Source organism: uncultured Methylobacterium sp. (genome assembly GCF_964242245.1).
Lineage (GTDB): Bacteria > Pseudomonadota > Alphaproteobacteria > Rhizobiales > Beijerinckiaceae > Methylobacterium.
In genome coordinates this window covers 1-41,312 of record NZ_CAXTBY010000026.1, presented here as the reverse complement: position 1 = coordinate 41,312, position 41,312 = coordinate 1, and the positions used below count along the sequence as shown (strand labels likewise).

Genomic DNA, 41,312 nt, shown 5'->3' with positions numbered 1-41,312 from the left:
TTGCACACGAGACAGATGGGGGCGGCCGGCGGAGGACCTCAAACAGGCTCTTAGGACGCTGCGCGGCCTGACGCCTTACGAGGTCATCCTCAACGCCTGGACGAAAGAGCCCGATAGGTTCAGAAGAAATCCGTCGCATCTCATACCGGGACCATACACCTAGCGCGCGCTCTGCCGAAGCGGACGCCGGTTCGTCGTCAGAGCGCGCGACCAAACAAGGACTCGGAGCCGTGACCCGATCCAATGTGATCGGGCACGGCTCTTGCACGAACATGTCTCATATTCTAAACATCCTGTGAACCGACCGCTTGATGCCAAAAATTTCGATCATTAATTGCAATCTTAATCTTCAAACGACATTACTTAATAATAAATATATTAGAATTCAACATTCTTGATAGGCGAAAGCTAGTGCCTGTGTAAATTTATATTTTATTTATGCTCTAAAAAAGGCAATAATATTTCATTATTGTTCGAAAGCTTGTTTCGATACAAGGTTTGGTAAAAACCTTATAGGCGACGAAATTAATTTGCGGCTATCTACTTAATGGTTGTATGTTGGTATTAACGTGAAACTGCGAACTTTCGTTTCTCTACGGAGTTGGAATAAACATGGTAAGCTCTCTAGACAACAAGCGTGTATGGGTTTCCGGCCATAGGGGTATGGTTGGGTCGTCACTGATACGACGGTTAGAGCATGAAAATTGCAAGATAATAACAGCTACAAAATCAGAGTTAGATTTGAGAAACTCTAATGAAGTCGATAAATGGTTTCAGGATAATCTACCTGAAATCGTTATAATAGCATCCGCCAAAGTCGGAGGCATATTAGCCAATGACACGATGCCAGCAGACTTTATCTATGATAACATAAGCATTGCTACCAATGTTATACATTGTAGTTATAAGTACAATGTTGAAAAATTATTAAACCTTGGCTCGTCTTGTATATATCCAAGACTATCACCACAGCCCATCCCTGAAACCGCGCTCTTAACAGGGCCTTTGGAGCCAACAAATGAATGGTACGCGATAGCAAAGATTTCTGCAATTAAATTATGTCAGGCATATAGAAAGCAACACGGTTGTAATTTTATTTCAGCCATGCCGACCAATTTATATGGGCCTGGAGACAACTACGATCTCAATACGAGCCACGTAGTGCCTGCTTTGATAAGAAAAATATACAGCTCTCATACTGAAAATTTATCTACTGTAGATGTATGGGGTACAGGAAATCCTCTTCGCGAATTTATGTATGTAGACGATCTCGCAGATGCTTGTATTTTTCTCATCGATAACTATGCAGAGTTTGAGCATATAAATGTCGGATCAGGAGAGGAAGTAACAATTCGGCAACTAGCGCTTACTATATCAGAGATAATCGGGTATAAGGGGAAGATCATTTTCGACTCAACCAAGCCAGATGGTACGCCTAGGAAATTGATGGACTCCTCACGGATTCATCAATTGGGATGGTCGGCTAACCATTCGCTAAAGGAAGGCCTTGAGAAAGCTATTGCTGAATATACCAGCAAGTTGCAGTAAATTTCAAAGACCATATGTGCATCGCAGGTCAGATTTACATGTAAGCGTGAGAGACGATAACTGGTATAGCGCTTCATTGTTTTCCATGAGAATCTGTTTGACCTCGGTTTGCTTTGATGCATTGACCTCGTGAGCAGAGATGCGCCGATGTGGACCGAGGCAGATCGCGAGACTGACAGGGACGCACGGTCGGAGCGATCCGACGACTGCGGCGTGGTCGACCATGGAACCGCTCCTGTCGGGCTACGATCCGCGGACGGCCGATCTGCGTGAGAGGGTCGACAGCCTGCCTGTCCCTGGACAGGACCGGCCGTCCCTGGCGCTCCCTGCCCAAGGACTTCGGCTCCTGGGAGACGCTGCCCACGTGGCACGACCGCTTCCAGGCCGGCGGGATCGGGCCGGCGATCGGCAGCCTGCTGACCCATGCGATGCGGCGTGAGCGGAGCCGCCAGCCCGAGCCGTCGACGGCGATCCTGGACACCTGATGTTCCAGATCCTGATCCTGCAGAACCGCCGAGTTTCGCTCCCCGCTCTTCGGGTCAGATCCGAGATCGGTTGTCGTTCATGCGTTTCCTCGGCCTCGGGTCCGAAGACGTCGTGCCTGATGCCAAGACCGTGTGCCTGTTCCGGGAACAACTGACCTGCGCCGGTGCGATCGAGGAGTTGTTGGCCGCCTTCGACGCGTGGCTGAAGGGCAAGGGTTACTTGGCGATGTCGGGCCAGATCATCGACGCCGTGATCATCGCAGCCCCGCGTCAACCCAACACCGACACGGCAGGCGGACTGACGCCGGCCTTCCGGGCCACATCCTGCACGCTCACGCGCTCGACCGGGAGCAGGACGAGGGGAGCCCGCAGGCCATCCTTGAGCGGACGCGAGCGGTCGCCAGCCATCGCAGCAAGCAGCGCCCTGGCGGCGTCATCGAGGAGAACGCAGACGGTCTGAGCCATGGCCCAGACGCCCGCGCATCACGCGCCGTGTGAAGTCGCCGCGACCATTGCCGTCCGGCACCACGGCGGTCTACCGGTGGTGCCGATCCGGTGGGTCTTGATCCGCGATCGGCCTGAGCGCTTCGAGCCGCAGGCGCTGCTCTGCATTGGCCCCGCCCGCGGCCCGGCGCAGAGCGTCGGCTGGTTCGTGCGGCGCTGGCAGCTCGCGGTCACCGTCCAGGAGGCGCGCGCCCATCTCGGCGTCGAGACCCGGCGCCGATGGTCCGACACGACCATCGCCCGCACCACGCCCTACCTGCCCGCCTCGTTCTCCATCGTCACCCTGCTCCCCGCGAGGCTCCCTGTCCACGAACGAAAGCCGGCGCCCGAAGACACCGGTTCATCACCGGACTGAAGCCATGCGACGTCTAGGACCCGAATTGCGAGCCGAGTTGTTCGAGGTACTCGGCGAGATCCAGTCCACCGACGCGCTTGCCGTAGTCGAAGCGCATGCCTTTGCGAATGTCGACGTTGGCGTTCTTCGTCGTCAGCGTGAACGGACGGACGCACACCCAGGCGCCCCCGCGCTGATGCTCGAAATACCCGAGAATTTCATGCTTAGCCATGACCGCAAGCTCGCTGTCGATCGCTCGGAACGAGGTCTCAACGAGCACGGCTCTGAAAGGTTCAGCGCGACGACCGGAAATATCCTACTTATTGCCAAGCTTGCCCACATGGGCATCATCCAACGCAGGTACCGGCCACGTAGGCGACGCAGTCGGAAGGTCGATCGCGACGGTTCTCCGCCAAGCTCGGACGGACGCCGCGATGGCGAACTTGGTAGAAGGTACGGGGCGCGGGCCGCACTGCGAACCGTATGTCCACCCGCGAAGTTCCGTGCCGACCGCGATGGAAGGGTTGGGCTCGTTGACCGCGCCCTGGGTGTGGTCGCTGCGCCACCCGTCACCATTTCACCCGGCCAAACCGGCTTGGCCGACCGCTTAACGCCGATCCCGCCACCGACATTGTCCCGGCCCTCGCTTGCGCTTGGCCCGTCGTTTGCGGAAGGTGTCCGCATCGGAGGACCGCTCGCCGCTGGATCGGTCCGCTCAAAAGTCCCGAGTCCATCCGTTCATGCCGCAGTCGGAATCCGAAGAGGTGCTGTTCCACATGATCGCCGGCGGACCGCGCCCGGTGGCGCCGTTCAGCCACGCGGTGGAGAGCGGCGGCTTCGTGTTCATCACGGGACAGATGCCGGACACGCCAGCGGCGCCCGGCGTGCTGCCCGACGGCATCGCGGCGCAGACGGGCAACGTCATGGAGAACCTCGGCACGGTGTTGCGGGGCCTCGGCCTCGGCCTGGAGCACGTGCTCGTCGCCCGCGCCTACCTCGCGCACTTCCGGGAGGATTACGACGCCTTCAACGCGGCCTATCGCGCGTACTTCCCGGTCGATCGCCTGCCGGCGCGCACCTGCATCGGGGTCACCGGCCTCGCCTACGACGCCCGCGTCGAGATCGACCTGATCGCGCGCCGGCCCCGCGTTGCGTGACGCAACCCCGATCCCTGACCGGGCCCGCCAAGAACCAGAACCGGGAGATCACCATGCCCTTCACCGCCCGCCCGTCCCCGTCCGCGCCGGCACCTGAGCGCGCGCGCGATCCCGCCCGGCGCGCCGGACTGGGATCGATGCTGCTGGCACTCGCGCTGATCGCGGCTCCGGGGCTGCGGGCGTCCGCCGCGAGCCTCGACGAGATCAAGGCGCGCGGCACGATGATCGTGGCCACCGAGGACAGCTACAAGCCGTTCGAGTACGTCGAGAACGGCACGCCGATGGGCCTCGACCACGCCCTGCTGGCCGTCCTGCGCAAGGATGTCCCGTTCAAGATCGAGCAGCAGATCATCCCGTGGTCCGGACTGCTCGCCGGGGTGGCCGCCGGCAAGTACGACGTGGCGCTCACCGCCGCGGTCATCACCCCGGATCGGATCAAGAACCTCGACTTCACCATGCCGATCGCCGAGGCGACGCAGTACTACGCCGTGCGCGCCAACGAGACCCGGATCAAGGGCGTCGCGGACCTCGCGGGCAGGACGGTGGGCGTGCAGGCGGGCGGGGCCTCCTACGCGGCGCTGACCGACCTGACGCAGACGCTGGCCAAGACCGGGGCCAAGCTCGGGACGGTCGTGCAGTACCCGTCCTTCCCGGAGGCCTATCAGGACCTCGTCAACGGGCGGCTCGACTACGTGATCAACGGCGTCGTCAACCTCGCGAGCCTCGTGCGCGAGCAGCCGAGCCGGTTCCGGATGGGCGAGGCGGTCGGCGCATCCACCTACGCGGCCTGGGCGGTGGCCAAGGGCAACGCCGCGCTGCTCGACGACCTCGACGGCTTCATGCGCAAGGTGCGCGCCGACGGCACGCTCTACGCGCTCCAGGAGAAGTGGCTCGGCACCACCTTCAAGGCGATGCCGGACATGCCGACCAAGTGAGGCGCCCGGGCGGTCCGTGCCGCCGCGATGCGCGCCCGCAGCCATGACCTTGGCCGACATCCTGGCGCTGCTTTCCGGTGCCGCGACCACGGTGGGCCTGTCGCTGGCGGGCATCGGCTTCGGCCTGCCGCTGGGTCTCGGGCTGGCGCTCCTGCGGGCGGCGCGCGTGCCGGTGGTCGCGCAAGGCGTCGCCACCTACGTCAGCGCCGTGCGCGCGGCGCCCATCCTCACCCTGGCGCTGTTCGTGTTCTTCGTCCTGCCCGGCGCCGGCGTGGAGCTCGCGCCGGTGCCGGCCGCGATCCTCACCCTCGCGCTCAACACCGCCGCCTTCGACTGCGAGATCTTCCGGGCCGCGCTCGATGCCTTCCCGCGCGATCAGCTGGAGGCGGCCGACGCCTGCGGCATGCGCCCCATCTTGCGCTTCCGCCGCATCGTGCTGCCGCAGCTCTGGCGCGCCAGCCTCGGGCCGCTCGTCAGCGAGATGACGATCGTGCTCAAGGGCACCCCGGCGGTGGCGGTGATCGGCGTCGTCGAGATCACCCGCGTGGCCGCGCGCGTCGGCGCGCAGACCTACGAGCCGCTTCCGCCCTTCCTCGTCGCGACGCTGCTCTACACCGCCCTGATCGCGGTGCTGGTGCGCGGCCAGCGCTTCGCCGAGCGGGCCATGGCCCGGCGCTACGGGTACGCGACGCCGTGAGCGGGATCGCCGTCGTCTGGGAGTACCGCGGCGCCTTCCTCGCAGGCTTCGGCAATACGCTCGCCCTCGCGCTGCTCGGCGCCGCCCTGAGCCTGCCGCTCGGGGGCCTCTTGGCCTTCCTCCTCGCGGAGGGCCACGCGCCGGTGCGCCGGATCGGGCGGGAGGCCGTCGACCTGATGCGCTGCGTGCCGTTCCTGCTCCTGGCCTACGTGATGTACTACGGCCTGCCCGAGATCGGCCTGCGGCTCGACGCATGGTGGGCCGGCCTCGTCACGCTGGTCCTCTACAACGGCGCCTACTTCACCGAAATCTTCCGCGCGGCGGCGCTCGCGATCCCGCGGGACACGGTCGAGGCCGGCCGCGCCTTCGGCTTCACCCGCGCCCGGCTCTACCGGCGCATCGTCCTGCCCCAGGTCGCCCTCGATGCCGGGCCGGTGATCGGCAACCAGCTCATCGTGATGATCAAGGACACGGCGCTGCTGATGATCATCACCGTGCAGGAGCTGTCCTTCGCCGCCAACTTCGTCAACGCCAGCACCTTCTCGCCGCTGGCCCCCTTCGCCGCGGCGCTGGTCCTGTACTGGCTCCTGTGCCTCGGTGTGGAGGCTGGAACCCGGCGGATCGCGGCCGTGCGGCGGCGCCGGTATGGCTGAGACCTCGACCGCGCTCGGCCCGTCGCCGGGCGGCCCGAGCGCCGCGGCGCCCGCGGTCTCGGCGCGCGGTGTCTGCAAGCAGTTCGCCGGCATCGAGGTGCTGCGCGACGTCAGCCTCGATGTGGCGGCGGGCGAGACCGTGTGCGTCGTCGGCCCGAGCGGCGGGGGCAAGTCCACCTTCCTGCGCTGCCTCAACTGGCTGGACGAGCCGAGTTCCGGCACGGTGCTGCTCGACGGTGCGCCGATCGGGCGCGTGCCGCTGCCGGACGGACGCACCCGCCCGATGACGATGCGGGAACTCGCCGCCGCGCGCACCCGCGTCGGCATGGTGTTCCAGCACTTCGCCCTGTGGCCCCACCTGACGGCGCTCGGCAACGTCGTGGAGGCGCCGATCCAGGTGCTCGGCCGCCCCCGCGCGGAGGCGTTGGCCGAGGGCCGACGCCTGCTGGAGCGGGTCGGCCTCGCCGATCGTGCGGACGCCTACCCGCACGCCCTGTCCGGCGGCCAGAAGCAGCGCGTGGCGATCAGCCGGGCGCTCGCCATGCGCCCGAGCCTGCTCCTGTTCGACGAGCCGACGAGCGCCCTCGATCCCGAGATGGTCGGCGAGGTGCTTTCCGTGATACGCGGCCTTGCCCAAGGCGGGCAGACGATGATCGTCGTGACCCACGAGATGGCTTTTGCCCGCGACGTTGCGGACCGCATCGTCCTCCTCGACGCCGGCCGCATCGTCGAGACGGGGGCGCCGGACGCGTTCTTCACCCACCCGCGCACCGAGCGCGCCCGCCGTTTCCTGGCCCGCTATGCCCGCTGACAGCGTCACAGATCTCCGTGCAGGCCCGAACGCCGCGGCGCTCGGGCGCATCCTCGCGGCCGAGCCGGTGCTCGCCGGCATCGTCCGGGCCGGGGAGGCGCTGGGTCTTGCGGAAGGCGAACTCGGCCATGCCGGACCGCCCTTCACCGAGCCCGACGCGATCCCGCGCCTCGTCCTGAACGCCCTCGCGGGCGCGGCCGTGCACGAGGGCTGGGCCGGCACCCTCGACGCGGCCCGCGGCCTGATCCGGAACGGACAGATCCGCCTGCGCTGCAACCACGACCTCGGCACCGTCTCGCCGATGGCCGGCGTCGTGCGGCCTTCACAAGCCGTGATGCGGGTCGAGAACCGGGCGGGGTCCGGCGTCACCTTCGCGACGTTGGCCGAATCGGGCCGGCGGGCGCTGCGCTTCGGCGTCTACGACGCCGCCGCCGCCGAGGGGCTGGACCACGTCGACCGCGTCATAGCGCCCGCCCTCGACCGGGCGCTGCCGCGGGGCGGCCTGCCCGTGCTGCCGCTGCTGGCCGACGCCGTCGCGCAGGGCGACGATGTGCACCAGCGCAACGTCGGCGGCATGGCCGCGTTCATCCGCGCCCTGCCGGACCTCGACGGCGCGGCGCGGGCGTGGCTCTTCGCCAACCCGCAACATGTCCTCAACTACGCGATGGCGGCAGCCAAGCTCGCCCTCGACCAAGCCGACGGCGTTCCCGGTTCGAGCCTCGTCACGGCGCTCACCCGCAATGGTACGGTCTGCGGCATCCGCGTCGCGGGCACCGGTCGGCGCTGGTTCACGGCACCCGCCACGATTCCCGAGGGCGGGTTCTTCCCGCCCTTCACCCTCGCGGACGCGCAAGGGGACCTCGGCGACAGCGCAATCGTCGAGGCCTACGGCCTCGGCGGTGCCATTGCCCACGCCGCGCCCGAGATCGCCCGGACGATGGGACGGGCCTGGGACGAGGCCGTGGGCGACGGCCGGGCGATGCGCGCCCTCTACGTCGGCCGCCATCCGCTCATCGCGCCCGCGCTGTGCGGCGCCGAGGGGGTCGGCGCCGGGCTCGACGCGGCCCGGGTCGCCGCCGCCGGCCACGCCCTGCGTATCCACACCGGCATCGGCCACCGGGACGGGACGAGCGGCTGGATCGGCGTCGGCGTGGCGCGCGCGCCCGTCGCCTGCTTCGCGGACGCGATGGCCGCCCTCGGAGACGCGGCGTGAGCGCGGACCCGCCGGCTTCCGGCGAACCGCTGCGGCTCGTCGTGGTCGGCGGCGGCTTCACCGGCGCCGTCCTCGCGATCCACGCCGCTCGCGCCTCCGCCGCACCGCTCGACATCGTCGTGCTGGAGCCCGCGGCCGAGCTCGGTCGCGGCATCGCCTACGGTGCGGCCGCGCCGGGCCACCGCATGAACGTGCCGAGCGACCGCATGGACATCGACCGCGCGCGCAGCGGCGCGGCCACGGGCTGGTTCCGGGACCATGGCATCCTGCCGGACGCGGAGAGCGACGACGGCACCGGGCGCTGCTACGTCGCGCGGCTCGCCTACGGCGCCTACGTCGGCGACCTCCTCGCCCGCACCGTGGCGGAGGCCGGCGCGCGGGTGCGCGTCCGCCACCTGCGCACCCTCGCGACCGGCGTCGCTCCGATGGGCTCGGGCTGGCGCGTGGCCTGCGACACGGGCGAGGTGCTCGACGCCGACCGCGTCGCGCTCTGCCTCACCCACGCAACTCCGGGGCTGCCCTGCCGGCTGGAGCCCGGCGTCGCCGAGGCCCGCAAGTTCGTGCCCGATCCGTGGGCGCCGCGGGCGCTCGCCGACATCGCAGCCGACGACGCGGTGCTCGTCGTCGGCACCGGCCTGACCATGGCGGACGTGGTGACGGGCCTCACGGCGGCGGGGCACGCGGGCGTCATCACCGCAGTCTCGCGCCGCGGCCTGCTGCCGCGGGCCCACGGCGTCTTCGTCACGGACCTCGACGTGCTCGGCGGCCCACCGCCGCGCACGGCGCTCGGCCTGCTCCGGCTCGTGCGCCGCCGCATCCGCACGCTGGACCCGGCGCTCGGCTGGCACCCGGTCATCGACTCGCTGCGTGCCGTGCTGACGGCGGCCTGGAACGCGCTTCCTCCGGTGGAGCAGCGCCGCACCGTGCGGCGCCTGCTGCCGTTCTGGGACGTTCACCGCTTCCGCATCGCGCCGCAGATCGAGGCGGCGCTGAACCGCGCCCGGGCGAGCGGACAGCTCCGCATCAAGCGAGCGGCCGTGACCGGCCTCGCCCGCGGGGCGGACGGGTTCGTGGCCACCCTCCGCCCGCCCGGAGGGACCCCGGCCACGCACGCCTTCGATGCGGTCATCCTCTGCACGGGGCCGGGGCGCGACCTGACGGCGAGCCCGCTGATCGCGACCCTGCTGGAGGCGGGCACCGTGCGGCTCGACGCGGCCGGCCTCGGCCTCGCCGTCGATCCCATGAGCCGCGCATTCAACGCCGCCGGCCGGCCGCAGCGCGGCCTCCACGTCTTCGGACCCCTGACTCGGGGCAGCTTCGGGGAGATGACCGGCGCCCCCGACATCGCCGTGCACATCGAGGCCGTGGTGCACGCCCTGCTCGACGACAGGAACTGAGGGAGACGCCGTGTCCAAGCCGCACAAGATCCACCACCACGTTCCGCGCGCGAGCCCGCCGCCGGCCTCCTCCCGCTACGCCCACGCGGTCCAGGCGGCGGGCTGGCTGCACGTCACCGGCCAGCTTCCCACCGATCCGGACGATCCGGCGGCGCCCCTGCGGCCCGGCATCGCGGCGCAGGCCGAGATGTGCTTCGAGAACATCGCGCGCATCCTCGACCATACCGGCTACGCCCTCGACGACGCGGTGTTCGTGCGGATCTACCTGCGCGCGTTCGAGCGGGATTTTGCCGCCTTCAACGCCGTGTACGCCCGTCACTTCCCCTCCGACCGCTCACCGCCGGGTCGCACGACGGTCGGCGTCGCCGCCCTCGGCCGCGGCGCGCTCGTGGAGATCGACCTCGTCTGCTACAAGCCGGAGGATGGGAGGACGGACGGCGCTGTCTGAGAGCGTCCCGGCCGGGACCACGTCGCCGCGCACCGCCATCCATGACCGCAGCGCCTTCGGATCGCGTCCGAGCGCCGCCGTCACCGGCCGCTTCAGGGGCGCCCGGCGATCGGGTCGTCTGCGCGCTCGGGGATCGAGCAGGCGCCGCGCAGCACCGTCACCGCAAGCGCCCGCGCGCGCGCGACGAGCCCGCCGTCGCCCGTGACCATCGCGCCGACGGTGCAGCCGTCCGCGATCATCATCAGCGTCTCCGCCACGCCGTCGCTGTCGGCCCCGCCGGCCTGGGTGACGATCGCGCGGAGAACGTCGACGTTCGCCGCCCGGTGCGCGCGCGCGATCGGCCGGACGCAGACGTCGTCGATCTCGGCCTCGCCGACCGCGTTGATGAAGGCGCAACCCTTGAAGTCCGGCTCGGCGAACCACGCCGCCAGCACGTTGAAGTAGCCCTCGAGCCGCTCGACCGCGCTTCCGGAGGCGGGCATGTCCGCGGACAGGCGCTCGAACCACGCCCGGCTCTCGCGCGTGAGGACCTCGCGGATCAGGCCGTCCTTCGAGCCGAAGTGCTTGTACAGGGTCATCCGGGCGACGCCGGCCTCGGCGAGGATGCCGTCGATGCCCGTGGCATGGATGCCCCGCGCGTTGAAGAGCTGCGTCGCGGCCGAGACCAGCCGCTCGGCCGGATCGATCTCGGCGCGGACGCGCGCTCCACCTCTGCGCTGCGTGCCCCGGGATCGCGCACCGGCTGCCTTTGTCCCGCTCATCCGCACCGCTGATCCATCGAGACGCCCTGCGGCTCGGCGTCGGGCCGAACCTGCCGCAGGCGCCGCGTGTCGAAGCCGCCGGTCGTTTAGCACGCGATCGGACTGGCACGAACCTTGTCTTCTCCCAATCCCATGCAGGCTGTTGCGCGTACAGACCGACCGGTCTATCTTCAATCGCTGGAGGTGTGACATGCCGCAACAATTCGACGTCGCAATCGTGGGCGCCCGCGTCGCGGGATCGAGCCTCGCCATCCAGCTCGCGCAGCAGGGCGCGAAGGTGATCCTCATCGATCGGGCGCTGTTCCCGTCGGACACCGTGTCGACGCACGTGATCTACCCGGCCACGATCGAGCGGCTCGCGCGCCTCGGCGTTCTCGACGGGATCATGGCGCACCGGCCGCCGCCGCTCTACACGGCTTGGCACCACCAGAACCGCATGTTCGTCGCCCCGCACACGCCCGAGCACGGCCGCGACTGGGCGATCTGCGTGCGCCGCAGCACGTTGGACGGCCACTTGGTCGAGCGCGCGGAGGCGTGCGGCGTCACGATCGATACGGCGATGACGGTGACCGGGCTCGTCGGCGCCGGCTCGCCCGACGATCCGGTCCGCGGCGTGACGGCCTATCGCGACGGCGTTGAGCACGCGATCCACGCCGACATCGTCGTCGGGGCGGACGGGGCCAACTCGACCGTCGCCAAGCTCGTCGGCGCGGAGCGCGAGCGGGTGATGCCGACCCGGACGATGCTGTACTACGCCTACTGGACCGGCGTGGACGGCCGGAACACGCAGGACTTCTTCTTCGAGCCGCCGTGGGTGTGCGCGCACTTCCCCGCCGACGACGGCCATCACGTGCTCACCATGAACGGCCCGGTCGAGCTGCGCCGGTCGATCCCGGACCTGGAGGCGTTCTACCTCGACAAGCTCGCGTCCATCCCGCAGCTCGCCGGCCGCCTCCGCCACGCCACGAAGGTCTCGAACGTGCGCGGCAGCCCGCGGCTCGACGGGTTCTACCGCCGCCACACCGGTCCCGGCTGGCTCCTGACCGGCGATGCCGCCCACTTCAAGCATCCCGCTTCGGCGCAAGGGATCGGGGATGCGCTGCACGCGGCCGAGGTGATCGCCGCCGGCATCGCCGACGGCACGTGGCGGTCCTCCTACCCGGAATGGCGGGAGGTCACGTCGCGCGATCTCTACGCGTTCTGCGAGTTCCTGGCCGACGTGCCGACCGATGCCGGCATGCGGCGGGTGCTCGACATCGCGATCCAGGACCCTTCGGCCGCGCGGGCGATCGTCGACATCTGGAGCCGCACCAGCGCGCCCTGGGACGCGATGGCCCGCGTGCCGGCGATGCTCGAGGCCGCCGGCCCTTCCCCCGAATCCGTGCTGGCCAAGTACGAGGGTGGGTCACCCCTGCGCCTCGCCAGCTAGTCCGCGCCGGCACGTTCCGCAGGATCATCGAGGAGGAGAATCCAATGCTCGTTCACAGGCCGGGGACGACCGTCTCCTGCGATGATCCCGGCGCGTCTTCGCGCGGGGCGACCCGTCGGCGCTGGCTCGGGCGCCTGTGCGCCTGCTGCATCGGCGCCGCGCTGGCGCCGGCCGGTCTCGCGCTCCTGGAGCGAGCCGACCGGGCCGAGGCCGCGACCGCGCAGGGCACGATCCGCGTGGGACACCTGCCGGCGGGCTGCGTCTCGCACCTGCTGCTGGCCAAGAAGCGCGGCCTGTTCGAGAAGGCGGGCATCAACGCCCAGCTCACGCAGTTCAACGGACCTGCCGACAACATCCTGGCGCTGCAATCCGGCAACCTCGACGTCATCCACAATCCCTGGACCACCACGGTCGCGGCGTTCGCGGACGGATCGGACAACCTGCGCATCGTCGGAGGGTCGGGGCTGGCCGGCATCGAGCTGGTCGCCCGCAGCGGCACCGTGAAGAACGTCGGCGAACTCGCCGCCGCCGCGGGGCAGGGCCTGCGCGTCGGCACCCTCAAGCTCGACACCCTCGAACTCGTCACCTACGGCACGATGGCGATGCACGGCCGTTCGTACCGCGACTACGCCATGCAGTTCTTCCCGAGCATGGTCGGGATGGGCGAGGCGATCTCCAGCGCCGCCATGGACGTGGTCTCCCTCGCCCAGCCCTACGCGCAGTCGGTGGTCGCGCAGAACGGCGCCGTCTACCTCGCCAGCTCGAACGATGTCTGGGGCCCGGAGGCACCCGATTGCGTGATGACGACGACCGTCGACGTCATGCGCGCCAAGGCCGACCTCCTGACGGCTTACATGAAGGTCCTGGTCCAGGGCGCCCACGAGTTCTACGCCGACTTCGACGGCGCGGTCGCCGACCTGCAGCCGATCTACGGCGCGCCCAAGGAGATCCTCGAAGTCGCCCTGCGCCGTCAGGCGCCGAACCCGATCATCCGCGACGCGGGCGCCTACGGTCTTCGCAACGCGGTCAAGTACCTGATCGATCTCGGCTACATGAAGACGAACGTCGCCGACGGCGTCCTCGCCCTCAACCTGCAGCCGGCGTGATGGGCATCGGCGTCGGTGGAACGTCGACCGGTGCCGTGACCGGCGCGGCCTCGGAGTGACGCCGCGCGGCAACTCCGGCCTGATGGCTCCCGCCGACCGGCGCGCCGCCGCCGTCCTGCGCCTCGAACCGGCATCGCCCGGGCCGGTGCCGGAGGTCCGCGTCACGCGCGTGGCTTCGGAACCGGCGATTGAACCCGTGCCGCGAGCCGGCCGTCTCGTCCGGGGGGCCGGGCTTGCCCGCGCGTTCGGGGCCGTGGCGTTCCTCGGCGTGTGGGCCGCGCTCGCGGCGTTCTGGGAGATCGCGGTCGCCCGCGGCTGGCTCAACGGCCGCGTGCTGCCGCCGCCCTCCGTGCTCGGCGCCTACGTGCTCGCGGGCAACATGTCGGCCGGCATCGGCTACGGCAAGGTCAGCTACGGCCAAGCGATCCTCGATACCCTGGGCCGGGTCATGGCCGGCTTCGTCATCGGACTCCTCGGCGCGCTGGTGACCGCGATGCTGATCTGGGCGTTTCGCCCCGTGCGCGCGGTGGCGATGCCCCTCATGCAGACCATCGCACCGATCGCGCCGGTGGCGTGGATCCCGCTGGCGATCTCGCTCGTCGGCCTCGGGTCCGGCGCGGCCATCCTCGTGGTGGTGCTGGCGATCCTGGGCGGCGTATGCGCGTCGGCGGTCGCGGCCTTCGACGCGATTCCGGGCGAGTACGTCAAGGCCGGACGGCTGCTGGGCGCGCGCGGCCTGCGCCTGTGGCTGCGGGTGGTTCTGCCGGCAGCGGCCCCCGCCCTGGTCACGCTCGCGCGCATGAGCTTCTTCGGGGCGTGGATGGCCGTGCTCGCGGGCGAGATGGCCGGGATCAGCTCGGGGCTGGGCGCCCTGATCATGCTCGGCCAGCAGCAGTTCAACATGCGCCTCGTCATGATCGGCATCGTCACCATCGGCGCCCTCGGCTTCCTCATCGACCGTGCCCTGCTCCGCCTCGGGCGATCTCTGGTGTGGTGGGAGCACCGGAGCGCGCGGCAGGTGGCGCGGTGAGCCTGCGCTTCGAGGCGGTCGCGAAGGACTTCGGCGCGGGAGCGGTCATCCGGGACGTCGCGTTCCGGCTCGAGACCGGCACGTTCGGCGTGATCGTCGGACCTTCGGGCTGCGGCAAGAGCACCCTCCTGTCGCTGGCGGCGGGACTGGAAACCGCCTCGGCCGGCTACGTCTTCGCCGACGGCCGCGAGGTGTCCGGCATCTCGACCGACGTCGCGATGATCTTCCAGGACCACAACCTGTTCGCCTGGGCCAACGCGCGCGACAACGTCGCCTTCGGGCTGGAGATGCGGGGGATGCGCCGCGGGGCGGCGCGGGCGCGGGCCGTCGAGCTGCTCGAGGAGGTCGGGCTCGCGCGCTACGCCGACCGCGTCCCCGCCGAACTCTCGGGCGGCATGAAGCAGCGCGTGGCGCTCGCGCGCGTCCTCGCCCTCAAGCCGCGCATCGTCCTGCTGGACGAGCCGTTCGCGGCGCTCGACTACCAGACCCGTCGGCTGATGCAGACCTACCTGCGGGCGACCGTGCGGCGGACCGGCGGTACGACCCTGCTCGTCACCCACGACCTGCCCGAGGCGCTGACGCTGGCCGACCGGTTGATCCTGTTCTCGGGCTCGCCCGGGACGGTGCGTGAGGTCATCGACATCGCAGCCGACCATCCGCGCGACCTTGCGCATCCGGTTCTGGCCGCGCTGCAGCGCGACCTCGAAGCACACCTCGAGGCCGAGGCCCTGCACGGCGAGTTCACGGCGGAAGAGCGGGTGCGCCTCCTGGAAGAATGACCGGATGCGCGCGACGATCGCGGTCCTGCCTCGCAATGGAGTTCTTGCCGCCTGGAGCCGCGCCCGATCGCGTTGCAATCGGGCGCGGCTCCAAGTCTTTGTTGCGTCGCGCTCTCCACCGAACCGGCGCCCACTTCGGCGGAGCGCGCTCTGGCGGTGAAACGCACTGCCGCGCTCCGAGACCCCGGCGGCATCAGGCGGCGGCCGGTCGGGATAGGTCGGCACGCCGGACCGTCGCGCCCGGGAGGCCGCGGCCCTTGACCAGGGCGTAGACTGCCGGAATCACGATCAGGGTGAGGAGCGTCGAGGAGACCATGCCGTCGATCACGGGGGAAACCCTTCAGGCGCGATGGAGCCGTGAGGTCGCGGCCGTGACCGCCGCGCGTCAGGGGGCGCGGCATCGACCGGCGCTCACGCCGGCATCGGGCTTCAGGATCGAGGGGGCTCGGGCGGCGGCCGCGCCGCGAGGCTGGCAGAGTCGGCGTCCGCTCGCCAGCGCGCCGCGACCGGCACGAAGGTGCTGACCGGTACGCCTGCCGCTTCTCCAGTGGCCGCCGCGCCTCGATTGACGCATCGCGGCCGATCCCCGACAAGGCGGCGCCCGCGGTCTGACTCGAACGGGGCCGGGGCCTCCCGCTCGCCGCCGCTGGCCGATGCTGTTCAACTCCTTCGTCTTCCTTCTCGCCTTCCTGCCGGCCGCGCTGGCGCTGCACGCGCTCGTCGCGCGCTACAGGCCCGGCTGGCGGCTGCCGCTGCTGGTCGCGCTGTCGCTCGTCTTCTACGGCTGGTGGGACCCGCGATTCGTGCCGCTGCTGCTCGGCTCGATCCTCGCGAACTGGCTCGTCGCCCGGGCTTTCCTGCGCCGCCGGAGCGCGTGGCTGATCCCGGCGGCGGTCGCGGGCAACCTCGCGGTGCTGGCGCTGTTCAAGTACCTCGACTTCCTCAGCGATCTCGCGAACCTGATCCCGGGCTTGAGCGCACCGCGGCCCGGCTGGGTGCTGCCGCTCGGCATCTCGTTCTTCACCTTCCACCACATCATGTACCTGACGGATCTCCGGGCCGGCCGCGCCCCGGCCTACGGCCTGACCAAGTACGCCCTCTACATCGCCTTCTTCCCGCAGGTTCTCGCCGGCCCGCTCGTGCGCTGGAGCGAGATCATGCACCAGTTCGACGAGCGCCCCTACGCGCGGCCCGACGCCGCCGAGCGGATCGCGCGCGGGCTGATGCTGCTGACCGTCGGCTTGTCCAAGAAGGTGTTCCTGGGCGATCCCCTGGCGGCCTACGTCAACCCGGTCTTCCAGGCCGCCGCCGCCGGCAAGGCCGCGACCGCGGCCGAGGCGTGGCAGGCGACGCTCGGCTTCACCTTCCAGATCTACTTCGACTTCTCGGGCTACACCGACATGGCGCTCGGCATCGCCCTGCTGTTCGGCCTCGTGCTGCCGCAGAACTTCGACGTGCCCTACCGCGCCGCGTCCCTGCGCGACTTCTGGCGGCGCTGGCACATGACCCTGTCGCGCTTCCTGCGCGACTACCTCTACATCCCGCTCGGCGGCAACCGGCGCGGCCTCGCGATCCAGGTCGCGGCGCTCTTCGCCACGATGACGCTCGGCGGCCTGTGGCACGGGGCGGGGCTGACCTTCGTCGCCTGGGGGGCCCTGCACGGCCTCGGCCTCGGTGCCGGCATCCTGTTCCGTCGGGCCGGCCTGCGCATGCCCGCGATCCTCGGGTGGGCGCTCACCGCGCTGTTCGTGGTGCTGACCTGGGTGCTGTTCCGCGCGGCGAGCTTCGAGGCGGCGCTGATCGTGTTCAAGGGGCTCTTCGGCCTCGGCCCCGCCGGCTCGGGCTTCAAGTGGCGCACCATCGCGGTCGCGGCCGCCGTCGCGACGCTGGGCCCGAGCGCCTGGGCCGCCGTGCACCGGCTGCCGCCGCACCGGCTGCTTGCGGCGGCCTTCGGGCTGCTGTTCGTGATCGTCCTGCTCAAGATCGGGGACGATGCGAACTACGAGTTCATCTACTTCCAGTTCTGACGCGATGGCGAGCCTCACGCCCGATGCGGCCTGGCACCGCTTCGTCCGCCTCGCCCTCGGCACGGCGGCCGGGCTCGCGCTCGGCTATCTCGGCCTCGCCTACGCGATCGATCCCTACGACAGCGGGCGCTCGACCCTGTTCTCGGTGGGCGGCGTCCGGCCCCAGGGGCCGCGCACGGCCTCGGCGAGCCGCGGGCGCGATCCGGCCTTCACCGGCGCGATCATCGGCAATTCGCACATCCAGCTCGTGGAGCCGGCGCGGCTCTCGGCGCTGACCGGCATTGCCTTCGTGCAGCTCGCGGTGCCCGCGACCGGACCCGGCGAGCAGTTCCTGATCCTCGACTGGTACCTGCGCCACCATCCGGGGCCGGAGGCGGTGGTGGTCGCCGCCGACGAGTACTGGTGCACCGATGATCCGGCGCTGCCGAACGCCAAGCCGTTTCCGTTCTGGCTGCTCTCCTCGGACGTACCCGCCTACCTCCGCGGCCTGATGCGCTTCTCGGTGGCGCAGGAGGTGGTGGGCCGCAGCGGCTGGCTGATGCGCCGGCGGCGTCCGCTGAGCCCGGCCGACGGCTGGTGGGACTACGAGCCCGACTACCTGCGCCTCGGCGACGCCGACGACCCGCGCCTCGCGGCCGACCGCGACCGGCCCGCTCCGGACGCGCCCGACCCCCACCGCGCCGGACCGTTCCCCGCCGCCGCGCGCTTCGCCGCCGCGCTCGGCCGCGTGCCGCGGGCGACGCCGGTCGTCCTGGTGTTCCCGCCGCTCTACGCGGCCGGACTTCCGCGCCCCGGCACGGGGCGCGCGCGGGCGGACGCCGCCTGCCGCGAGGCGCTCGCCGGGGCGCTCGCCGCCCATCCCCGTGCCGCGGTGCTCGATTGGCGCCGCGATCGCCCGGAGACCCGCGACGCCGCCCTGTTCTTCGACCAGACCCATTACCGGCACCCGCTCGCCCGGCAGGTCGCGGACGACATCGCGGATGCCCTGCGCCGCCTGCGGGTCGATCGAGACTGAGGACATCAATCGTCGATCGATGCTGCCGACCGTGGCGCCTTTGCCGCATGAATCGGCGCCGTAACCGCGCCATCCGCAGCTTGCACGAGGGTGCGTTGTCGCCGGAATCCACCTCGACTATACGGCACGGAACTCTCGCCGCAGACCGGCCGTACGCGACATGGAAGGGCGACGCATGGCGAAGGTGACGCTGGAGGACGGCTACGTTCCGTCCGACGACGAGCCCTTCATGAACGAGCGCCAGCGCGAGTACTTTCGGCGCAAGCTGCTCGGCTGGAAGAGCGATATCCTGCGGGAGGCGCAGGACACCCTGGTGGCGCTCCAGAGCGAGAACGAGAACCATCCCGACATCGCCGACCGCGCCTCGTCGGAGACCGACCGTGCGATCGAACTTCGCGCCCGCGACCGGCAGCGCAAGCTCACCGGCAAGATCGACGCGGCGCTCGCCCGCATCGAGGACCGCTCCTACGGCTACTGCGAGGAGACCGGCGAGCCAATCTCCCTGCGCCGGCTCGATGCCCGGCCGATCGCGACGCTGTCCCTCGAAGCGCAGGAACGCCACGAGCGGCGCGAACGCGTCTACCGCGACGACTGATTTCCGGTCCTGCGGCGCGGCCGGAACGAAGAAGCACGGTCTCCCGCGGCGAGGCACCGGGCACAGCCGGCTGGACCTTGCCGCGGATGATCCACGTCGGGCGCGGTCGTGGCGCACCGGCGGGCGATCAGAACGGCAGCAGGATGTCGACGAGCTGCTGGCCGTAGCGGGGCTGCTGCACGTCGGTGATCTGGCCGCGGCCGCCGTAGGCGATGCGCGCCTGCGCGATCTTGGTGGAATCGATGGTGTTGTCGGATTCGATGTCCTCCGGCCGGACGACGCCGGCCACGATCAGCTCGCGCACCTCGAAGTTGATCCGGATCTCCTGCTTGCCCTCGACCACGAGGTTGCCGTTGGGCAGCACCTGCGTGACGATGGCCGCGACGTTCGTCGACACCGTCTCGGTGCGCTGCACCGAGCCCGCGCCGTCGCTCGACGTGTTGGACGTGGCGGTGAGCAGCTTGTCCGGTGTGACCCCGGCGGCCAGCACCGCGGCGTTCTTCTCCAGGCCCCCTGCGTTCGGGACCCCGAAGCCCTCCGCGTTCGAGCGCGAGCGCTTGGTCTCGTTCGAGATGTTGGCCTGATCCGTGACGTTGACCTTCACCGTCACGAGGTCGCCGATCCGCGCGGCGCGCTGATCCTTGAAGAAGGCCCGCGAGCCCGTCCGCCACAGGGAGTTCGGCGCGTAGGAGACGGGCTGCACGTCCGGCATCGGCAGGCGCACCGGCTTGTAGCCGGCCTGCGCGGTCGGGTCCTCGATCGCCGAGAGGTTCGGCGTCGCGCCGACCTGCGCGAGGCGGTCGACGGTGTTGCAGGCGCCGAGGCCCGTGCAGGCCAGGAGCGTTGCGGCGAGCGGCAGGGCACGCGGACGATGACGCATCGTGTCGATCCTGTTCGATGCTGTGGACGCGGTCAGCGGAGGGTGTTCGGCGGCTCGGCGCTCGCCTGCCGCTGGAGCGGGGCGGGGCCGACCGAGACCCGGCCCGGCCCGACGACGACGGCCTGGAGCACCTTCTTCGATGCGACGTTGACGACGTTCACGGTGGCGCCGAGCCGCCCGGCATCGGTCGCTTGGCCGCGCATCGCGAGGCTGATGCCGGGCGAGTCGTAGACGATGGTCACCGCCTCGCCGCGCGCCACGAGGTCCGGCGGCGCGGTGTCGCCCTGCCGGAGGATCGCGCCCGCGGTGAGGGTGCGCTGCGCAACCTCGCCGGCCAGACTCGCGACGGACCCCTGCGCGTCCGGCGGCGCACCCTCGCGCGGGCGGCGCTCGATCGCGAGGTCGGCCCCTGTGACCGGCTCTCCGCGGTTGATCGTGCGGTTGATGATCGCGACCTCGCGCATCTCGACGACGACGCCGGACACGCGCAGCGACGCCTGCCGCTCGCCGAGGCTCACGAGGCCGCCGATCCGGCGGGAGCGCGGGTCGTAGGTCAGGTCGAGGGCCGACACCTGTCCGTCGAGATCGACCGGCGCCAGGAGCGTCGGCGCGTCGCCGTCGAGGCGGACGCTGACGGTCTTCGCGTCGAGGCCGTAGCCCGCTTCGAGGGCGCGGCGCAGGGCCGCCTCGATCTCCTGCGGGCCGACCCGGCGGGCCGCGCGCTGCACCGCGACCTGGAGGCGTCCGCCGGTCTCGATCGCGCCGAGGTCGAGGGCCGCGAGCGCCTCGACGATGCGCCGGGCCTGGATCGTCCCGGTGGCGCCGAGCGCCGGCGCCCGGAACATCGGGCGCTTGGCGGCCGCGGCCGGCGCGCCCTCGACGAGATCGTCCAGGGTCAGCACGTCGCCGCGGGCCGTGACGTCGCCGCGCAGGCGCATCGGCCCGTCCGCCAGCGCCGGCAGGGTGTAGGCGCCGAGCGCCGCCAGCGCGAGGAACGCCAGGGCCGCGCGCAGCAGCACGCCGGGGCCGAGCGGCGCGACGCGGGCGGGCGGCCTCGGGTCGGCGTTCTGCGGATCGTTGAGGAGAGGCATGACCGTCGGTCTCGTGAGCGCTGTCAACTGCGGAACATCTGCGAGGTGGTGGAGAGCATCTGGTCGGCGGCGGTGACGACCTTCGAGTTCATCTCGTAGGCGCGCTGCGCCGCGATCAGCGACGAGATCTCGGTGACCGCGTTGACGTTGGCCTCCTCCAGGTACGATTGCTGAAGGTTGCCGAAGCCCTCCGCCCCCGGCAGCCCGCTGATCGCCGGCCCCGAGGCCGCGCTCTCGATGAACAGGTTGTCGCCGACCGATTCGAGGCCGGTCTTGTTGACGAAGCGGGCGAGCTGGAACTGCCCCAGGGTCTGCGGCGCAGTCTGGCCCGGCAGGGTCGCCTGCACCGCGCCCGTGGCGCTGATGGTCACGGCGGTGGCGGTGTTCGGCACCGTGATGCCGGGATCGAGGAGGTAGCCGTCGCGGGTGACGAGCTGACCTTGGGCGGAGAGGTCGAACGAGCCGTCGCGGCTGTAGGCGGTGCGTCCGTCCGGCATCGTCACGCGGAAGAAGCCCTCGCCGCGGATCGCGACGTCGTAGTCCTTCTCCGTCGAGGTCAGCGTGCCCTGCGACATGATGCGGGCGGTCGAGACCGTCTTCACGCCCGAGCCGATCGCCAGCCCCGCGGGGAGCTGCGTGTTCTGGTCCGAGGTCGAGGCGCCGGCCCGGCGCAGGTTCTGGTAGAGCAGATCCTGGAAATGGGCCTGCTGGCGCTTGTAGCCCGTCGTGCGCAGGTTCGCGATGTTGTTGGAGATGACCTGGACGTTGAGTTCCTGTGCCGCCATGCCCGTGGCGGCGGCGTAGAGCGCGCGCATCGCGGCGGCTCCCGATCAGGCGACGTCGGCGAGGCGGCGGATCGCCGTGCCCCGCAGGTCGTCGAGGCGCGTGATCACGCTGGAGACCATGGCGTAGGCCCGGTTCACGTCCATCAGCCGGGTCATCTCGAGCACCGGCTTGACGTTGGAGCGCTCCAGCGCTCCGGATTCGAGCCGCCCCTTGATCCCGGCGGCCTGCGGTTGGTCGGTCGAGGTGTAGAGGTTTGCGCCCGCGTTGGTGAGCCGCTGCGGGTTGGCGAAGGTGACGAGCCGCACGCGGCCCCGCACGCCGAGGTTGGTCGAGACCGTGCCGTCCGGGCCGATCGAGAGCCCGGTCTCCTGCGCGTTGATGGTGATCGGGCCGCCCTCGCCCTGCACGGCGTAGCCGTCGCTGTTGACCAGCGTCCCCTGCGCGTCGACCTCGAAGGCGCCGTTGCGGGTGTAGCGCTCCCCCTGCGGCGTCTTCACCGCGAAGAACGCCTCGCCCTGGATCGCCACGTGCACCGGGTTGCCGTCCGGCTCGATCGCGCCCTGGCCGAGGTCGAGCGCGGTGCCCTGGTCGATCACGTAGGAGAGGCGGCGGTCCGAGCCGGAGAACGAATCCGCGCTGGCCGTCGGCATCAGGTACTCCTGGAAGCGGGTGCTGCGCCCCTTGAAGCCGGTGGTCGAGACGTTCGCCATGTTGTTGGCGATCACGTCGAGCTCGCGCTGAAGCGCGGCTTGGCTCGACACGCCGACGAGGAGGGCATTCTGCATCGTGGACTCGACCGTTCGTGCCGCGGCGGCGGCGACGACCTCAGCCGCATCCCCCGTGCCATCCGGTACGCGGATCTTTTCGGATTATTCCACAAGGGTTTGACTGAATTGCGCGGCTTGGCTGCCGGGCGCCGGACCGGTCCGGCGGCAAAGCCGACCCGGCAGGTTTTGCCGCCTTAACGGCGCGTTAACCGTGGCCGCCGATACCGGATGCGATCGGGTCGGGGCCTCACGCGCCCCGGACGATCACGGGACGATCGCGGACACACCCCTCATGGCCAAGAAGCCCAAGAAGGCGCCCGCCGCCGACGGCGAAGGCGGGCAGGCCGAAGCCCCGAAAAGCAGGAAGAAGCTCATCGTCATCGCCGCGGCGGTGCTGATCGTCGGCGGTGCCGGCGGCGGCTTCCTGATGAAGAAGCGGGCCGCCGCGCACGCGGAAGCCGAGCACGCCGAGCAGACCGCCGAGGTGAAGAAGCCGGCGGTGTTCCTCGACATCCGCGAGATGGTGCTGAACCTCAGCCCCGACGCAGGCCCGGACAAGGCCAAGTTCGCCAAGCTGCGCATCGCCCTCGAACTGAAGGACGCCAAGGTCGAGGGCGAGGTGAAGCCGCTCATGCCCCGGGTCGAGGACGCGCTGCAGGTCTACATGCGCGACCTGCGCAGCAGCGACCTCTCGGGCTCGCTCGGCCTCTACCGCCTGCGCGAGGAACTGCTCCGCCGCGTCAACGTCGCGGTCTATCCGGCCAAGGTCGAGGCGGTGCTCTTCAAGGACGTGATCGTCCAGTAGGACGCGGCGGGCGTGCCCGCTCCACCGCTTCGCATCGCCCGTAAACAGCCCGAGGCAACCGCCGCGGCGCCCCCGAATCGAGCGGACCATGGAACCCGACGACCCGAACGCGGAGGACGACTGGTCGGCGGCCCTGCTGGAGCAGGCGGCCGAGGGCGGCGACGCCTCGCTCGCCGAGGAATGGGGCGCGGCATTAGCCGAGCAGGGCACCACGCGCAACGCCAGCGACGTCGCCGCCGAGTGGGCGACGATGATCGAGGACGGGGAGACCGACAATCTCCCCGAACTCGCCGGCAACGACCGCATCCTCAACCAGGACGAGATCGACGACGTCCTCGGCTTCTCGCTGCGCGAGCTCTCGGCCTCCGGGGCCGGGGGCGTGCGCGCCATCGTCGATTCGGGCGTCGTCCAGTACGAACGCCTGCCGATGCTGGAGATCGTCTTCGACCGGATGATCCGGTTGCTGTCGACCTCTCTGCGCAACTTCTTCCAGGACAACGTCGAGGTGACGCTCGACAACATCACCTCGGTGCGCTTCGGCGACTACCTCAACGCGATCCCGCTCCCGACGCTGCTCGGGGTGTTCAAGGCCGACGCGTGGGAGAATTCCGGCCTCGTCACGGTCGAGTCGAACCTCGCCTACTCGACGCTGGACCTCCTGCTCGGGGGCAAGCGCGGCGGCTCGTCGAGTCGCCTCGACGGGCGCCCCTTCACCACGATCGAGATGCAGCTCGTGCGCCGGCTCGTCGAGATCATCCTCGGCGACCTCGAACTCTCGTTCCAGCCGCTCTCGCCGGTGCGCTTCTCGATCGACCGGATCGAGACCAACCCGCGCTTTGCCACGATCACGCGGCCGGCCAACGCCGCGATCCTGATCTCCTTGCGCCTCGACATGGACGGGCGCGGCGGCCTGCTGCAGATCCTGTTCCCCTACGCCACCATCGAGCCGATCCGTGAACTGCTCATGCAGAGCTTCATGGGCGAGAAGCTCGGCCGCGACCACGTCTGGGAGGGGCACCTCGCCACCGAGATCTGGCAGGCGGACGTGGCGATGGAGGCGGTGCTCCACGAGATGATGCTGCCGTTGAAGCGCGTCATGGCGCTGAAGGTCGGCGACACGCTGATGTTCGACGCCAAGCCCAGCGACCTCATCACCGTCCGCTGCGGTGCGTGGGCCCTGACGCAGGGGCGGATCGGGCGGGTCGACGACAGCATCGCCGTGCAGGTGACGCGCCCCCTGCGGCGCTCCCGCACGACGCTCCAGGCCTACGAGGCCTCGATGAACAACCGCAGCGACGGCTGACGACGAAGGATTCCTGGGTCATGAGCCTCCTCGTCACGCTCGCCGCCGACGGCCTCGTCGCGGTCCTCCTCGTCGCCACCATCGTGTCGTCGATGCGGCTGTCGCGCCGCATCGCCCAGCTCAAGGGCGACGAGGCGGCGCTCCGGCAGACCATCGGCGACCTGATGGTGGCGACCGCGACCGCCGAGCGCGCCATCGCCGGCCTGCGTGGGGCGCTGGACGAGTGCGACCGGACGCTCGCCGAACGGCTCGGCACCGCCGAGCGCTACGCGGCCGACCTCTCCGCGCAGGTCGAGGCCGGCGAGGGCGTCATCAGCCGCATCGGCGCGATCGTCGCGCAGGTGCGGGGCGGCAGCGCCCCTGCCGCGGAGCCCGCCCGTGCGCACGCGGTCGCCGCGAGCCCGCGCCCAGCCGTTCGCGCCGCCGCGGAGCCTCCGCATCCCGAAGGTCCGCACGGAGAGCGCCTGGGCGCGGCTGCGGCCGCTGCGCTCGCCATGACCGAACGTGCGCTCAGGCGCGTCCAGAGCCGGGCCGCATGACGCGCAGACCGCCCGCCAAGGCCGATCCGACGTCCGTCGCACCCGTCGGGGGAGCCGTTGCGCGGAAGGCGCGGACGCCGCTCGGCCGCTCGCGCCTTCGCCCTTCGCGACCGGTGCGCCTGCGCCTGATCGATGCCGTGACGCTCGCCGCCGGCGGCCTGCTGGTGCTGAAGCTCGTCGCGATGACGGTGGAGACGCCGCAGGCCGGCACCGAGCTGCCCGCCTTCGCCCGCGTGCTGGCCAAGGCCCGCACGGGCTACGAGCCGCCCGACCCGTCGACGACGGGGTCCGTCACGCCCAAGGAGCCGGAGAAGGCGGAAGGCAAGAAGTCCGAACCGCCGCCGAGGGCGCAGCCGCCGATGCCGGAGCCGGTCTCGGCCACCGAGCGCGCGCTGCTGGAGAAGCTCGGCGCCCGCCGCGACGCGCTCAAGCAGAAGGGCGACGAGCTGGAGCTGCGCGAGCGGATGCTCGGCGAGGCCGAGCGCAAGCTCGAATCCGGTCTCGGCGACCTCAAGCAGGCGGAGGAGCGGGTCGACGTCTCCGGCAAGGGCAAGGCCGAGGCGGAGAGAGCCGGCCTGAAGAACATCGTCACCATGTACGAGACGATGAAGCCGAAGGACGCCGCCAGGGTCTTCGACCGCCTCGGCCACGACGTGCTGGTGCCCCTCGTCCTGGCGATGAACCCGCGCAAGATGGCCGAGGTGCTGGCCGTGATGCAGTCCGAGGCCGCCGAGCGGCTGACGATCGCGCTCGCCAACCGCGCCCGGGGCGTCACCGGTCCGCAGGCCGCCGCCGGATCGGCGCTCCCGCCGAACGAACTGCCGGCGATCGACCCGGCACCGGCCGGGCGGTGACACGCCTCAAGGCGTTCGCGCCGCGACGCGTGCGCAGCTTGATCCACGCGACGGGGCCGGAGAACCACGCGACCCGCCGCCGAGGACGGCGCGTCATCGATCAGCAGGCGCGGCCGCCGGCGCGCCGGTCCGTGCCAGGAGAGCCAGCAGGAGATCCACGGTCGCCTCGATGCTGCCGAGCCCCTTGGCGTCCCGCGCGCGACCGCCGAGATCGAGGTCGATCGCCCCGTGCAGCGTGGCGTAGATCAGCCCGGTCAGCCGTTCCGTCTCGACGGCTTCGAGGCGATCGCCGAACCCGCACCGTTCGACGATCGCGTTAAAAGTCTGGAACGCCCCCCAGGCGGCGACCTCCATGGTCCCGCCGGCGGAGACCAGGCCCGGGTCGCTGAACAGCAGGCGGTATCGCGCCGGATGCGCCCGCGCGTAGGCGACCAGCACCATCGCGGCCGCTCGCAGCGCCGGACCGGCTTCCCGCAGGTCGTCCGCCGTCGCCTGGAACGCGTCCCGCAATCCGTCGAAGTCCCGCTCCGCGACCGCGGCGAGCAGGGCGTTGCGGTCGCGGAAGTGCCGGTAGGGTGCGTTGTGCGACACGCCCACGATCTCGGCGACGGCCCTCAGCGTCACCGCGCCCTGGCCGCCGGCGTCCAGCAGATCGGACGCCGCCGCGACGAGGCGTCCCTTGGTGTTCTCGATCATGGCGCACGCTTGATCGACACCGTTGACAACGTCAACAATGCGCTTACGTTGACATTGTCAACAAGGGATGTCCGACATGAAGAGCGTCGTCGTCACCGGTGTTTCCACCGGCATCGGCCGAGGCATCGCAGCCGTGATGGTGAAGCGCGGCTGGCAGGTGTTCGGCAGCGTGCGCAAGGAGGCGGACGCCCGGACCCTCCGGGCCGAGCTCGGCGAGGCGTTCGTCCCGCTCGTCCTCGACGTCGAGGACGACGCGGCCATCGTCGCGGCCTCCGTCGTGGTCCGGGCGCACCTGGGCGGCCGCACCCTCGACGGACTGGTGAACAATGCCGGCATGGCGTTGGCCGACCCGCTGCTGGTCCAGACGGTCGCCGACTTCCGCAGGCAGATCGAGGTGAACCTGATCGGCATGTTCGCCGTCACGCGCGCCTTCGCGCCGCTGCTCGGCGCGGAGCCGGGCCTCGAAGGACCGAAGGGGCGGATCGTCAACATCAGCTCGGTCGGCGGCAGGATCGGCCCGCCGTTCCTGGGCGCCTACGCCGCGTCCAAGCACGGCGTGGAGGGCTTCTCCGAGAGTCTGCGCCGGGAGCTGCAACTGGTCGGCATCGACGTGGTCATCGTGGGCCCGGGTGCCGTCGCGACGCCGACCTGGGACAAGGCGGAAGCCGCCCCGTCCGCCCACCTCGCGGGTACGATGTGGGAGCGGCCGTTCCGGGCGTTCCGGGACACCATGATCGAGAACGGACGCAAGGGGCTGACGTCCGATCAGATCGGTGAGGTCGTGCGGACGGCGCTCACGGCGGCCAAGCCGCGGGCGCGCTACGCGCCGGTGCCGGGCAAGCTGCTGAACTGGACCCTGCCGACGACGCTCCCGAGCCGCCTTGTGGACCGCCTGATCGGCGGGCAGCTCGGGTTGCGTCATAGGCCGAGCTGAAAACGATTCAGGAGCCTGTCGGACGCGGCAGCCGCGCGTGCCCTTGCACGAGTTCCACTCTGCTGAGCCTGAACCCTGTCGAACCCCGTTGCGGGCACGACATCGTTCGGCTGGACCCAGGCGCCCGTGGGATGGGAACGGTCATCACCGCGCTGCCTCGCTTTGCTCGGCGATGCCCGATGCGGAGACCGCGCCCTCCGAGGCGGCCGATGCCTGAGCGGGGCGATCGCGCGCCGCCCGTTCCTCACGCTGCGCTTCGTCGCTCGGCCGCCTCCTCGATGCAGCCGGCATCCGCTTGAGCGAGGATGGCCGCTGCGCGCACCAGCCCCTCCGCGCCGTCGAGGGCACCGCGGCGCAGTTCCAGCCCGAGGAAGCGCTCGCGCGCGAAGGGACCGGGCAGCGTCAAGGCAGCGGCCGCATCTTCCGCGAAGCCGAAGCGCGCGTAGTACGGCGCGTCGCCGACGAGCAGCACGGCACCGTGGCCGAGCGCCTCCGCCCGGCCCAGCCCCGCCTGCATCAGCACGCGGCCGAGGCCCTGGCCCTGAAGCGCCGGATCGACGGCGAGCGGCCCGAGCAGCAGGGCGGGTCGGCCGGCGCCGGCCTCGACGTGCCACAGGCGCAACGTCCCGACGAGGCGGCCGGCGCGGGTCGCGCAGAAGGCGAGGCCGCGCGCGGGCAGGCGGCCCTCGCGCAGCCGCTCGGAGGTTTTCGCGGATCGGTTGGTGCCGAAGCACGCGTCGAGCAGGCGCTCGCGCGCCGCGACGTCGCGGTGGTGCTCCGCACGGATCTGGATCACGGCCGTAGCCTCCCCGTCTTCTCGTGACGCATGGGGAACGCAGCACCCCGCAGGACCCGCCGTAGGAAGGCGGGCCGAACGGAGCGGGCGATGTCGGTTGGGAATTGAAGCCTTGCCGGTTCCGGGCGACCGAGCCGCCCGGAACCGATCGACGATCAGATCACGATCTGCTGGAGCGGGGGAAAGCCGTTGAAGGCCACCGCCGCGTAGGTCGTGGTGTAGGCGCCGGTGCCCTCGATCAGCACCTTGTCGCCGATCGAGAGCGAGATCGGCAGCGGGTAGTGGTCGCGCTCGTACAGCACGTCCATCGAGTCGCAGGTCGGGCCGGCGAGCACGCACGGGCTCATGCGGTCGCCGTCGTGGTCGGTGCGCACGGGGTAGCGGATCGACTCGTCCATGGTCTCGGCCAAGCCGCCGAACTTGCCGATGTCGAGGTAGACCCAGCGCACCTCGTCCTCGGCCGTCGACTTCTTCGAGATCAGCACCACCTCGGCCTCGATCAGCCCGGCATTGCCGACCATGCCGCGGCCCGGCTCGATGATCGTCTCCGGCAGCCGGTTGCCGAAGTGCTTGGTCAGCGCGCGGAAGATCGCGTCGCCGTAGGATTCCACACCCGGCACCTGCTTGAGGTACTTGGTCGGGAAGCCGCCGCCGAGGTTGACCATGGACAGGCTGATGCCGCGCGAGCCGCACTCGCGGAAGATCGCCGAGGCCGCGGCGAGCGCCCCGTCCCAGGCTTCCGTGTTGCCCTGCTGCGAGCCGACGTGGAACGACACGCCGTAGGCCGCGAGGCCGTGGCGATGGGCATGCTCCAGCACGTCGACGGCCATCTCCGGCTCGCACCCGAACTTGCGCGACAGCGGCCAGTCGGCGCCGGCTCCGTCGCACAGGATGCGGCAGAATACCTGCACGTCGGCGACCTCGATGCCGGCCGCGACGCTCGCGCGAAAGATCTTCTCGACCTCCGCCTCGCAATCGACGGCGAACAGCCGGATGCCGAGACGGAGCGCGCGACCGATGCAGCGCTCCTTCTTGATGGTGTTGCCGAACGAGATCCGGTTCGCGGTGGCGCCGGCCGACAGCGCCATCTCGATCTCGGCGACCGACGCCGTGTCGAAGCACGAGCCCATGTCGGCCAAGAGCCGCAGCACCTCGGGGGCCGGGTTCGCCTTGACGGCGTAGAACACGCGGGTGTCGGGGAGAGCCCGCGCGAAGGCGGTGTAGTTCTCGCGCACCACGTCGAGGTCGAGGACCATCACGGGGCCCTCGTCGCGGCCGAGGTCGCGGCGGACGCGCAGGAAGTCGCGGATGCGATCGGTCATGTCGGTTCCAACCCACAGGTTCGCGGCGCCCTTCACGCGGGGCGCACGATCGAAGATGTGACGGCCCATGCGGACCGCCGGCGTCTGGGGGCGATGCGTCGCCCGGACCCGCGCGCTTTGGAGACGCGACGATCCGTGCGGGCGCATCAGCACCCGGAAGCTGCCGTGGATTGGATGGGGTTGCCATCCGCACGCCGGGCAAAGAGAAACAAGCCTCTTCGGTGCCGGCCTTTGGAGGGCCGACGAGACCAAAAAAGCCCGTTCGTCGTTGCTTTAAGCTGCGTCCCCCGTGGAGAGCGGGGTTCGCCGGTTTCGCCTCCGGCTGCCGGTTGTTGTCGGGGTCCGGTGTTGCCACCTGGATGCCGGCCGGAGGGAATCCACCCTGTCGACCATCGATCCTTTAAGACCCCTGGCGGCTGTCCGGCAGTTGGCCGGATGCCCACCAACCGACACGCGGCCACAGGCACGTGCGAAATTGGGCAAGGGTCATATACGGACCGCGGACGCCCGCCACAAGGGGAATTTCGCGCCGCGGCGCAGCAAATCCCGCACGCGTCCCCAGGATGTTGCCCACGTGCACCGCCGCCGCCGCCGTGGGCTTTCCAAGCGGCCCCCGAGCGGGCATTTCAGGCCGGCCGGTACGGCGCCGCGGCCGGCCTTCGTCGGCGCGGAATCCCCGTTGCTCCGTCATCCCCGTGCGGAGCCGGACCTGCATCTCACATCCACTCAGACGACGCGGCGGGCATCCATGGTCGAGGTGAGACGCTCGGGCGGTGCCGCGACGGATGACGGCGCGAGCCGCCCCGAGGGGGGCCGGGTGACGGTGCGCGCCGCTCGCCTCGACGATCTCGACGCCCTCGTCGCCCTGGAGCACGCGACCTTCGCCACCGACCGGGCCGAGCGCCGCGCGATCCGCCACGCGATCCGGTCGGCGACGATGAGCGTTCTGGTGATGCTCCTCGACGAGGGGGAGGGAGCCTGCGTGCTGGTCGGCGCGGCAACCCTCGAGCGCCGCAGGAACAGCCGCGGCGCCCGGCTGTCCTCGATCGCGGTCTCCTCCGCCCGCGCCGGCCTCGGCCTCGGGGGTCGCCTGATGGAGGCCGTCGAGGCCGAGGCCCGCCGCCACGGCTGCACGCGGCTCACGCTGGAGGTTCGGGCCGACAACGGCGCCGGCCTGCGGCTCTACGAGCGCCGCGGGTACACGCGCTTCTCCGTGCGCGAAGGCTACTACGAGGACGGGATGGAGGCGTGGTGCTACGAGCGCGCGCTCGACGGCGCGTCCCCCTCCCGGTCGAGGGCGTAGTGTGCGCCACCCGCACCCGCGTCGTGCCGGATTCAGGGAGTGTTATCAGCCTCGCGCTAGATCGTCGCTCCTAGCCCCGCGCCTGCCCGCACCGGGTCGTCTCCCGAAGGCTTAGCCCATGGCCGTGATCGCCGCTTTCATCCTGAACGCCGGGCTGAACTTCGCCCTCGGGCTGATCATCGCCAAGCTGCTGGGACCGGCCGATTTCGGCCGCTTCGCGCTGGCGACTGCGGGTGCCATCGTCCTGAACACCGTGCTGTTCGAGTGGCTGCGGCTCTCGGCGACCCGGTTCTACTCGGCCCGCGTGCGCGCGACCGAGCCGTGGATTCGGCACGGCCTCGACCGGGCCTACACGATCCTGGCGGTCGTGCTGCTCGCCGCCGCCGCCCTGTGCGGCGGGCTCGGGCTCGGCGCGGGCGCGGACGGGCGCGGCGCGATCCTCTGCGGCGCGATGCTCGCGGCCCTCGGCATCGGGGTGTTCGACTACCACGCGGCGCTCGCGCGCGCGCGCTTCGACGGGCGGCTGTATTTCGGCCTCGTCGCGGTCAAGAACCTGCTCGCCCTCGCGATGATGGCCGGCGCCGCGTGGTTCCTGCGAGAGCCCGCCTGGGTGCTGGCGGCCGCCGGCCTCAGCCAGCTCCTCGCCGTGCTGATCCTGCGCCGCCCCTTGCGCGATCCCGAGACCGCGCGCGAGGGGTCGAAGGTCCGCGAGACGTGGCGGCTGTTCCTGCGCTACGGCCTGCCCCTGATCGCGGCGAACGCCGTCTACCAGGCGCTGCCCTTCCTCAACCGCGGGACGATCGCGGCGCAGGCGGGCTTCGCCGAGGCCGGCTACTTCGCGCTGGCCGCCGACGTCACCGCGCGCAGCCTGACCATGCTCGGCACGGCGCTCGACCTGCTGCTGTTCCAACTCGCCGTGCGCGCCGAGGAGCAGCACGGCCGGGCGGCGGCCGAGCGGCAGGTGGCCGGCAACGCCGCCACGGTCTTCGCCCTGCTGCTGCCCTGCGCCGTCGGATTCTGGGCGGTTCTGCCCGCCCTCCAGGCGCTGGTGGTGCCGGAGGCCTATCGCGGGCCGTTCGGTCTCTATGCCGGCCTGCTGATCCCCGGCCTGTTCTGCCTCGCGATGATGCACTTCGCCCTGAACCCGGTCTTCCAGATCCGCCGCCGCACCCTGCCGGTGATCGCGGCGGCGGCCGTCGGCTTGGCCGGCAACGGCCTCGGCCTCCTCGTGCTGCCGCCGCTGCTCGGGGGCGCCGGCATCGCGCTGGCGCAGACGCTGGGTCTCGGCGCCGCCTTCCTCTGGCTCGCCGCGCGGGCGCTGACCGGAGCGGACCGCCTGCGCCTGCCCTGGCGCGAAATCCTCTCCGCCGCCGTCGCCTGCGGCGCGATGGCGGCGGCGCTGGCGCCCCTGCGCCACCTCGACCCGCCGAGCGCCCTGGCGCTCTGCGTGCCGGTCGGCGCCGGGCTCTACGCGATCCTCGTCTGGACCTTCGACATCGCGGGCCTGCGCGGCCACGTGGAGGCACGGTTCCGCCCAGCCCATCCCGCGCCGGCCGCGTAGCGCGCGGGCGCGTTCCCCTTTGCAAGGCCGGCGCAATCCCGCATGATCCCGCCGTAAAGGCCGCCGGCAAGGCGGCCGCAGGGCGGGAAGCGATGCCATCCTACGAGCCCCGGGACGAGGGCGAGGCCGCGGAGATCGTCAGCGCGGCGGCCGCGCGCTCGGAACGGCTCCGCCTCGTCGGCGGCGACACCAAGGCCGGCCTCGGACGACCGGCGCAGGACGAGGCGACCCTGTCGGCGCGGGGGCTCTCCGGCATCACCCTCTACGAGCCCGCCGAGATGGTCGTCTCGGCCCGCGCCGGCACGCCGCTCGCCGAGGTTCAGGCGCTGCTGGCGGCCCGCGGGCAGATGCTGCCCTTCGAGCCGATGGATTTTCGCGGACTCATGGGCACCGCGGGCGAGCCGACCTTCGGCGCGGTGGCGGCGTCCAACAACTCGGGGCCACGCCGCATCAACGCGGGCGCGGCGCGCGACAGCCTGATCGGCGTGCGCTTCGTCAACGGGCGCGGACAGGCGATCAAGTCCGGCGGCCGGGTGATGAAGAACGTCACCGGCCTCGACCTCGTGAAGCTGATGGCCGGCGCCTGGGGCACCCTCGGGCTGCTCACCGAGGTGACGTTCAAGGTGCTGCCGGTGCAGGAGCGGGTCGCGACCCTGGTGTTCTCCGGCCTCGACGATGCCCGCGCGGTCGCGGCTCTGTCGGCCGCGCTCGGCTCGCCGTTCGAGCTGACCGGCGCGGCCCACCTCCCGGCCGGCCTCGAAGGCGCACACGCCCGCACGCTGATGCGCCTCGAAGGGTTCTCGGAGTCGCTGGACTACCGGATCGGCGAACTGCGCAAGCTGCTCAGGCCCTTCGGCGCCGCCGAGGTCGTGGAGCGCGAGCCCGGCGCCGCGCTCTGGACGGCGATCCGCGACGCGACGGCCTTCGCCGGCACCACCGAGGCGGTGTGGCGGATCTCGACCGCGCCGACGCGGGCACCGGCGCTCGCCGCCGCGATCGGGCGGGCACTGCCGGCGCGCTGGTTCTACGATTGGGGCGGCGGCCTGATCTGGCTCGCCGTCCCGGCCGAGGACGATGCCGGGGCGGAGGCGATCCGCACGGCCCTCGCCGAGCAGGGCGGCCACGCGACGCTGATCCGCGCGCTCGACGCCGTGCGCGCGGCCGTGCCGGTGTTTCAGCCGCTCTCCGAACTGCTGATGCGGGTGACGCTGGGGATCAAGGCGGCGCACGACCCGGCGGGGGTGTTCAACCCGGGGCGGATGTATGCGGGGGTCTGACCCGCCCGAAGCCTCGCTGCCGCATCGCGGTCGCTCTCAAAGGATGGCAAGGAAGGCGGACCGATCCGGACCGCCGACGCCATCGGCCCGGAAGAAGTCGCAGCAGGACGCGCCGTGCAAACCAGCTTTACCCTTGCCCAGCTCGCCGACCCGGCGATGGCGGCCTCGGAAAAGATCCTGCGCACCTGCGTGCATTGCGGGTTCTGCACCGCCACCTGCCCGACCTACCTGCTGCTCGGCGACGAGCTCGACAGTCCGCGCGGCCGCATCTACCTGATCAAGGACATGCTGGAGGGCGGCAAGACGGCGAGCGCCGAGGTGGTCCGCCACATCGACCGCTGCCTCTCGTGCCTGTCCTGCATGACCACCTGCCCGTCCGGCGTGCACTACATGCACCTCGTCGATCATGCCCGCAGCCATATCGAGCAGACGTTCTCGCGCCGCCTCGACGACCGGCTGCTGCGCGCGGTGCTGGCCTTCGTGCTGCCCTACCCGAACCGGTTCCGGCTGGCGCTGCTCGGCGCCAAGCTCGGGAGCCCGTTCAGGGGGCTGGTGGCGCGCCTGCCGCGAATCGGCAACCGGCTTGCGGCGATGCTCGACCTCGCGCCCGCCGCCCTGCCGGCCCGCGACCCGACCGACCGGCCCGCGACGTTCCCCGCGGCCGGCGGCGCGGTCGCGGAAAAGCGCGTGGCGCTGCTGCGCGGCTGCGCCCAGAGCGTGCTGCGGCCGGACTTCAACGCGGCGGCGATCCGGCTGCTGAACCGGCACGGCGTCGCGGTGGTGCATGCCGCCGGCGAGGGCTGCTGCGGGGCGCTGACCCACCACATGGGCAAGGCGGAAAGTTCGCACGCGCACGCCAAGCGCACCATCGACGCCTGGATCGCGGAGGCCGACGGCGCCGGCCTCGACGCCATCGTGGTCACGGCGTCGGGCTGTGGCACGACGATCAAGGATTACGGCTTCCTGTTCCGCGACGACCCGGCCTACGCCGAGAAGGCGGCCCGCGTCTCGGCGCTGGCCCGGGACGTGACGGAGTACGTCGCCGCGCTCGGCCTGAGGCCGCCGGTGATCGAGAGCGACCTCGTCGTCGCCTACCATTCGGCCTGCTCGATGCAGCACGGCCAGGGCCTCCGCACCGAGCCCAAGAGCCTGCTGAAGGCCGCCGGCTTCATGGTGAAGGACGTGCCCGAGGGCCACATCTGCTGCGGCTCGGCCGGCACCTACAACATCCTCCAGCCGGAGTTGGCCAGGGCGCTGCGTGCCCGCAAGGTCGCCAACATCGCGCGCATGCGCCCCGACGTGATCGCCACCGGCAACATCGGCTGCGCCACGCAGATCGGGAAGGGGACGGACATCCCGATCGTGCACACGGTGGAGTTGCTGGACTGGGCGACCGGGGGACCGCGGCCGGCGGCCTTGGAGGCGCTCGCCGATCACCGGCCGCTGGTGGCGGCCGAGTGAGGCGGCCGGCCGTTCAGCGTTCGAGCTGATAGGTCACCGGAATCCAGCGATATCCGGCGCCTGCCCGCGCGACGTAGCCGAGCGACGGGAACGACGTGTGGTAGCCCGCGACGACGATGTCGTCGGCAGCGGCCATGTCGTAGATCCGGCGCCGCGTGGCGGCACCCGCGGCCTTGTCCATGTCGAACAGGGCGTGCCACTCGGGATGGCTGAGCGAGGCGACCTCGTGGTGGGCGCAATCGCCCCAGACCAGCATCCGCCTGCCCGCGCTCTCCACGTGGAAGGCGAGGTGTCCCGGCGTGTGTCCGTGGGCCGCGAGCGCGTGGATGCCCGGGACCACGGCGTCGCCGGGAGCGACGAAGCGCGTCCGTTCGCCGAGCGGCACGAGGTTCGACCGGAACACCAGCGCCGACTTGGCCTCGTTGCCCTCGGGCGCGGCCGCGAGGCGTTCGGGCTTCGTCCAGAAATCGTACTCCACCGCGCCGACGATCAGGCGCGCGTTCGGGAAGGCGGGGCGGCCGTCCCGCATCAGGCCGCCGATGTGGTCGGTGTGGCAGTGCGTCAGAACCACGACGTCGACGGCGTCGGGCTCTGTGCCGGCGGCGCGCAGCCGCTCGACGAGCCGCCCGCCGGCCGGCGGGGGCACGAAGCCGACGGCGCCGTTGCCGGTATCGAACAGGACCTTCTCCTGCCCGGTATCGACCAGGACGGGGGTGAAGCCCGGCTGGAAGCGAGCCGCCGGGAGCCGGTTCTCGCGCATCAGCGCCTCGACCTCGTCCTTCGGCCGGTCCTCGCCGACGATCGGCCACGGGCCGTCGGTCAGGCCTGCGGCATCGAGCAGCATCGTCACCGTGAACGCGCCGAGGGCGAAGCGATAGTGCGACGGCGTCTCCGGGCCGAGCCGCGCGGGCCCGGCATCGGCCGGCCGCAGGACGAGCGCCGGGGCGGCCAGCGCGGCCGCGCCGGTTGCGGCGAGCCGCCGTCGTGTCAGTCCGATCATCGTGCCGATTCCCTTGCCTGGTCCCGCGGGGCAGACTGCGCCGCGCGACCCTGAAGCGAGACCTATCAGCGGCAGGAGGACACGCGCTTGTACGAACGTGCTGCCGGCAACGCCGCGCTCGGACCGCTCTGGCACGTGGCGGGCGCGACCACGTTCTTTGCCGGGCCGCTGCGCTACAACGCCGGCCACCAGCATGGCGCGCCGGTCTACCTCGCCGGGCTCTACGGCGCGTTCCGCCTGCGGGTCGGGACGGGCGCGTGGACCACCTGCCGGACGGCGATGATCCCGGCCGGAATCGTCCACGAACTCGACCTCGGCGGCGATCCCCTCGGCGTGCTCTACGTCGAGCCGAGCGGGGCAGGGGACGAGGCGCTGATTCCGCTCCTTCACGGCACCCGCGAGGTCGCAGGTGCCCTGGTCGGCGATGCGGGCGAGACGGTGGCGCTGCGCGACCTGTTCGAGGATCGGGCGGCGGCGCAGGAGGCCGGCCCGGCGCTCGCGGACCTGCTCCGGTTCTCGTCGCCGCGCGCGGGACGAAGCATCGACGGGCGGATCGCGCGGGCCATGGAGATCCTGCACGCGAACCCGGAGGCGACGTTGCCGGCGGCCGCGCTCGGCAGGGCGGTCGGCCTCTCCGCCTCGCGCTTCCAGCACCTGTTCACGGCATCGGTGGGCGTACCGTTCCGGCGCTACCGCGCGTGGATGCGGATGCGCCGGGCGATCCGCGCGGTCGTCGCCGGAGGCAATTTCACCGCGGCTGCCCACGAGGCGGGCTTTGCGGATCAGGCGCACTTCGCCCACGATTTCCGCCGGACGTTCGGTGCGCCCGCCTCCTTGAGCCTGCTCCACATCCGGCGTTGAGCCGGGTCAGGGCGCGGGCGCCTGCAACGTCGCCAGCACGAAAACCCGGATCGCCGAGGACAGGTTCTGCGCGCCCCGCCCGGCATCGATCGCACCGATCAGCGCCGGCACCGACTGCCCGCGCGCGGCGGCGATCGCCCGCAGTGCGTCCCAGAACGGGTCCTCCAGCGACACGCTGGTGCGGTGGCCCGCGATCATCACCGAACGCTTGGTGACGCCCGCGCTCATGCCTCCGGGTCTTGGTCCGTCGTCCCGCCCTTCAGGCGGTGGCCTTCGTGGCGGGAGGCCTCCAGGGCCGTCTTGCGTTCCTGGAGGGTCCTGGCCTTCTTCGGGCGGCCGAAGGCGACGCGGTTGTCGGCCGCCTGCGCCTCGCGCGCGCTGCGAAGGCGCGCCTTGCGGGCCTGCCGCAGGTTGATGATCTCGGCCATGCGCCCGCCTCCCGATCGTTGCGCTGGTTCGGCAATCTATTCGGCGCTCGGCGCCAGCATGGTCTCGGGCCGCACCACGCGCTCGAACTCGGCCTCCGTGACGTAGCCGAGGCGCAGCGCCTCCTCCTTCAGGGTCGTGCCGCGCTTGTGCGCGGTCTTGGCGATCTCGGCGGCCCTGTCGTAGCCGATCGAGGGCGCGAGCGCGGTCACCAGCATCAGCGAGCGGCCCATCAGGTCGGCGATGCGGTCCTCGTTGGCCTTGATGCCGACGACGCAGTTGTCGGTGAAGCTCACCGCGGCGTCGGCCAAGAGCCGCACCGATTGCAGCACCGCGTTGGCGATCACAGGCTTGAACACGTTGAGCTCGAAGTTGCCCTGGGAGCCGGCAAAGCTCACGGTGGTGGCGTTGCCGACGACTTGCGCGCACACCATCGTCATCGCCTCGCACTGGGTCGGGTTGACCTTGCCCGGCATGATCGAGGAGCCGGGCTCGTTCTCCGGCAGCGACAGCTCGCCGAGCCCCGAGCGCGGGCCCGAGGCCAGCAGGCGGATGTCCTGCGCGATCTTGAACAGGCCGGCGGCGAGCGCGGCGAGCGCCCCTTGCGTGAACACCAGCGCGTCGTGCGTCGCCAGCGCCTCGAACTTGTTGGCCGCCGAAGTGAAGGGCAGCCCGGTCAGCTCGGCGACCTTGCCGGCGAAGCGTTCTGCGAATTCCGGGTGCGCGTTCAGCCCGGTGCCCACCGCCGTGCCGCCCTGCGCCAGGGCCAGCACGCCGGGCAGCGTCGCCGCGATCCGCGATCCGCCGAGCGCCACCTGCGCCGCGTAGCCCGAAAATTCCTGGCCGAGCGACACGGGCGTGGCGTCCTGAAGGTGGGTGCGGCCGATCTTGACGATGGCCTCGAAGGCCTGCGCCTTGGCGTCGAGGGCCGTGTGCAGGTGGGTCAGCGCCGGCATCAGCCGGCCGGTGATCTCGCGCGAGACCGCGATGTGCATCGCGGTGGGGAACACGTCGTTCGAGGACTGGCCGCGGTTGCAATGGTCGTTGGGGTGCACCGGCGCCTTGCCGCCGCGCTTTCCCCCCAGCCGCTCGTTGGCCAAGCTCGCGATCACCTCGTTGGCGTTCATGTTGGACTGCGTGCCCGAGCCCGTCTGCCACACCACCAGCGGGAACTCGTCGTCGTGCGCGCCGGCCACCACCTCGGCGGCCGATGCCGCGATCGCCTCCGCGACCGTCGGGTCGAGGCCGCGGAGATCCCGGTTCACCAGGGCCGCGGCCTGCTTCACCAATCCCAGGGCGTGAACCAGGGGCGCCGGCATCCGCTCGGTGCCGATCTTGAAATTCTGGATCGAGCGCTGCGTCTGCGCGCCCCAGTACCGGTGCGCCGGAACCTCGATCGGCCCGAACGTGTCGGACTCCGTGCGGGTGGCGGTCTCGTACGGCGACATCGTGGCCCCTACGTTCGGTGCGGTGCGCGGCCTACCTACGACAGGCAAATCGAAATCGCGATGGCGCTTCTTCCGGCGTCTCGACAAACGGCGCGACCTGTTCTCCGCCGTTCAGAAGGATGGCGCCGATGGCGACGACGGTCGAGATCAACCCCGCGGGGCCCGCGCAGGCCCGCTTCCGGCCACCGGTGCCGGCGCCGCGCCGCACGGCGATGGGCCTGTTCGAATTCCTCAAGGCGGCGCGCGCCAACCCGATCACCACCTGGATGGAGGACCACTTCATCGAGCCCGTGGTGGCCGGCGACGGCGCGATGGGGCGCATCACCGTGGTGAGCGACCCGGCGCTGATCCGCCACCTCCTGGTCGAGAACGTCGCCAACTATCGCAAGGACGACCTCCAGCGCCGCGTCCTGGCGCCGGGCCTCGGCAACGGCCTGCTCAGCGCCGAGGGCGACGCGTGGCGGCTCCAGCGGCGGACGCTCGCGCCGATCTTCTCCGCGCGCACGGTCCAGGGGTTCTCGGCTGCGATGAACGCGGCCGGCGCCAAGCTCGCGCGCCGCCTCGTGCGGCGCGACGGCGCCCGGGTGGACGTCGCCCTGGAGATGACGCGCGTCACCCTCGACGTGCTGGAGCGGACGATCTTCACGCAAGGCTTGCCGGGCGATCCCGACGCCCTCGGCCGCGCGATCACGCGGTTCCTCGAAGCCGTCGGGCCGATCGATCCCCTCGACGTGTTCGGCGTGCCGAGCTTCGTGCCGCGGATCGGCCGCCTGCGGGCGCGGCCGGCCGCGCGCTACTTCGCCGAGGTGGTGGAGGAACTGATCGCCCGGCGGAAGGCCCTGGTCGCGCGGGGCGGGGCGCCGCAGGACCTCCTCACGCTGCTGCTCGGCGCGCAGGACCCCGAGACGGGGCAGGGCCTCACCGACCTGGAGGTGCAGGCCAACATCGTCACCTTCATCGCCGCCGGCCACGAGACTACGGCGAACGCCCTCACCTGGGCGCTCTACTGCCTGTCGCAGGACGACGCGGCGCGCGCGCGCCTCGAAGCGGAGGTCGCCTCGGCGGGGGAGGGCGATTTCGCCGTCGAGCGGCTGCCCTTCGCCAAGGCGGTGATGGAGGAGGCGATGCGGCTGTTCCCGCCGGTGCCGTTCCTGAGCCGTCAGGCGATCCGCGACGACCGGATCGGCCGCATCAAGATCCCGCGCGGCTCGATGGTGCTGGTCGCGCCCTACGTGCTGCACCGCCACCGCACCCTGTGGGACGATCCGGACGCCTTCGTCCCGGAGCGCTTCCTCGGCGCGAACCGCGACCGCATCGCGCGCTTTTCCTACCTGCCGTTCGGGGCGGGGCCGCGGGTCTGCATCGGCCAGAGCTTCTCCCTGCAGGAGGCGGTGATCATCCTCGCCCACGTCGTGCGGGCGGTGCGCTTCCGGTTGCCGGAGGATCATCCGCCGGTGACGCCGCTGCACCGGGTCACGCTGCGGCCCGAGAACGGGCTGCGGATGGATGCGGAGCGGCGGAACTGACGCGCGGCCCGACTCGAACTTCCGAGCTTACGACGGCTGCGATCGGTCATGCGAGCCGGTAAGGTCGGTCCGGGTTGACAGGAACTAATTCTTCTTGCGGAACGCGTCCAGGCTCACGACCTCCGCGCTCGCTTCCGTGCCCTCGCCGTCCTTCTTCGGCATAGGCTTGGCGTTGCGCGGCTCCTTCGGCTCCTCGGCCTTGGCGCCGGTCTGGGCCGCGGGCAGGGCGGGGACGACCTTCGGAACGTTGCTGCCGATCGCCGCGAGGCCGGTGCCCTTCGGTTTCGTCTCGCTCGGCTCGGAGGCGGCGCCCCGCGGGCCGGGCTTCGCCGGGGCCTGCGCCGCGTCCTCGACGGCGGCCTCATTGAGGTCGAATTTGAGGCCGAACTGCACAGACGGATCGAAGAAGCCGGAGAGCGCGTCGAACGGCACCAGCAGCCGTTCCGGAACGCCGGAGAACGACAATCCGACCTCGAAGCTGTGCTCCGTGACGCCGAGGTCCCAGAACTGGTGCTGAAGGACGATCGTCATGTCCTGCGGGTACTTCTCGCGCAGCGCCTGCGACATCCGCACGCCGGGCGCTTCCGTCCGAAACGAGACGTAGAAATGGTGCTCGCCGGCAAGCCCCTCGCGGGCCGCGTCGGTCAGGACCTTGCGGACGACGCCGCGTAGGGCATCCTGCACCAGGAGATCGTATCGGATCAGGTCGTCTGCCATCTGCGGTCGCTCTGTCCGGTCTGCCCGACGACCTG

43 protein-coding genes and 2 pseudogenes are annotated in these 41,312 nt (G+C 70.8%); 30 read left to right on the top strand and 15 right to left on the bottom strand.

All coding sequences use genetic code 11. The annotated features are described in order from the left end of the window. Nucleotides 1-612: 612 nt before the first annotated feature. The 4 genes and pseudogenes from ACFE8Y_RS08655 to ACFE8Y_RS08640 all read left to right on the top strand — a co-directional run bounded on the left by ACFE8Y_RS08655 (nucleotide 613) and on the right by ACFE8Y_RS08640 (nucleotide 2,892). Nucleotides 613-1,548, top strand: coding sequence for a GDP-L-fucose synthase family protein (locus ACFE8Y_RS08655; protein WP_375463986.1), 936 nt, complete (start codon nucleotides 613-615; stop codon nucleotides 1,546-1,548). Between the two features lie 147 nt (nucleotides 1,549-1,695). Then, nucleotides 1,696-2,030 (top strand): annotated as a pseudogene (locus ACFE8Y_RS08650) (transposase); the annotation flags it as partial. A 58-nt stretch (nucleotides 2,031-2,088) separates the two neighbouring features. Then, a pseudogene (locus ACFE8Y_RS08645) lies at nucleotides 2,089-2,316 on the top strand (transposase); the annotation flags it as partial. A 180-nt stretch (nucleotides 2,317-2,496) separates the two neighbouring features. Next, the gene (locus ACFE8Y_RS08640; RefSeq protein ID WP_375463985.1) at nucleotides 2,497-2,892 is read left to right on the top strand and encodes a hypothetical protein; all 396 of its coding nucleotides are present in this window, start codon (nucleotides 2,497-2,499) and stop codon (nucleotides 2,890-2,892) included. A gap of 13 nt (nucleotides 2,893-2,905) precedes the next feature. On the opposite strand, the gene ACFE8Y_RS08635 is transcribed toward ACFE8Y_RS08640, so the two are convergent. Further along, nucleotides 2,906-3,103, bottom strand: coding sequence for a hypothetical protein (locus ACFE8Y_RS08635; protein ID WP_375463988.1), 198 nt, complete (start codon nucleotides 3,101-3,103; stop codon nucleotides 2,906-2,908). Between the two features lie 532 nt (nucleotides 3,104-3,635). Between ACFE8Y_RS08635 and ACFE8Y_RS08630 the strand changes: the two genes are divergently transcribed. From ACFE8Y_RS08630 to ACFE8Y_RS08595, 8 genes are read left to right on the top strand one after another with little or no spacing between them, the layout of a single operon-like run. Then, on the top strand, nucleotides 3,636-4,028 hold the full coding sequence (locus ACFE8Y_RS08630; RefSeq protein WP_375463987.1) for a RidA family protein: 393 nt from the start codon (nucleotides 3,636-3,638) through the stop codon (nucleotides 4,026-4,028). A gap of 53 nt (nucleotides 4,029-4,081) precedes the next feature. After that, nucleotides 4,082-4,963 carry a transporter substrate-binding domain-containing protein gene (locus ACFE8Y_RS08625; RefSeq protein WP_375463984.1) on the top strand — a complete coding sequence of 294 codons (882 nt, stop codon included), beginning with the start codon at nucleotides 4,082-4,084 and terminating at the stop codon, nucleotides 4,961-4,963. A gap of 43 nt (nucleotides 4,964-5,006) precedes the next feature. Continuing rightward, nucleotides 5,007-5,660 carry an amino acid ABC transporter permease gene (locus ACFE8Y_RS08620; protein ID WP_375463983.1) on the top strand — a complete coding sequence of 218 codons (654 nt, stop codon included), beginning with the start codon at nucleotides 5,007-5,009 and terminating at the stop codon, nucleotides 5,658-5,660. Beyond that, nucleotides 5,657-6,313: an amino acid ABC transporter permease gene (locus ACFE8Y_RS08615; protein ID WP_375463982.1), complete on the top strand. Its 657-nt coding sequence runs from the start codon at nucleotides 5,657-5,659 to the stop codon at nucleotides 6,311-6,313. The genes ACFE8Y_RS08620 and ACFE8Y_RS08615 overlap by 4 nt, the downstream gene beginning before the upstream one ends. Beyond that, on the top strand, nucleotides 6,306-7,124 hold the full coding sequence (locus ACFE8Y_RS08610) for an amino acid ABC transporter ATP-binding protein (RefSeq protein ID WP_375463981.1): 819 nt from the start codon (nucleotides 6,306-6,308) through the stop codon (nucleotides 7,122-7,124). The genes ACFE8Y_RS08615 and ACFE8Y_RS08610 overlap by 8 nt, the downstream gene beginning before the upstream one ends. After that, nucleotides 7,114-8,337 carry a DUF1116 domain-containing protein gene (locus ACFE8Y_RS08605; protein WP_375463980.1) on the top strand — a complete coding sequence of 408 codons (1,224 nt, stop codon included), beginning with the start codon at nucleotides 7,114-7,116 and terminating at the stop codon, nucleotides 8,335-8,337. Before ACFE8Y_RS08610 ends, ACFE8Y_RS08605 begins: the two co-directional genes overlap by 11 nt. Further along, a complete protein-coding gene (locus ACFE8Y_RS08600; protein WP_375463979.1) occupies nucleotides 8,334-9,734 on the top strand; it encodes an FAD/NAD(P)-binding protein in 1,401 nt (466 codons plus the stop codon). Before ACFE8Y_RS08605 ends, ACFE8Y_RS08600 begins: the two co-directional genes overlap by 4 nt. 10 nt (nucleotides 9,735-9,744) lie before the next feature. Continuing rightward, nucleotides 9,745-10,182: a RidA family protein gene (locus ACFE8Y_RS08595; RefSeq protein ID WP_375463978.1), complete on the top strand. Its 438-nt coding sequence runs from the start codon at nucleotides 9,745-9,747 to the stop codon at nucleotides 10,180-10,182. A gap of 92 nt (nucleotides 10,183-10,274) precedes the next feature. Here the strand turns inward: ACFE8Y_RS08595 and ACFE8Y_RS08590 are convergent, their stop codons facing one another. After that, nucleotides 10,275-10,943: a TetR/AcrR family transcriptional regulator gene (locus ACFE8Y_RS08590; protein WP_375463977.1), complete on the bottom strand. Its 669-nt coding sequence runs from the start codon at nucleotides 10,941-10,943 to the stop codon at nucleotides 10,275-10,277. Between the two features lie 190 nt (nucleotides 10,944-11,133). Between ACFE8Y_RS08590 and ACFE8Y_RS08585 the strand changes: the two genes are divergently transcribed. The 4 genes from ACFE8Y_RS08585 (at nucleotide 11,134) to ACFE8Y_RS08570 (ending at nucleotide 15,287) form a co-directional block, all read left to right on the top strand. Then, entirely contained in the window at nucleotides 11,134-12,372 is a 1,239-nt protein-coding gene (locus ACFE8Y_RS08585; RefSeq protein ID WP_375463976.1) for an NAD(P)/FAD-dependent oxidoreductase, read from the top strand. Nucleotides 12,373-12,416: 44 nt separating this feature from the next. Then, nucleotides 12,417-13,478: an ABC transporter substrate-binding protein gene (locus ACFE8Y_RS08580; RefSeq protein WP_375463975.1), complete on the top strand. Its 1,062-nt coding sequence runs from the start codon at nucleotides 12,417-12,419 to the stop codon at nucleotides 13,476-13,478. 196 nt (nucleotides 13,479-13,674) lie between these two features. Continuing rightward, nucleotides 13,675-14,508 carry an ABC transporter permease gene (locus tag ACFE8Y_RS08575; protein ID WP_375463974.1) on the top strand — a complete coding sequence of 278 codons (834 nt, stop codon included), beginning with the start codon at nucleotides 13,675-13,677 and terminating at the stop codon, nucleotides 14,506-14,508. Beyond that, nucleotides 14,505-15,287 carry an ABC transporter ATP-binding protein gene (locus ACFE8Y_RS08570; RefSeq protein ID WP_375463973.1) on the top strand — a complete coding sequence of 261 codons (783 nt, stop codon included), beginning with the start codon at nucleotides 14,505-14,507 and terminating at the stop codon, nucleotides 15,285-15,287. The genes ACFE8Y_RS08575 and ACFE8Y_RS08570 overlap by 4 nt, the downstream gene beginning before the upstream one ends. A gap of 193 nt (nucleotides 15,288-15,480) precedes the next feature. Here ACFE8Y_RS08570 and ACFE8Y_RS08565 read toward each other — a convergent pair whose 3' ends face one another. Further along, entirely contained in the window at nucleotides 15,481-15,615 is a 135-nt protein-coding gene (locus ACFE8Y_RS08565; RefSeq protein WP_375463972.1) for a hypothetical protein, read from the bottom strand. Nucleotides 15,616-15,940: 325 nt separating this feature from the next. Here ACFE8Y_RS08565 and ACFE8Y_RS08560 point away from each other — a divergent pair, with 325 nt between their 5' ends. The 3 genes from ACFE8Y_RS08560 (at nucleotide 15,941) to dksA (ending at nucleotide 18,924) form a co-directional block, all read left to right on the top strand. Then, nucleotides 15,941-17,314 carry an MBOAT family O-acyltransferase gene (locus ACFE8Y_RS08560; protein WP_375463971.1) on the top strand — a complete coding sequence of 458 codons (1,374 nt, stop codon included), beginning with the start codon at nucleotides 15,941-15,943 and terminating at the stop codon, nucleotides 17,312-17,314. A gap of 4 nt (nucleotides 17,315-17,318) precedes the next feature. Continuing rightward, nucleotides 17,319-18,329 (top strand): hypothetical protein, encoded by a 1,011-nt coding sequence (locus tag ACFE8Y_RS08555; protein WP_375463970.1) that lies wholly within the window; start codon nucleotides 17,319-17,321, stop codon nucleotides 18,327-18,329. Between the two features lie 175 nt (nucleotides 18,330-18,504). Next, nucleotides 18,505-18,924 (top strand): RNA polymerase-binding protein DksA, encoded by a 420-nt coding sequence (dksA, locus tag ACFE8Y_RS08550; protein ID WP_375463969.1) that lies wholly within the window; start codon nucleotides 18,505-18,507, stop codon nucleotides 18,922-18,924. Nucleotides 18,925-19,051: 127 nt separating this feature from the next. On the opposite strand, the gene flgH is transcribed toward dksA, so the two are convergent. Genes flgH through flgF form a run of 4 tightly spaced genes read right to left on the bottom strand, consistent with a single transcriptional unit; the run spans nucleotide 19,052 to nucleotide 22,466 of the window. After that, nucleotides 19,052-19,804, bottom strand: a complete 753-nt coding sequence (gene flgH / locus ACFE8Y_RS08545) for a flagellar basal body L-ring protein FlgH (RefSeq protein WP_375463968.1) — start codon at nucleotides 19,802-19,804, stop codon at nucleotides 19,052-19,054. Between the two features lie 32 nt (nucleotides 19,805-19,836). Continuing rightward, nucleotides 19,837-20,895: a flagellar basal body P-ring formation chaperone FlgA gene (gene flgA, locus ACFE8Y_RS08540; protein WP_375463967.1), complete on the bottom strand. Its 1,059-nt coding sequence runs from the start codon at nucleotides 20,893-20,895 to the stop codon at nucleotides 19,837-19,839. A gap of 23 nt (nucleotides 20,896-20,918) precedes the next feature. Next, a complete protein-coding gene (flgG, locus tag ACFE8Y_RS08535) occupies nucleotides 20,919-21,710 on the bottom strand; it encodes a flagellar basal-body rod protein FlgG (RefSeq protein WP_375463966.1) in 792 nt (263 codons plus the stop codon). A gap of 15 nt (nucleotides 21,711-21,725) precedes the next feature. After that, nucleotides 21,726-22,466 (bottom strand): flagellar basal-body rod protein FlgF, encoded by a 741-nt coding sequence (gene flgF / locus ACFE8Y_RS08530; RefSeq protein ID WP_375463965.1) that lies wholly within the window; start codon nucleotides 22,464-22,466, stop codon nucleotides 21,726-21,728. Nucleotides 22,467-22,740: 274 nt separating this feature from the next. Here flgF and fliL point away from each other — a divergent pair, with 274 nt between their 5' ends. The 4 genes from fliL to ACFE8Y_RS08510 all read left to right on the top strand — a co-directional run bounded on the left by fliL (nucleotide 22,741) and on the right by ACFE8Y_RS08510 (nucleotide 25,949). Further along, a complete protein-coding gene (gene fliL, locus ACFE8Y_RS08525; RefSeq protein ID WP_375463964.1) occupies nucleotides 22,741-23,253 on the top strand; it encodes a flagellar basal body-associated protein FliL in 513 nt (170 codons plus the stop codon). Between the two features lie 88 nt (nucleotides 23,254-23,341). Beyond that, complete coding sequence (gene fliM, locus ACFE8Y_RS08520) at nucleotides 23,342-24,556, top strand: flagellar motor switch protein FliM (RefSeq protein ID WP_375463963.1); 1,215 nt, start codon at nucleotides 23,342-23,344, stop codon at nucleotides 24,554-24,556. Nucleotides 24,557-24,576: 20 nt separating this feature from the next. Then, entirely contained in the window at nucleotides 24,577-25,095 is a 519-nt protein-coding gene (locus tag ACFE8Y_RS08515; RefSeq protein WP_375463962.1) for a DUF6468 domain-containing protein, read from the top strand. Next, on the top strand, nucleotides 25,092-25,949 hold the full coding sequence (locus ACFE8Y_RS08510) for a MotE family protein (protein WP_375463961.1): 858 nt from the start codon (nucleotides 25,092-25,094) through the stop codon (nucleotides 25,947-25,949). The genes ACFE8Y_RS08515 and ACFE8Y_RS08510 overlap by 4 nt, the downstream gene beginning before the upstream one ends. Before the next feature lie 93 nt (nucleotides 25,950-26,042). On the opposite strand, the gene ACFE8Y_RS08505 is transcribed toward ACFE8Y_RS08510, so the two are convergent. After that, nucleotides 26,043-26,645 (bottom strand): TetR/AcrR family transcriptional regulator, encoded by a 603-nt coding sequence (locus tag ACFE8Y_RS08505; RefSeq protein ID WP_375463960.1) that lies wholly within the window; start codon nucleotides 26,643-26,645, stop codon nucleotides 26,043-26,045. Between the two features lie 76 nt (nucleotides 26,646-26,721). Between ACFE8Y_RS08505 and ACFE8Y_RS08500 the strand changes: the two genes are divergently transcribed. Beyond that, on the top strand, nucleotides 26,722-27,579 hold the full coding sequence (locus ACFE8Y_RS08500; protein ID WP_375463959.1) for an SDR family NAD(P)-dependent oxidoreductase: 858 nt from the start codon (nucleotides 26,722-26,724) through the stop codon (nucleotides 27,577-27,579). Between the two features lie 244 nt (nucleotides 27,580-27,823). Here ACFE8Y_RS08500 and ACFE8Y_RS08495 read toward each other — a convergent pair whose 3' ends face one another. Together ACFE8Y_RS08495 and ACFE8Y_RS08490 are read right to left on the bottom strand one after the other, a co-directional pair. Then, the gene (locus ACFE8Y_RS08495) at nucleotides 27,824-28,375 is read right to left on the bottom strand and encodes a GNAT family N-acetyltransferase (RefSeq protein WP_375463958.1); all 552 of its coding nucleotides are present in this window, start codon (nucleotides 28,373-28,375) and stop codon (nucleotides 27,824-27,826) included. 155 nt (nucleotides 28,376-28,530) lie between these two features. After that, nucleotides 28,531-29,697, bottom strand: coding sequence for a type III PLP-dependent enzyme (locus ACFE8Y_RS08490; protein ID WP_375463957.1), 1,167 nt, complete (start codon nucleotides 29,695-29,697; stop codon nucleotides 28,531-28,533). Between the two features lie 748 nt (nucleotides 29,698-30,445). Between ACFE8Y_RS08490 and ACFE8Y_RS08485 the strand changes: the two genes are divergently transcribed. From ACFE8Y_RS08485 to glcF, 4 genes are all read left to right on the top strand, one after another. Then, the gene (locus tag ACFE8Y_RS08485; RefSeq protein WP_375463956.1) at nucleotides 30,446-31,000 is read left to right on the top strand and encodes a GNAT family N-acetyltransferase; all 555 of its coding nucleotides are present in this window, start codon (nucleotides 30,446-30,448) and stop codon (nucleotides 30,998-31,000) included. Between the two features lie 118 nt (nucleotides 31,001-31,118). Further along, nucleotides 31,119-32,561 carry a lipopolysaccharide biosynthesis protein gene (locus ACFE8Y_RS08480; protein ID WP_375463955.1) on the top strand — a complete coding sequence of 481 codons (1,443 nt, stop codon included), beginning with the start codon at nucleotides 31,119-31,121 and terminating at the stop codon, nucleotides 32,559-32,561. Between the two features lie 92 nt (nucleotides 32,562-32,653). Further along, complete coding sequence (gene glcE, locus ACFE8Y_RS08475) at nucleotides 32,654-33,838, top strand: glycolate oxidase subunit GlcE (protein WP_375463954.1); 1,185 nt, start codon at nucleotides 32,654-32,656, stop codon at nucleotides 33,836-33,838. A gap of 114 nt (nucleotides 33,839-33,952) precedes the next feature. Next, nucleotides 33,953-35,299, top strand: a complete 1,347-nt coding sequence (glcF, locus tag ACFE8Y_RS08470) for a glycolate oxidase subunit GlcF (protein ID WP_375463953.1) — start codon at nucleotides 33,953-33,955, stop codon at nucleotides 35,297-35,299. A gap of 13 nt (nucleotides 35,300-35,312) precedes the next feature. Here glcF and ACFE8Y_RS08465 read toward each other — a convergent pair whose 3' ends face one another. Continuing rightward, a complete protein-coding gene (locus ACFE8Y_RS08465) occupies nucleotides 35,313-36,299 on the bottom strand; it encodes an MBL fold metallo-hydrolase (protein WP_375463952.1) in 987 nt (328 codons plus the stop codon). Between the two features lie 87 nt (nucleotides 36,300-36,386). Here ACFE8Y_RS08465 and ACFE8Y_RS08460 point away from each other — a divergent pair, with 87 nt between their 5' ends. Next, the gene (locus ACFE8Y_RS08460) at nucleotides 36,387-37,160 is read left to right on the top strand and encodes a helix-turn-helix transcriptional regulator (protein WP_375463951.1); all 774 of its coding nucleotides are present in this window, start codon (nucleotides 36,387-36,389) and stop codon (nucleotides 37,158-37,160) included. 6 nt (nucleotides 37,161-37,166) lie between these two features. Here the strand turns inward: ACFE8Y_RS08460 and ACFE8Y_RS08455 are convergent, their stop codons facing one another. Genes ACFE8Y_RS08455 through fumC form a run of 3 tightly spaced genes read right to left on the bottom strand, consistent with a single transcriptional unit; the run spans nucleotide 37,167 to nucleotide 39,034 of the window. Beyond that, the gene (locus ACFE8Y_RS08455; protein WP_375463950.1) at nucleotides 37,167-37,388 is read right to left on the bottom strand and encodes a ribbon-helix-helix domain-containing protein; all 222 of its coding nucleotides are present in this window, start codon (nucleotides 37,386-37,388) and stop codon (nucleotides 37,167-37,169) included. Then, on the bottom strand, nucleotides 37,385-37,588 hold the full coding sequence (locus ACFE8Y_RS08450) for a DUF4169 family protein (RefSeq protein WP_375463949.1): 204 nt from the start codon (nucleotides 37,586-37,588) through the stop codon (nucleotides 37,385-37,387). Before ACFE8Y_RS08450 ends, ACFE8Y_RS08455 begins: the two co-directional genes overlap by 4 nt. Nucleotides 37,589-37,624: 36 nt before the next feature. Next, nucleotides 37,625-39,034: a class II fumarate hydratase gene (gene fumC, locus ACFE8Y_RS08445; protein ID WP_375463948.1), complete on the bottom strand. Its 1,410-nt coding sequence runs from the start codon at nucleotides 39,032-39,034 to the stop codon at nucleotides 37,625-37,627. A gap of 128 nt (nucleotides 39,035-39,162) precedes the next feature. On the opposite strand from fumC, the gene ACFE8Y_RS08440 reads away from it, so the two are divergent. Further along, the gene (locus ACFE8Y_RS08440) at nucleotides 39,163-40,560 is read left to right on the top strand and encodes a cytochrome P450 (protein WP_375463947.1); all 1,398 of its coding nucleotides are present in this window, start codon (nucleotides 39,163-39,165) and stop codon (nucleotides 40,558-40,560) included. Nucleotides 40,561-40,644: 84 nt separating this feature from the next. Here the strand turns inward: ACFE8Y_RS08440 and ACFE8Y_RS08435 are convergent, their stop codons facing one another. Beyond that, entirely contained in the window at nucleotides 40,645-41,277 is a 633-nt protein-coding gene (locus ACFE8Y_RS08435) for an SspB family protein (RefSeq protein WP_375463946.1), read from the bottom strand. Nucleotides 41,278-41,312: the final 35 nt, after the last annotated feature.

Bases quoted from the DNA above. Each gene is read 5' to 3' on its own strand.
- ACFE8Y_RS08465 (WP_375463952.1), bottom strand. From the start codon at position 36,299: ATGATCGGACTGACACGACGGCGGCTCGCCGCAACCGGCGCGGCCGCG.
- flgG (WP_375463966.1), bottom strand. From the start codon at position 21,710: ATGCGCGCGCTCTACGCCGCCGCCACGGGCATGGCGGCACAGGAACTC.
- dksA (WP_375463969.1), top strand. From the start codon at position 18,505: ATGGCGAAGGTGACGCTGGAGGACGGCTACGTTCCGTCCGACGACGAG.
- ACFE8Y_RS08590 (WP_375463977.1), bottom strand. From the start codon at position 10,943: ATGAGCGGGACAAAGGCAGCCGGTGCGCGATCCCGGGGCACGCAGCGC.
- ACFE8Y_RS08605 (WP_375463980.1), top strand. From the start codon at position 7,114: ATGCCCGCTGACAGCGTCACAGATCTCCGTGCAGGCCCGAACGCCGCG.
- flgF (WP_375463965.1), bottom strand. From the start codon at position 22,466: ATGCAGAATGCCCTCCTCGTCGGCGTGTCGAGCCAAGCCGCGCTTCAG.
- ACFE8Y_RS08580 (WP_375463975.1), top strand. From the start codon at position 12,417: ATGCTCGTTCACAGGCCGGGGACGACCGTCTCCTGCGATGATCCCGGC.
- ACFE8Y_RS08635 (WP_375463988.1), bottom strand. From the start codon at position 3,103: ATGGCTAAGCATGAAATTCTCGGGTATTTCGAGCATCAGCGCGGGGGC.
- flgA (WP_375463967.1), bottom strand. From the start codon at position 20,895: ATGCCTCTCCTCAACGATCCGCAGAACGCCGACCCGAGGCCGCCCGCC.
- ACFE8Y_RS08560 (WP_375463971.1), top strand. From the start codon at position 15,941: ATGCTGTTCAACTCCTTCGTCTTCCTTCTCGCCTTCCTGCCGGCCGCG.
- ACFE8Y_RS08640 (WP_375463985.1), top strand. From the start codon at position 2,497: ATGGCCCAGACGCCCGCGCATCACGCGCCGTGTGAAGTCGCCGCGACC.
- ACFE8Y_RS08440 (WP_375463947.1), top strand. From the start codon at position 39,163: ATGGCGACGACGGTCGAGATCAACCCCGCGGGGCCCGCGCAGGCCCGC.
- ACFE8Y_RS08435 (WP_375463946.1), bottom strand. From the start codon at position 41,277: ATGGCAGACGACCTGATCCGATACGATCTCCTGGTGCAGGATGCCCTA.
- ACFE8Y_RS08585 (WP_375463976.1), top strand. From the start codon at position 11,134: ATGCCGCAACAATTCGACGTCGCAATCGTGGGCGCCCGCGTCGCGGGA.
- fliL (WP_375463964.1), top strand. From the start codon at position 22,741: ATGGCCAAGAAGCCCAAGAAGGCGCCCGCCGCCGACGGCGAAGGCGGG.
- glcE (WP_375463954.1), top strand. From the start codon at position 32,654: ATGCCATCCTACGAGCCCCGGGACGAGGGCGAGGCCGCGGAGATCGTC.
- fumC (WP_375463948.1), bottom strand. From the start codon at position 39,034: ATGTCGCCGTACGAGACCGCCACCCGCACGGAGTCCGACACGTTCGGG.
- ACFE8Y_RS08480 (WP_375463955.1), top strand. From the start codon at position 31,119: ATGGCCGTGATCGCCGCTTTCATCCTGAACGCCGGGCTGAACTTCGCC.
- ACFE8Y_RS08505 (WP_375463960.1), bottom strand. From the start codon at position 26,645: ATGATCGAGAACACCAAGGGACGCCTCGTCGCGGCGGCGTCCGATCTG.
- ACFE8Y_RS08450 (WP_375463949.1), bottom strand. From the start codon at position 37,588: ATGGCCGAGATCATCAACCTGCGGCAGGCCCGCAAGGCGCGCCTTCGC.
- flgH (WP_375463968.1), bottom strand. From the start codon at position 19,804: ATGCGTCATCGTCCGCGTGCCCTGCCGCTCGCCGCAACGCTCCTGGCC.
- ACFE8Y_RS08625 (WP_375463984.1), top strand. From the start codon at position 4,082: ATGCCCTTCACCGCCCGCCCGTCCCCGTCCGCGCCGGCACCTGAGCGC.
- ACFE8Y_RS08510 (WP_375463961.1), top strand. From the start codon at position 25,092: ATGACGCGCAGACCGCCCGCCAAGGCCGATCCGACGTCCGTCGCACCC.
- ACFE8Y_RS08620 (WP_375463983.1), top strand. From the start codon at position 5,007: ATGACCTTGGCCGACATCCTGGCGCTGCTTTCCGGTGCCGCGACCACG.
- ACFE8Y_RS08655 (WP_375463986.1), top strand. From the start codon at position 613: ATGGTAAGCTCTCTAGACAACAAGCGTGTATGGGTTTCCGGCCATAGG.
- ACFE8Y_RS08490 (WP_375463957.1), bottom strand. From the start codon at position 29,697: ATGACCGATCGCATCCGCGACTTCCTGCGCGTCCGCCGCGACCTCGGC.
- ACFE8Y_RS08500 (WP_375463959.1), top strand. From the start codon at position 26,722: ATGAAGAGCGTCGTCGTCACCGGTGTTTCCACCGGCATCGGCCGAGGC.
- fliM (WP_375463963.1), top strand. From the start codon at position 23,342: ATGGAACCCGACGACCCGAACGCGGAGGACGACTGGTCGGCGGCCCTG.
- ACFE8Y_RS08455 (WP_375463950.1), bottom strand. From the start codon at position 37,388: ATGAGCGCGGGCGTCACCAAGCGTTCGGTGATGATCGCGGGCCACCGC.
- ACFE8Y_RS08515 (WP_375463962.1), top strand. From the start codon at position 24,577: ATGAGCCTCCTCGTCACGCTCGCCGCCGACGGCCTCGTCGCGGTCCTC.
- ACFE8Y_RS08555 (WP_375463970.1), top strand. From the start codon at position 17,319: ATGGCGAGCCTCACGCCCGATGCGGCCTGGCACCGCTTCGTCCGCCTC.
- ACFE8Y_RS08485 (WP_375463956.1), top strand. From the start codon at position 30,446: ATGGTCGAGGTGAGACGCTCGGGCGGTGCCGCGACGGATGACGGCGCG.
- ACFE8Y_RS08610 (WP_375463981.1), top strand. From the start codon at position 6,306: ATGGCTGAGACCTCGACCGCGCTCGGCCCGTCGCCGGGCGGCCCGAGC.